Here is a 57,671-nt window from a genome sequence, read left to right on the forward strand (position 1 = left end):
TGTTCCTTAATATGATGACCCGATAAGTGTAGTGCCCGGGCTTCGCTTCGTCTGGCACCGTTAATCTGAAAGTCGGGGCTGATTTTCTTATTGCGCCGTGGTAATAGTGAAACACTGTTGTAAAAAATCCAGGTAGAACCCCATGCCCGAACCTGCCGCTGAACCGGCACTGAGCGGACTGCGCCTCAATCTGCGCATCGTTTCCGTTGTGATTTTCAACTTTGCCAGCTATTTGACCATCGGCCTGCCGCTGGCGGTCCTGCCGGGCTATGTCCATGACGTGATGGGCTTCAGCGCCTTCTGGGCGGGGCTGGTGATTAGCCTGCAATATTTCGCCACGCTCCTCAGCCGCCCGCATGCCGGGCGCTACGCGGACGCGTTCGGTCCAAAAAGCATCGTAGTGGTGGGGCTGTGCGGCTGTTTTCTCAGTGGCCTGAGCTACCTGCTGGCTGCCAACACCAGCCACTGGCCGCTGGTCAGCCTGGCGCTGCTCTGCCTGGGCCGCGTCATTCTTGGCATCGGGCAAAGTCTGGCGGGAACCGGCTCGACGCTGTGGGGCGTGGGGGTGGTAGGCGCGCCGCACATTGGCCGGGTGATCTCCTGGAACGGGATTGTCACCTACGGTGCGATGGCGCTCGGGGCGCCGCTCGGCGTGGCCTGCTATGCGCTTGGCGGGCTGTATGGGCTTTCCATCACCATTATGGCGGTCGCGCTGCTGGCAATCCTCTTTGCGCTGCCGCGCCCGAAAGTGAAGGCCAGCAAAGGCAAGCCGCTGCCGTTTCGGGCGGTGCTGGGGCGCGTCTGGCCGTACGGCATGGCGCTGGCGCTGGCGACCACCGGCTTCGGCGTGATTGCGACCTTCATTACCCTGTTCTACGACGCCAAAGGCTGGGACGGCGCAGCCTTTGCGTTAACCCTGTTTAGCTGTGCGTTTGTTGGCGCCCGCCTGCTTTTCCCTAACGGCATCAACCGTCTTGGCGGGCTGAATGTGGCGATGATCTGCTTTGCGATAGAGATTATCGGGCTGCTGCTGACCGGAATTGCGATGGTGCCCTGGGTCGCGAAAGTGGGTGTGTTCCTCGCGGGGGCAGGCTTTTCCCTGGTCTTCCCGGCGCTGGGCGTGGTGGCGGTAAAAGCCGTGCCGCAGCAGAATCAGGGGGCGGCGCTGGCGACCTATACGGTGTTTATGGATATGTCTTTAGGCATTACCGGCCCGCTGGCGGGGCTGGTGATGGCCTGGGCAGGGGGTCCGGTAATCTATCTTGCCGCGGCGGGTCTGGTGGTGATTGCGCTGCTGCTGACGTGGCGGCTAAAAAAATGGCCCCCGGTGCAGGCACCGGAGGCCACGTCATCGTCGTGAAGCGTTACTGGATCACGATGGTGTTAATGATGTTTTCAGCAGCCGTCTGCGCTTTCTGCTGATCTTCCGCTGGCAGAGTGATCTGCAGGGTCAGCAGTTTGTTATCAACCTTGCCCAGCACCACAGAAGAGTAGGCGGTCTGGCCTTTTGCAGAGATGATGCTGTCGAGCTGTTGCAGCGTGTGGCCTTTCAGCTCGATGGATTTATTGGTCACGACCTGCAGCTGCGGATCGCGGCCGCGCTGCTGATCTTCCAGACGTTTGGACAGGACGGCCAGGTCTTCGCTGGTGTCGTCGCCCACAATCACAATGACCGCTTTTTGCCCGGTTGCGTCGGAGTAAACGTGCATGTTGTTCGCCTGGGTGCCCAGCTTGCCGCTCTGATCGGTCATATCGGCTGGCAGAGAGAAGCTGAGTTTGCCATCCATCAGATTCACCGGCTGGCCGGTCGCGTTGCTCTCTGCGGATGCGCCCTGAGCAGGCGTTTTCGTGTCGCTGTTATCACAGGCTGCAAGACCCACAACCAGCAGGCCAATCCCGACATATTTAACCAGATTGCGCATTGACTTCTTCCTTTCGATAAACGGCCATAACGGCTCATTCGCTCATCTTATCACAACTGATAAAGCGAACCCTTAACCAGCCTGCAATGCCGTGATTTCAGATTTATCTGCCAGCCTTTTCAGCAGCATATTGAGCAGCACGCCGTACATCGGCAGGAAGAACACAATGCTGATAAGGACCTTGAAGCAGTAGTCCACCAGCGCGATTTCCATCCAGTGTTCGGCCATGAACGCATCCGGGCTGCGCCAGAAGGCGATGAAGAAGAAGGCCAGCGTATCGCTCACGTTACCGAACAGCGTGGAGGCGGTTGGCGCCATCCACCAGCGATGATTCTGACGCAGGCGGTTAAACACATGCACGTCGAGGATCTGCCCCAGCGCGTAGGCCATAAAGCTTGCCGCGGCGATACGGGCAACAAACAGGTTGAAGTGGGTTAACGCCTCAAAGCCCTGCCAGCTTCCCATATAAAACAGTGACGAAACCACGTACGAGATGAACAGCGCCGGGAGCATGACCGAAAAAATAATACGGCGAGCCAGCGGTGCGCCAAAAATACGCACGGTCAAATCCGTCGCGAGGAAAATAAACGGGAAGCTGAATGCGCCCCAGGTGGTATGAAAACCAAAGATGGAGATTGGGAGCTGCACCAGATAGTTGCTGGAGGTGATCACCAGCAAATGGAAAAGCGAAAGCCAGAACAACGCTTTTACGCGCTGTGATTCAGAAAACGACGTCATATTGTGACCTTTTTATACGTTGGGGTGAGGGAACCCAATAAAAACCGCAGCATGATACTGCTTTGGCAGGACATTGCAATGGTTAGTTTTTACGCAATCGTTAACCTGGTTTGCATTGATCGCAACCGGGCGTAAACTACAGCCGTTTTTACCAGACCGAGAAGACCATGACCGACCTGTTTTCCAGCCCAGACCACACTCTTGATGCCCAGGGCCTTCGCTGCCCGGAACCGGTAATGATGGTACGCAAAACCGTGCGCAACATGCAGACCGGTGAAACGCTGCTGATTATTGCCGACGACCCGGCCACGACCCGCGATATTCCCGGTTTTTGTACCTTTATGGAGCATGAGCTGGTGGCACAGCAGACCGAGGCGCTGCCGTACCGGTATTTGATTCGTAAGGGGTAGATGGGCTGGCGTTGCTGTAGGTCGGGTAAGGCGAGGCCGCCACCCGACGAATATGTGTCCTCTGCGGCCTGATGCCCTCACCCCGCCCCTCTCCCACGGGGAGAGGGTGCAAACACTAAAAACGGCAATCTTTGATTGCCGTTTTGCGTTTACCTAGCCTTTCATCCACGCGCGGATCCCGTCCAGGAACATCTGCGTTGCCATCATCACCAGAATCAGCCCCATCAGGCGCTCCAGCGCGTTCACCCCTTTCTCACCCAGCAGGCGCAGGAACAGCGACGACTGCAGCAGGATAATAAACGTCCCGCCCCAGGCGATCAGCAGGGCAATCACCAGATGGCTCATCTGGTTCGGATACTGATGCGACAGCAGCATCAGCGTGGCCAGAATGGTCGGCCCGGCGACGAGTGGAATCGCCAGCGGCACGATAAACGGCTCTTCACCCGCGGGCAGGCCGCTGCTGCTGCCTTCCGCGCTTGGGAAAATCATCTTAATAGCAATCAGGAACAGAATAATCCCGCCGGAAATCGACACGGTTTCGGCGCGCAGGTTCAGGAACGCGAGAATTTTTTCACCGGCAAACAGGAAGATAAACATCACCAGCAGGGCGATGAGCAGCTCGCGGATCATGATCGCCCGGCGGCGCTTCGGCTCGGTGTGCTTCAGCACCGACATGAAGATAGGCAGGTTTCCCAGTGGATCCATAATCAGGATCAATAAAACCGCCGCGGAAATGATTTCACTCATCTTTAAATTATCCCTGATACTTAGTAGTGTTATTCCGATGATTAGCGCTTTTTCTGATTGCCGGGCAATCATCGATTAATTTCGCTTGCGACTTTGGCAGCATTTTGTAATGTGAAGCATATCCCAGTTCAATACTGGCTTGCACAATCAGCACACACCCTCAGCAGGAAAAAAATGCTATGAAAAACGTTGGTTTTATCGGCTGGCGCGGTATGGTCGGCTCTGTACTCATGCAACGCATGGTTGAAGAGCGCGATTTCGACGCTATCCGCCCGGTCTTCTTCTCCACTTCCCAGCTCGGCCAGGCTGCTCCGTCCTTTGGTGGTACCACAGGCACGTTGCAGGATGCTTACGATCTGGAAGCGCTGAAGGCACTCGACATTATTGTGACGTGCCAGGGCGGCGATTATACCAACGAAATCTATCCAAAGCTGCGTGAAAGCGGCTGGCAGGGCTACTGGATTGACGCGGCTTCTTCGCTGCGCATGAAAGACGATGCCATCATCATTCTCGACCCGGTGAACCAGGGCGTCATCACCGACGGCCTGAACAACGGCGTGAAAACCTTTGTCGGCGGTAACTGCACCGTCAGCCTGATGCTGATGTCCCTCGGCGGCCTGTTCGCGCAGGATCTGGTGGAGTGGGTCTCCGTGGCGACCTACCAGGCGGCGTCCGGCGGCGGCGCGCGTCATATGCGCGAGCTGCTGACCCAGATGGGCCAGCTGCACCACAGCGTCGCAACCGAGCTGGCAAACCCGGCGTCCGCGATCCTCGATATCGAACGTAAGGTCACTCAGCTGACCCGCAGCGGCGAGCTGCCGGTGGATAACTTCGGCGTACCGCTGGCCGGTGGTCTGATCCCATGGATCGACAAACAGCTGGATAACGGCCAGACCCGCGAAGAGTGGAAGGGCCAGGCTGAGACCAATAAAATCCTTGCGACCGCGAACACCATTCCGGTTGACGGTCTGTGCGTGCGTATCGGCGCGCTGCGCTGCCACAGCCAGGCCTTCACCATTAAACTGAAAAAAGATGTGTCTATTCCGACCGTGGAAGAGCTGCTGGCCGCGCACAATCCGTGGGCGAAAGTGGTGCCAAACGATCGCGATATCACCATGCGCGAGCTGACCCCGGCTGCCGTTACCGGCACGCTGACCACGCCGGTTGGCCGTCTGCGCAAGCTGAACATGGGGCCGGAGTACCTCTCCGCGTTCACCGTCGGCGACCAGCTCCTGTGGGGCGCCGCCGAGCCGCTGCGCCGCATGCTGCGCCAGCTGGCGTAATAATTTGTTAACTACCGGGGGTGATTTTCACCCCTTTTTTTTGCGTACTACATGGAGTAACACGCGTATGTCTTATTTTTTATCAGGAGTCATCTAGAGCGTTGGCTATGCTTTAAGGAAGAGTCATTTCTTACCTGAGGTTCGAACGGAGCAGAATGGATGCACATTTTTGTGCTGTCCCGTTCAGGTCACATTAAAAGTCGTCCCGGAGCGCTTAAAAAGGACGACATAAAAAACAGGATGAATACCATGTCCGATCGTGTGGATAGAGACGTGATTAATGCGCTTATTGCGGGTCATTTTGCTTACCCCTTTTCTGTGCTTGGGATGCATCAAACTGAGGATGGCCTTGAAGTTCGGGCACTGTTACCGGATGCCACAGAAGTCTGGGTGATTGAGCCCAAAACCGGCCGCAAGGTCGGTAATCTTGAATGCCTCGATTCCCGTGGCTTCTTCTCGGGCGTAATGCCCCGCCGTAAAAATCCTTTTCGCTATCAGCTCGCCGTTCTCTGGCACGGTCAGCAAAACCTGATTGACGATCCTTACAGCTTTGGCCCTCTGCTTAAAGAGATGGACGCCTGGCTGCTCTCCGAAGGAACGCATCTTCGCCCTTATGAAACGCTGGGTGCCCATGCCGATACCATGGACGGCATTACCGGCACGCGATTCTCTGTGTGGGCGCCTAACGCCCAGCGCGTCTCCGTTGTCGGCCAGTTCAACTACTGGGACGGTCGCCGCCACCCGATGCGCCTGCGCCGGGAAACCGGCATCTGGGAGCTGTTTATCCCCGGAGCGCACCCCGGGCAGCTTTATAAATTCGAGATGATCGACGCCAACGGCAAGCTGCGCATCAAAGCCGACCCGTATGCCTTCGAAGCGCAGATGCGCCCGGATACCGCGTCGCTGATTTGCGGCCTGCCGGAGAAGGTCGTCCAGACGGAGGAGCGCAAACAGGCCAACCGCTTTGATGCGCCGATCTCTGTCTATGAGGTACACCTTGGCTCCTGGCGTCGCCATACCGATAACAACTTCTGGCTCAGCTACCGGGAGCTTGCCGACCAGCTGGTGCCCTACGCCAAATGGATGGGCTTTACCCACCTTGAACTGCTGCCGGTCAACGAGCATCCGTTCGACGGCAGCTGGGGCTATCAGCCCACCGGGCTGTATGCGCCAACGCGCCGCTTCGGAACGCGCGATGACTTCCGCTATTTCATTGATGCCGCGCACGCCGCCGGGCTGAACGTCATCCTCGACTGGGTGCCGGGCCATTTCCCGTCGGATGATTTTGCGCTGGCAGAGTTTGACGGCACGAAGCTGTACGAGCACAGCGACCCGCGCGAAGGCTATCACCAGGACTGGAACACGCTGATCTATAACTACGGTCGCCGTGAGGTCGCAAACTATCTGGTCGGGAATGCCCTGTACTGGATCGAGCGGTTTGGCATTGACGCCCTGCGCGTCGATGCGGTGGCGTCGATGATCTACCGCGACTACAGCCGCAAAGAGGGCGAGTGGATCCCGAACGAGTTTGGCGGCCGTGAAAACCTGGAAGCGATTGAATTCCTGCGCAATACCAACCGCATTATCGGCGAACAGGTGGACGGTGCCGTGACCATGGCGGAAGAGTCGACCGACTTTGCGGGCGTCTCCCGTCCGCCGTCATCAGGCGGCCTGGGGTTCTGGTATAAGTGGAACCTGGGCTGGATGCACGACACGCTCGACTACATGAAGCTGGATCCGGTTCACCGTAAGTATCATCACGATAAGCTGACGTTCGGGATGCTCTACAACTACACCGAAAACTTCATGCTGCCGCTGTCGCACGATGAAGTGGTGCACGGCAAAAAATCCATTCTCGACCGCATGCCGGGCGACGCGTGGCAGAAGTTTGCCAACCTGCGCGCCTACTACGGCTGGATGTTTGCCTTCCCGGGCAAGAAACTGCTGTTTATGGGCAATGAGTTCGCCCAGGGACGCGAGTGGAACCACGACGCCAGTCTCGACTGGCACCTGCTGGAAGGCGGCGACAACTGGCACCACGGGGTGCAGCGTCTGGTGCGCGACCTGAACCTGACCTACCGCCACCACAAAGCGCTGCACGAGCTCGACTTCGATCCGTACGGCTTTGAGTGGCTGGTGGTGGACGACCACGAGCGCTCGGTGTTTGTCTTTGTGCGTCGTGACAAAGCGGGTAACGAAATCATCGTCGCCAGCAACTTCACGCCGGTGCCGCGCGAACATTACCGCTTCGGCATTAACCAGCCGGGCAAATGGCGCGAGATCCTGAATACCGACTCGATGCACTATCACGGCAGCAACGCCGGTAACGGCGGGCTGGTCCAGAGCGATGCCATCGAAAGCCACGGGCGACCCAACTCCCTGAGCCTGACGCTGCCGCCGCTTGGCACCATCTGGCTGATGCGGGAGGGCGAATGACGCAGCTTACGGCAGGTAAACCCGAACCGCTCGGCGCGCGTTTTGACGGAAAGGGTGTCAATTTCACCCTCTTTTCCGCTCACGCTGAGCGGGTAGAACTGTGCGTGTTTGATGGGGAAGGTAACGAACACCGTTACGATTTACCCGAGCGCACGGGGGATACCTGGCACGGCTACCTGGCCGGAGGACGGCCAGGCATGCACTATGGCTTTCGCGTACATGGTCCGTGGGATCCGGCGCAGGGGCACTGGTTTAACCCGGCGAAGCTGTTGATTGACCCGTGCGCGCACCGCGTGGACGGCGAATTTAAAGACGACCCGCTGTTCCACGTGGGCTACGGCGAGCCCGACCACCGCGACAGCGCGCCCGTCGCGCCAAAAAGCGTGGTGGTAAACGATCTTTATGACTGGGAAGACGATGCCCCGCCGCAGACGCCGTGGGGCAATACCGTTATTTATGAAGCCCACGTCAAAGGGCTGACGTACCTGCACCCGTCGATCCCCAAAGAGATGCGCGGCACCTATAAGGCGCTCGGGCATCCCACCATGATTGCCTACCTGAAACACCTCGGCATCACCGCGCTGGAACTGTTGCCCGTGGCCCATTTCGCCAGCGAGCCGCGCCTGCAGCGGCTGGGGCTAAGCAACTACTGGGGCTACAACCCGCTGGCGATGTTCGCGCTTGAGCCACGCTATGCCGCCCATCCGGAAAAGGCGCGTGACGAGTTTCGCGATGCGGTGAAGGCGCTCCATACGGCGGGCATTGAGGTCATTCTGGACGTCGTGCTCAACCACAGTGCTGAAAGCGATCTCGACGGTCCGACGCTCTCCATGCGCGGAATTGATAACCGTAGCTATTATTGGATCAGGCAGGATGGCGATTATGAGAACTGGACCGGCTGCGGTAACACGCTCAACCTCAGCCATCCGGCGGTCACGCATTTTGCTTATGAATGCCTGAAATACTGGGTGGAGACGTTCCACGTCGACGGTTTTCGTTTCGATCTGGCACCCGTGATGGGGCGCACGCCAGCGTTCAGCCAGCAGGCGCCGCTGTTTGAGGCGATAAAAAACTGTCCGGTGCTCTCGCAGGTGAAGCTCATTGCCGAGCCGTGGGACATCGGGGAAGGCGGTTATCAGGTCGGGAATTTCCCGCCGCTGTTTGCCGAGTGGAACGATCACTACCGCGATGCCGCGCGCCGCTTCTGGCTGGAACGGAATCTGTCGCTGGGGGAGTTCGCCGGACGCTTTGCCGCTTCAAGCGATCTCTTTAAGCGCGACGGCAAACGCCCGTCGGCCACCGTCAATCTGTTGACGGCACACGACGGTTTTACGCTCAGGGACTGCGTTTGTTTCAATCAGAAACACAATGAGGCAAACGGCGAAGAGAATCGCGATGGTACTAACAATAACCATAGCTTTAATCATGGTATAGAAGGGTTAGGCGGAAGCCTTGACGTCATCGAGCGGCGACGCGCCAGCGTTCACGCTTTGCTGACAACGCTTTTATTGTCGCAGGGCACGCCGATGCTGCTGGCAGGCGATGAACACGGCCACAGCCAGCACGGTAACAACAATGCGTATTGCCAGGACAACACGTTAACCTGGCTCGACTGGGGTGAAGCCAACAGCGGGCTGATTCATTTTACCGCTGCGCTGATCCATCTTCGCCAGCAGATCCCCGCGCTGACCGCCGACCGCTGGTGGGAAGAGGGTGACGGCAACGTTCGCTGGTTGAATCAAGACGCGCAACCGTTAAGCGCGCAAGAGTGGCAACACGGCGTACCACGCCTGCAAATCCTGCTGTCGGATAAATGGCTGGTCACGCTGAACGCGACGGATGACGTCGCAGAGATTGTTTTACCTGAAGGGGAATGGCGAGCTGTTCCCCCCTTTGCCGGAGCGGATAATCCGGTAGTAATGGCTGTCTGGCACGGGCCTGCGCACGGAGTGTGCGTATTCCAAAGATGATAAAAAAGGAGTTAGTCATGGTTAGATTAGAGAAGAACGATCCCTTAATGTTGGCACGCCAGCTACCATTAAAAACGGTTGCCCTGATACTTGCGGGTGGACGTGGTACCCGTCTGAAAGATTTGACCATCAAGCGCGCGAAACCGGCCGTTCACTTTGGTGGTAAGTTCCGTATCATCGACTTTGCGCTCTCCAACTGCCTGAACTCGGGCATTCGCCGTATTGGCGTCATTACGCAGTATCAGTCGCACACGCTGGTTCAGCATATCCAGCGCGGCTGGTCATTCTTCAGCGAAGAGATGAACGAGTTTGTCGATCTCCTTCCCGCTCAGCAACGCGTCCACGGTGAGAACTGGTACCGCGGAACGGCGGATGCAGTGACGCAGAACCTCGACATCATTCGCCGCTATAACGCGGAATACATCGTGATCCTCGCCGGGGACCATATCTACAAGCAAGATTACTCCCACATGCTCATCGACCACGTCGAAAAAGGGGCGCGCTGCACCGTAGCGTGTCTGCCTGTGCCCGTTGCTGAAGCGACGGCGTTTGGCGTGATGCACGTGGATGCCGACGACAAAATTATCGACTTTGTTGAAAAGCCGGCGAACCCGCCAACCATGCCCGGCGATGACACCAAATCGCTCGCCAGCATGGGGATTTATGTCTTTGATGCAGATTATCTTTATGAGCTGCTGGAAGACGATGACAAAGACGAAAACTCCAGCCACGACTTCGGTAAAGACATCATTCCGAAAATCACTAAAGCTGGCATGGCGTATGCACATCCTTTCCCGCTGTCCTGCGTGCAGTCCGACCCCAATGCGGAACCTTACTGGCGCGATGTGGGAACCCTGGAAGCGTACTGGAAAGCGAACCTCGACCTGGCGTCGGTCACGCCTGAGCTGGATATGTACGACCAGAACTGGCCGATTCGTACCCATATGGAATCGCTGCCGCCGGCCAAATTCGTGCAGGACCGCTCCGGCAGCCACGGTATGACGCTGAACTCGCTGGTGTCCGGCGGGTGCATTATTTCAGGCTCGGTGGTGGTGCAGTCGGTGCTGTTCCCCCGCGTGCGAATAAATTCATTCTGTAATATCGATTCGGCAGTCTTGCTGCCTGATGTCTGGGTAGGGCGCTCGTGCCGTCTGCGTCGCTGCGTTATCGATCGTGCCTGCGTCATTCCAGAAGGGATGGTGATTGGTGAGAACGCGGAAGAAGACGCGCGTCGTTTCTATCGTTCGGAAGAGGGGATCGTGTTAGTCACACGGGAAATGTTGCGGAAGCTGCAGATCAAACAGGAGCGATGATGCAGGTTTTACATGTATGTTCTGAGATGTTCCCGTTGTTAAAAACGGGCGGTCTGGCAGATGTTCTGGGTGCATTACCGGCGGCGCAAATCGCCGGAGGCGTGGATACCCGAGTCCTGCTGCCCGCCTTTCCGGATATCCGGCGCGGTATTCCCGATGCAAAAGTGGTGACCCGCCGTGAGACCTTCGCCGGACGCATCACCCTGCTGTTTGGACATTACAATGGCGTAGGGATTTACCTGATCGACGCGCCGCACTTATACGATCGACCGGGCAGCCCGTATCACGATACGAACCTGTTCGCCTACACCGATAACGTGCTGCGCTTTGCGCTGCTCGGCTGGGTCGGGGCAGAAATGGCGACGGGGCTGGATCCGTTCTGGCGCCCGGATGTGGTGCACGCGCACGACTGGCACGCCGGGCTTGCCCCGGCGTATCTCGCGGCGCGCGGCCACCCGGCGAAATCGGTCTTTACCGTGCATAACCTGGCGTATCAGGGGATGTACTATGCCCATCACATGAGTGAAATCGATCTGCCATTATCGTTCTATAACATGCACGGGCTGGAATTTAACGGGCAGATCTCGTTCCTGAAAGCCGGGCTGTATTACGCCGATCATATTACCGCCGTGAGCCCAACCTACGCGCGTGAGATCACCCAGCCGGAGTTTGGCTACGGCATGGAAGGGTTGCTGCAACAGCGCCACCGCGAAGGCCGCCTGTCAGGCATTCTGAACGGCGTGGATGAACAGATCTGGAGCCCGGAAACCGATCTCCTGCTGGCGGCGCGCTATGGCCGTGATTCCGTGGAGGACAAAGCGGAAAACAAACGCCAGCTGCAGATTGCGATGGGCCTGAAGGTTAACGACAAAGTGCCGCTGTTCGCGGTGGTCAGCCGCCTGACCAGCCAGAAAGGGCTGGATCTGGTGCTGGAGGCGCTGCCCGGTTTACTGGAGCAGGGCGGACAGCTGGCGCTGCTCGGCGCGGGCGACCCGGTGCTGCAGGAAGGTTTCCTTGCCGCCGCGGCGGAACATCCGGGGCAGGTGGGCGTGCAGATTGGCTACCACGAAGCGTTCTCGCACCGAATCATGGGCGGCGCGGACGTCATCCTGGTGCCGAGCCGTTTCGAACCCTGCGGCCTGACGCAGCTTTATGGCCTGAAATACGGCACGCTGCCGCTGGTACGCCGCACGGGCGGACTGGCGGATACCGTATCCGATAGCTCTCTGGAAAACCTGGCGGACGGTATCGCCAGCGGGTTTGTCTTTGAGGACAGTAATGCCTGGTCGCTGCTTCGGGCGATTCGGCGTGCTTTCGTCTTGTGGTCCCGTCCATCGCTCTGGCGTTACGTTCAGCGTCAGGCGATGTCCATGGACTTTAGCTGGCATGTCGCGGCGCAGTCATACCGCGATCTCTATCAACGCTTGATGTAACGAGGCGAAGTTACTGATATGAACGCTCCATTTAGCTACTCTTCACCCACGCTCAGCGTTGAGGCGTTAAAGCACTCCATCGCCTACAAGCTGATGTTCACCATCGGGAAAGATCCGGTTATCGCCAACAAGCACGAGTGGCTGAACGCCACCCTGTTTGCGGTGCGTGACCGTTTAGTGGAACGCTGGCTGCGCTCAAACCGCGCCCAGCTCTCGCAGGAAACGCGTCAGGTTTACTACCTGTCGATGGAATTTTTGATTGGCCGCACGCTGTCCAACGCGCTGTTATCGCTCGGTATTTATGACGACGTCAAAACCGCACTCGAAGAGATGGGGTTAGATTTAGAAGAGCTGATCGACGAAGAGAACGACCCGGGCCTCGGCAACGGCGGTCTGGGGCGTCTCGCCGCCTGCTTCCTCGACTCGCTGGCGACGCTGGCGCTGCCGGGCCGCGGCTACGGTATTCGCTACGACTACGGTATGTTCAAACAGAACATCGTCGACGGACGCCAGAAAGAGTCGCCGGACTACTGGCTGGAGTACGGCAACCCGTGGGAGTTTAAGCGCCACAATACGCGCTACAAGGTGCGCTTTGGCGGACGTATCCAGCAGGAAGGCAAAAAATCCCGCTGGGTAGAAACGGAAGAGATCCTGGCCGTGGCCTACGATCAGATTATCCCCGGCTATGACACCGATGCCACCAACACGCTGCGCCTGTGGAGCGCCCAGGCCAGTAGCGAAATCAACCTCGGTAAATTCAACCAGGGTGACTACTTTGCGGCGGTGGAAGACAAAAACCACTCCGAGAACGTGTCCCGCGTGCTGTACCCGGATGACTCGACCTACTCCGGCCGCGAGCTGCGCCTGCGTCAGGAGTATTTCCTCGTCTCCTCGACGATTCAGGATATCCTCAGCCGCCACCATCAGCTGCACAAAACCTACGCCAACCTGGCGGAGAAAACCGCGATCCACCTTAACGACACCCACCCGGTGCTTTCCATACCGGAGCTGATGCGCCTGCTGATCGACGAACACAAGTTCAGCTGGGATGACGCGTTTGAAGTGACCTGTCAGGTATTCTCCTACACCAACCACACGCTGATGAGCGAAGCGCTGGAAACGTGGCCGGTAGACATGCTCGGCAAAATCCTGCCGCGCCATCTGCAGATTATCTTTGAGATTAACGACTACTTCCTCAAGACCCTGCAGGAGCAATACCCGAACGATACCGGGCTGCTGAGCCGCGCTTCCATCATTGATGAATCGAACGGGCGCCGCGTGCGCATGGCCTGGCTGGCGGTCGTCATCAGCCACAAGGTCAACGGCGTGTCCGAGCTCCACTCGAACCTGATGGTGCAGTCGCTTTTTGCGGACTTCGCGAAAATCTTCCCGACGCGGTTCTGCAACGTGACCAACGGCGTCACGCCGCGCCGCTGGCTGGCGCTGGCCAACCAGCCGCTCTCTGAGGTGCTGGACGAGAATATCGGCCGTACCTGGCGTACCGACTTGAGCCAGCTGAGCGAGCTGGAACAGCATATTGATTTCCCGACGGTGAACAAAGCCGTGCGCGAAGCCAAGCTGCTGAACAAAAAGCGTCTGGCGGTCTGGCTGGCGATGCACCTCAACGTGGTGGCAAACCCGAAAGCGCTGTTTGACGTTCAGATCAAACGCATCCACGAATACAAGCGTCAGCTGATGAACGTGCTGCACGTGATCACCCATTACAACCGCATTAAGGCCGATCCAACGGCCGAATGGGTGCCGCGCGTGAAGATCTTCGCCGGTAAGGCGGCCTCCGCCTACTACATGGCGAAGCACATCATTCATCTCATCAACGACGTGGCGAAGGTGGTCAACCAGGATCCGGACATTGGCGACAAGCTGAAGGTGGTTTTCATTCCAAACTACAGCGTAAGCCTGGCGCAGATGATCATCCCGGCGGCGGATCTCTCTGAGCAGATTTCCACGGCGGGTACGGAAGCATCCGGCACCAGTAACATGAAGTTTGCCCTTAACGGCGCGCTGACCATTGGTACGCTGGACGGGGCGAACGTCGAGATGCTGGAGCACGTGGGCGAAGAAAATATCTTTATCTTCGGTAATACGACGGAAGAGGTGGAGGCGCTGCGCAGGAAAGGCTACTCGCCGCGTCAATATTACGAAGAGGATGAAGAGTTACGTCAGGTGCTGACGCAGATCGCGACCGGCGTGTTTAGCCCGGATGAACCGAGCCGCTATCGCGATCTGGTCGATTCGCTGATTAACTTTGGCGATCACTACCAGGTGCTGGCGGACTATCGCAGCTACGTAGACTGTCAGGATAAGGTTGACGAGCTGTACCGTCAGCAGGAGAAGTGGACCAGCGCCGCGATGTATAACATCGCCAATATGGGCTATTTCTCGTCCGACAGGACCATCAAGGAGTATGCCGAGACGATCTGGCATATTGATCCGGTGAGGTTGTAAAAGCAAAACGGCAACCTCGGTTGCCGTTTTTAGTGTTTGTTCCCTCTCCCTGTGGGAGAGGGTCAGGGTGAGGGCATCAGCCCGCACCGATCGTATTACGACGCCAGCGACAGCTCACGCTTCCCCGCATTTTGCTGTAACCACTGCGCCACGCGAGACTGTTGCTCGGCGTTGAGCCACATCCCTTCTTTGGTACGACGCCAGATAGCATCATCCAGACGACGAACCCACTCGTGCTCAACCAGGTAGCGCAGCTCGGCTTCGTACAGCTCGTGGCCGAAATGTTCGCCCAGATCCGCAATGTCCTTCGCGTCGGCCAGGAAAAGCTCGGTATTGCTGCCGTAGGTGCGGGCATAGTGGCGCGCCATCCCTTCGGTGATGAACGGGAAGCGACGGCGCAGCTTCGCGGCGTAATCATCGCGATTGTCGCCGATATCACCGCCGGGCAGTACCGCGCCTTTGGTCCACGCCGGGCCAATACCTTTATAGTACGGTGCCAGTTTTTCCAGCGCGTGCTCGGCCAGCTTGCGATAGGTGGTCAGCTTGCCGCCAAACACGGAAAGCAGCGGCGCCTGACCGTCAACGTCGTGAATATCGAGCGTGTAGTCGCGAGTAATCGCCTGCGGTGAGTCAGACTCGTCATCGCACAGCGGACGCACGCCGGAGTAGGTCCAGACCACGTCATCGCGTGACAGCTGTTTCTTAAAGTGCGCGTTATACACTTTGAGCAGGTAGTTCACTTCGCTCTCGTCGATCTCGACGTTCTTCGGATCGCCTTTGTACTCCACGTCGGTGGTACCGATGATCGAGAATTCGTCCATCCACGGGATCACAAACACGATGCGCTTGTCTTCGTTCTGCAGAATGTAGGCCTGCTTCTGGGTATGCACGCGCGGTACCACAATGTGGCTGCCCTTGATCAGGCGAATGCCGTACGGCGAAGGCAGATGCATGCCGTCGTCGAAGAACTGCTTCACCCACGGGCCGGTAGCGTTCACCAAGCCGCGCGCTTTCCAGCTGAATTTCTCGCCGGTATCGATGTCTTCCGCTTCTACAATCCACAGGCCGTTTTCACGACGGGCAGAGGTCGCACGGGTACGGGTTTTCACCTCGCCACCTTTCTTCTCGACCATCTGGGCATTCGCCAGCACCAGACGCGCATCGTCCACCCAGCAGTCGGAATATTCGAAACCGCGCACGATTTCAGGCTTAAGGACCGATTCTGAGCCAAAACGCAAACCTTTCGAACCCGGGAGGCTGGTGCGTTTACCCAGATGGTCGTACATAAACAGACCAATACGGATCATCCACGCCGGACGCAGATGCGGGCGATGGGGCAGGCGGAAGCGCATCGGAATAGCCAGATGCGGGGCCATTTTCAACAGCACTTCACGTTCGGCCAGCGCTTCGCTGACCAGGCGGAATTCGTAGTGTTCCAGGTAGCGCAGGCCACCGTGAATCAGTTTGGAGCTGGCGGACGACGTCGCGCAGGCGAGGTCGTTAGCTTCCAGCATCAGTACGGATAAACCGCGTCCTGCGGCATCGACCGCAATACCGGCACCGTTGATGCCACCGCCTATCACAATCAGATCTTTGGTTTCCATAACACCCTCATGCACTTTCGTTAAAGCTCAGAAATGTTCGATATCGCTCATAATAGCAAAGGAACGCGCTTTTGGTAACATCAAAAAAACAATTTAGAGTGATATGGATAACATAATGGCGTTTACCCGCCGCCAGGACGTACACTACGGGGTAAAATAGTGCGGTCTGATGCTCTCTCCCCTCACCCTAACCCTCTCCCCAGAGGGGCGAGGGGATGGTTTGCTCCCTCTCCCTTTTAGGGAGAGGGCAGGGGTGAGGGTCAGCAGGCGGCATAAAACCTGAATAAGCGAAAGAGAACACCATGGATCAGTTTGAATGTATTAACGTAGAAGAAGCCCACCAGAAGATGCACCAGGGAAAAGCGGTGCTGGTGGACATCCGCGATCCGCAGAGTTTTGCGATGGGCCACACGCCGGGCGCGTTTCATCTCACTAACGACACGCTGGGCGCGTTTATGCGCGATAACGACTTCGAGACGCCGGTGATGGTCATGTGCTACCACGGCAACAGCAGCAAAGGCGCGGCGCAGTATCTGCTTCAGCAGGGCTACGACGCGGTGTACAGCGTCGACGGCGGCTTCGATGCCTGGCATCGTCATTTCCCGGCAGAAGTGGAATACGCTTTTGAGCGCTGATCCCGCTATACTGTCCCCTTTTGTGTGGAAATAAGCGACCGCTGCCCATGTTGATGATCACCTCTTTTACCAACCCGCGCGTCGCCCAGGCGTTTGTCGACTATATGGCGACGCAGGGCGTTATTCTGACCATTCAGCAACATACGCAGACCGACGTCTGGCTGGCCGACGAGAGCCAGGCCGCGCGCGTAAACGAAGAGCTGGCGCGTTTTCTTGAGAACCCCGGCGACCCGCGCTATCTGGCGGCCAGCTGGCAGTCCGGGCAGACCGACAGCGGACTGCACTACAGCCGTTTTCCCTTCCTCGCCACCATCCGCGAGCGCGCCGGCCCGTTTACGCTGCTGCTGATGGCGGCCTGCATTATCGTTTTCATCATTATGAACGTGGTGGGCGACCAGAGCGTGATGATTGCCCTGGCCTGGCCCTATGACCCGTCTCTTGAGTTTGACGTCTGGCGCTACTTTAGCCACGCGCTGATGCACTTCTCGGTGATGCATATTCTCTTTAACCTGCTCTGGTGGTGGTATCTCGGCGGCGCTGTTGAAAAGCGTCTGGGCAGCGGCAAGCTGATCGTTATCACCCTTATTAGCGCCCTGCTGAGCGGCTATGTGCAGCACAAGTTCAGCGGGCCGTGGTTCGGCGGGCTGTCGGGCGTCGTGTATGCCCTGATGGGCTATGTCTGGCTTCGCGGGGAGCGCGATCCGGAAAGCGGCATCTATCTGCAGCGCGGATTAATAACCTTTGCGTTAATATGGCTAATTGCCGGATGGTTTGATCTGTTTGGTATGTCTATCGCCAACGGTGCACACGTCGCCGGGCTGGCCGTGGGGTTAGCGATGGCCTTTGCCGACACGCTCCATGCGCGAAAACGAACATAATTCTCAGGGATAATTGATGAAACAAACACAACGTCATGACGCTATTATCGAACTGGTAAAAAAACAGGGATACGTCAGCACCGAAGAGCTGGTGGAGCAGTTTGCCGTCAGCCCACAGACCATCCGTCGTGACCTGAACGACCTGGCCGATCAGAACCGCATTCTTCGCCACCACGGCGGCGCGGCGCTGCCGTCCAGTTCGGTCAACACCTCCTGGCATGACCGTAAAGCCACGCAGACGGCAGAGAAAGAGCGCATTGCCCGCAAGGTCGCCAGCCAGATCCCGAACGGGGCGACGCTGTTTATTGATATCGGCACCACGCCGGAAGCGGTCGCCCATGCGCTGCTGGATCACGAGAACCTGCGCGTGGTCACGAACAACCTGAACGTGGCCAATACCCTGATGCAGAAAGACGACTTCCGCATCATCCTCGCGGGCGGCGAACTGCGCAGCCGCGACGGCGGGATTATTGGCGAAGCGACCCTCGATTTTATCTCTCAGTTCCGCCTCGACTTCGGCATTCTCGGGATCAGCGGCATCGACAGCGACGGCTCGCTGCTGGAGTTTGATTATCACGAGGTGCGTACCAAGCGCGCGATTATTGAGAACTCACGTCACGTGATGCTGGTGGTAGACCATTCGAAGTTTGGCCGAAATGCGATGGTAAACATGGGCAGCATCAGCATGGTGGATGCTGTTTATACCGACGTGATGCCGCCGGCGGGCGTGATGCAGGTGATTAAAGATAATAATTTGCAGTTAGAGTTGTGTTGAAAAGCCGTTCTCCCTCTCCCTGTGGGAGAGGGCCGGGGTGAGGGCATCAGACCGCAGAGGTCCTACACGCCATACCCCATCATCTTCAACAGCTGCTGCGCATGCTGCACCGCATCCTGACGATGCGCCACGCCCAACTTCTGATACAGATTGCGGATATGCGTTTTGATGGTGGTCGCCGCCACCGCAAGCTCACCGGCAATCTGCTCGTTGCTGTAGCCTGAATAGATCAGACCCAGAACCTGCCATTCGCGCTGGGTGAGCGGACTGGTGCGGATAAGCTCCGGCACTTCCGGGTGGTTCAGCAGACGTTCAACGAAGTTCTCATCAAAATGCGCGAACTTGTGTCGATGATGCTGGTTAATCTCGCGCAGAATGCGCTGGGCGCGATGCTGATCCAGCTCCGGCAGCGTGTTGAGCTGAATAAGCTGACGCAGCTGCTGCGCCATCACTTCACCTTCAATCACAAAGTGGCTGATAAAGCCGGTGCGGTTAGCCAGCTGCAGCGCTTCCAGCAGCACGCGCTGGGCATCGTTTTTACGACCCGCCTGCCAGTAAAGCTGGTTCAGCAGTAGCAGGTTGCGGTTCAGGTCGCTCATCAGACGCAGGCTGCGCGCGTTCTCGTTCAGCTCTTCCAGCACAATCTCTGCGGGCTCTAATTCACCGAGCAGGATCTGCGCGCGGGCAATGTTCCGCCACTGGCTCTGCAGGAAGTGGTTGTTCGCAAATTCGGGTTTTGGCGTCTGACGCAGCCAGTTGGCGGCGGATTTTTTATCGCCGGTCATCTGCCAGTAAATCACCCGGACCTTATCGGCGTTTGAGACCCAGTCGCTGTGATACTGACCGTTGCCGAGCAGGTTCTCCAGGCGGTTCAGATGGTTGCGGGCGTTATCGAGATCGCCGCGTGCCAGCGAGCACTGTACCAGCAGCGCCAGACACTGCAGCTGCTGCTGAGGCTGGAAGCTGGAAAGGACATCCACACCCTGGCGGGCGCAGCTTTCGGCTTCATCCAGACGCGACCATGCCCACAGCAGCTGAGCGCGAATACGCAACAGGAACTCGTGCATCGGCAGCTGTTCCAGGTGCTGTTCACGAATCAGCTGGAACGCTTTTTCCTGGTTTTCCCAGGCGGCCTGCAGGAACCCCTGCGCGAATAAAATCTCGCTCTGTTGGATCAGGCTCCACAGCGCGTAATGCCAGACATCATGACGACGCGCCATCTGTTCGGTTTGCTGCATCAGTGAAAGCGAACGCGTGAGGTCGCCTTTGCAGTGCAGCACTTCACCGTGCACCGAGGTCGCCACGATGCGGCTGTAGAAGTTAGCCAGCGGCAGTTCATCCAGCGCGACCATCGCCAGCCGTTCAGCTTCGTCCGGGTCGCCGTCGTTAATGGCCACCTGAGCGCGCAGCGCGTTAAATTCGCCGTGCAGGGTGGTATCCATTTCGCTTTCCATCTCCTGCTCGGCGCGCGCCAGCAGGGTGTTCACTTCACTGTAGCGGTGCTGGCTCTGCATCAGCCATGCCTGCAGCAGGACCAGACGCGGGTTCTCCAGCAGGCTTTCCCACGGCAGGGCTTTGAGGGACTCTTCCAGCAGGGTAAGTTCGCTGTGGTTAAACAGGCCCCACGCATGGTTGAGGAGGATATCGCGCAGCATGCTGGCATCACCGGCGGCCAGCGCGTGGTGGATGGCCTCGCTCGGGAAGCCTTGCGCCATCCAGCTTTCGGCAGCGGCGCGGTGGATCTCCGGCAGTTCAACCGCCAGTTCCCACTGACAGCGCTGGCGCAGGAAGCTGCCAAACAGCGGGTGATAGCTAAACCACTCGCCGGGATCGTCCATGCGCGTCAGGAAAAGGCCCTGACGTTCAATCTCTTCGAGCTGCAGCTGACCGTTTTCACAGCCCGTTACGCGCACGATAAGCGCATCGTTCATGGAACGCAGCAGCGAGCTTTTCAGCAGGAAATTACGCGTCGAGGGATCGACGCTGTCCAGTACCTCATCCACCAGATAGTCGGAAAGGTGACTGGCGTTGATGCCCGCCAGACGCCGCGCAGACTGATGCGCCGGACTGTTGTTTTGTCGGGCAGAGAGCGCGATAAGCTGCAGCGCCGTGGCCCAGCCGGCAACGTCATCACACAGACGGCTGCTCTCGGCGGCCTCAATCGGTGATGTCAGGCGGCAGTCAAAGAACTGTTTCGCTTCCTGGTGGGTAAAGGCCAGCTGCTGGCTGCCCACTTCCAGAAGCTGATCGCGCACGCGCAGGTTGGCAATACCCAGCTGCGGCAGGTTGCGTGACAGCACCACTAAAGTCAGGTTTTCCGGCTGATGGCGCAGGAAGAAACGCATCGATTCATGAATCACCGGATTCGTGATGAGATGGTAATCGTCGATCACCACGTAAAGCGGACGATGCCATTCGGCCAGTTCGATAAACAGCTGAGAGAAAAGGGAGGACAGGCTGGCGTACTGGCGCTTTTGCACCATCACCTCACTGGCGACGCAGTGTCCATGGGTGGCTTGCTGTATGGCGGCAATCAGATAGCTGGCAAAACGCTCCTGCTGGTTATCGCCCTCGTCGAGGGAGTACCAGCCAAGATCGCTTTTACCCGCGGCCCATTGCGAAATGAGCGTTGTTTTTCCATAGCCTGCAGGGCTCGTAACCAGCGCCAGTCGGAAATTATGCGCGCCGGAAAGTTTAGCCAACAGACGCTCGCGGACCACTGTATGGTCAAGACGAACCGGGCGACTTAATTTAGACGGAATCAACATAGGTTTCACTTCACTGTGGGGAACGAGAGATTTTATTTTTTTTGCGCTTCGTAATTAATACGATATAAGGTCGAACAGAAAGAGAACTATTGCAAGTTATGTCTGGGTTTTGTGGTTCTGAATTTGCACTCTGTCACAAAACATTCAGGCAAATGTTGGAACTTTCTCGAAAGGGCCGTAACGCCGCGTCACTGCTGGTTTGTCTGTATACATTGCCGCTGCGCTGAAACTGGTTTCAGAAAGGTATAGTGACGTCAAATTTAATAAAGTGCGGGTAAAGTTGAGTGAGAGTAATAGTCTTTTGAGATGTGTCCCGATGGCTAAATTATTATTCTACGTAAGTAATCATTTCAGAACGGATTAATTTCACCCGAAACTGCATTTCATTTCTTTGACATTCTCCCCGGTTACTTTTTTATCTTCCGGGCACACTCGAACTATGCTCTGAGAGTGGCCTCGATCACACTTTTATGCTCATCCCCGCTACTCCTCCCTGTCTAATCCCCCACAGGAGGAGGAAGAGGGGAAATGAGCCAGGCACACTAGCGCCAACTTGTGTTTTCTTTCTAAAGGATGCCGATCCCCTATGTCACAGCCTACCTTCAACAAAGCTCAATTCCAGGCTGCCCTGACGCGTCAGTGGCAGCGTTTTGGCCTTCATGCTGCAAACGAGATGACGCCTCACCAGTGGTGGCAGGCAGTGAGCGGTGCGCTCGCAGAACAGCTGGATGCTCAGCCTTTGGCAAAGCCGGTGAAGAACCAGCGCCATGTAAACTACATTTCAATGGAATTCCTGATTGGCCGTCTGACGGGCAACAACCTGTTGAACCTCGGCTGGTATCAGGACGTTGGTGACGTCCTTAAAGAACACGACATTAACCTGACCGACCTGCTGGAAGAAGAGATTGACCCGGCGCTGGGCAACGGCGGTCTGGGACGTCTGGCAGCCTGTTTCCTCGACTCCATGGCGACCGTCGGCCAGTCGGCGATTGGCTATGGCCTGAACTATCAGTATGGCTTGTTCCGTCAGTCGTTTGCCGATGGCCATCAGATGGAAGCGCCGGACGACTGGCATCGCAATACCTATCCGTGGTTCCGCCACAACGCGCAGCTGGATGTGCAGGTCGGTATTGGCGGGAAAGTGACAAAGCAGGGGCTCTGGGAACCGGCGTTCACCATTACCGGTGAAGCCTGGGATCTGCCGGTGCTCGGCTACCGTAACGGCGTGGCGCAGCCGCTGCGTCTGTGGCAGGCGAAGCACGCGCATCCGTTTAACCTGACCAAATTCAACGACGGCGATTTCCTGCGCGCCGAGCAGCAGGGCATCGACGCCGAGAAGCTGACCAAAGTCCTCTACCCGAACGACAACCACCTGGCCGGTAAAAAGCTGCGCCTGATGCAGCAGTACTTCCAGTGCGCCTGCTCCGTGGCGGACATTCTGCGTCGCCATCATCTGGCGGGCCGCAAGCTGGCGCAGCTGCCGGACTTCGAAGTGATTCAGCTCAACGACACGCACCCGACGATTGCGATCCCGGAACTGCTGCGCGTGCTGATCGACGAGCACCAGCTGAGCTGGGATGACGCCTGGGCCATCACCAGCCGTACCTTTGCCTACACCAACCACACCCTGATGCCAGAAGCGCTCGAGTGCTGGGATGAGAAGCTGGTGAAAACGCTGCTGCCGCGCCACATGCAGATCATCAACAAGATTAACGACCAGTTTAAAACCCTGGTGGATAAAACCTGGCCAGGCAACAAAGCGGTCTGGGCGAAGCTGGCGGTTGTGCATGACAAGCAGGTGCGCATGGCGAACATGTGCGTGGTCAGCGGCTTTGCGGTGAACGGCGTGGCGGCGCTGCACTCGGATCTGGTGGTCAAAGATCTCTTCCCGGAATACCACCAGCTTTGGCCGACCAAATTCCACAACGTGACCAACGGCATCACGCCGCGTCGCTGGATCAAGCAGTGCAACCCGCTGCTGGCCGGTCTGCTGGATAAGACCCTGAAGAAAGAGTGGGCCAACGATCTGGACCAGCTCATCAACCTGGAAAAATACGCTGACGACGCGAAATTCCGCGAGCAGTACCGCGCGATCAAGCTGGAGAACAAGGTTCGCCTGGCGGAGTTTGTGAAAGTGCGTACCGGCATTGAGATCAACCCGAATGCCATTTTCGATATCCAGATCAAACGTCTGCACGAGTACAAACGCCAGCACCTGAACCTGCTGCATATTCTGGCGCTGTACAAAGAGATCCGCGAGAACCCGCAGGCCGACCGCGTGCCGCGCGTGTTCCTGTTCGGTGCGAAAGCGGCACCGGGCTATTACCTGGCGAAAAACATTATCCTCGCCATCAATAAAGTGGCGGCGGCGATCAACAGCGATCCGAAAGTGGGCGACAAGCTGAAGGTGGTGTTCCTGCCGGATTACTGCGTCTCGGCGGCTGAAATGCTGATCCCGGCGGCGGATATTTCCGAGCAGATCTCGACGGCAGGTAAAGAAGCGTCCGGTACCGGCAACATGAAGCTGGCGCTGAACGGCGCGCTGACCGTCGGTACGCTCGACGGGGCAAACGTCGAAATCGCCGAGAAGGTCGGGGAAGAGAATATCTTTATCTTCGGCCACACCGTGGAAGAGGTGAAGGCCATCAAGGCCAAAGGCTATGACCCGGTGAAATGGCGTAAGAAAGACAAAGTGCTCGACGCGGTGCTGAAGGAGCTGGAAAGCGGTAAATACAGCGACGGCGACAAGCACGCGTTTGACCAGATGCTGCACAGCATGGACAAACACGGCGGTGACCCGTATCTGGTGATGGCGGACTTCACGGCCTACGTTGAAGCGCAAAAGCAGGTCGACGTGCTGTATCGCGACCAGGAAGCCTGGACCCGCGCGTGCATTCTGAACACCGCCCGCTGCGGTATGTTCAGCTCTGACCGTTCAATCCGTGATTATCAGGCCCGTATCTGGCAGGCAAAACGCTGAGGAAGCGCGATGGAGAGTAAACGTCTGGACAGCGCCGCGCAGGCGGCGGGGATCAGCCTCAGTTACATTAATGCGCACGGCAAACCGCAGTCTATTGGCGCCGACACCAAAAGACGTTTGCTGGATGCCATGCACAAAGCCGACGCGAAAGCGTCGGTTGCGCCGGTGCCGAACGTGAAGGTGTTCACCGCAGGCAAAAAGATGCCGCTGGCGGTGGAGGGGCGCGGCGAGTTTAGCTGGCTGCTTACCACCGAAGAGGGGCATCAGCACAAAGGCAACGCCACCGGCGGCAAAACTTTAAACCTTCCGGCGAAGCTGCCGGAGGGGTATCACACCTTAACGCTCACCCAGGACGATCGTCGTTTCCACTGCCGGGTGATCGTCGCGCCAAAACGCTGCTACGAGCCGCAGGCGCTGCTCGAAGGCAAAAAGCTGTGGGGCGCCTGCGTGCAGCTCTACACCCTGCGCTCCGACAGCAACTGGGGCATCGGTGATTTTGGCGATCTGAAAAAGATGCTGGTGGATGTAGGCGAGCGCGGCGGCGCGTTTATCGGGCTCAACCCGATCCACGCGCTCTATCCGGCCAACCCGGAGAGCGCCAGCCCGTACAGCCCGTCGTCCCGTCGCTGGCTGAACGTGATTTATATCGACGTTAACGCGTTAGATGATTTCAAAAACAGCAAAGAGGCGCAGGCGTGGTGGAAACTCAGCACCACGCAGCAGGCCCTGAAGCAGGCGCGCGACGCGGACTGGGTGGACTATTCCACCGTCACGGCGCTGAAAATGGCCGCGCTGCGTCTGGCGTGGAAAGCCTTTTCGCAGCGCGATGACGAGCAGATGGCCGCGTTCCGCCAGTTTGTGACGCAGGAGGGCGAGAGCCTGTACTGGCAGGCGGCGTTTGATGCGCTGCACGCGTATCAGGTGAAGGAGGACGAAATGCGCTGGGGCTGGCCGGTCTGGCCGGAAGCGTATCAGTCCGTCGACACGCCTGAAGTAAAAGCGTTCTGTAAAAAATATGCCGATGAAGTGGACTTCTACCTGTGGCTGCAGTGGCTGGCGTACAGCCAGTTTGCTGCCTGCTGGCAGGTGAGCCAGGGCTATAAGATGCCGATCGGCCTGTATCGCGATCTGGCCGTCGGCGTGGCAGAGGGCGGCGCGGAAACCTGGTGCGACCGTGAGCTTTACTGTCTGAAAGCCTCCGTCGGCGCGCCACCGGATATCCTTGGCCCGCTCGGTCAGAACTGGGGGTTGCCGCCGATGGATCCGCACGTCATGGCGGCGCGCGCCTATGAGCCGTTCATCGACCTGCTGCGCGCGAACATGCAGAACTGCGGCGCGCTGCGTATCGACCACGTGATGTCCGTGCTGCGTCTGTGGTGGATCCCGTACGGTGAAACGGCCGATCACGGGGCGTACGTGCAGTATCCGGTTGACGATCTGCTGTCGATCCTGGCCCTGGAAAGTAAACGCCACCAGTGCATGGTGATCGGTGAAGATCTCGGTACCGTGCCGGTGGAAATTGTCAGCAAGCTCCGCGACAGCGGCGTCTACTCCTATAAAGTGCTCTATTTTGAAAACGACCATGAGAAAACCTTCCGCGCGCCGAAAGCGTACCCTGAACAGTCAATGGCAGTCGCGACGACGCATGACCTTCCTACGCTTCGTGGCTATTGGGAAAGCGGCGATCTGACGCTCGGCAAAACGCTCGGGCTGTACCCTGATGAAGAGGTTTTGCGCGGCCTGTATCAGGATCGCGAGCTCTCCAAACAGGGGCTGCTGGATGCGCTGCACAAGCAGGGCTGTCTGCCGAAACGTGCCGGACATAAGGCGTCATTGATGTCGATGACCGCTACCCTCAATCGCGGCTTGCAGCGCTATATTGCCGACAGCAACAGCGCCCTGCTGGGTCTGCAGCCGGAAGACTGGATTGATATGGCGGAGCCGGTGAACATTCCGGGCACCAGCTATCAGTACAAGAACTGGCGTCGCAAGCTGTCCACATCGCTTGAGAAGATGTTTGCCGATGACGGGGTGAACAAGCTGATTAAGGATTTGGACAAACGCAGAAGGGCGGTGGGCAAGAAGCGGTAGTTTCACCCTAACCCTCTCCCGGAGGGAGAGGGAATAGAATGTAGGCCGGGTAAGCGTCAGCGCCACCCGGCTTTTTTACATCAAACCACCATATTCAACAGCAGTACCCCGACCAGACCGCACACCGAAATAATGGTTTCCAGCGCGGACCAGGACTTGATGGTTTCACCGATCGTCAGGTTGAAGTACTCCTTGAACAGCCAGAAGCCAGGATCGTTAACGTGAGAGAAAATCACGCTACCGGAACCGACGGCGATAACCATCAGCTCAGGGCTAACACCCGTGGTCGCAATCAGCGGGGCAACGATACCGCCCGCGGTGATCGCCGCAACGGTCGCAGAACCCAGCGCAATACGCAGAACCGCGGCAATAGACCAGGCCATCAGGAGCGGCGACACGTTGGTTTCATGCATCATGGCAGCGATGTATTTGTCCACGCCGCTGTCGACCAGAACCTGCTTGAATGCGCCGCCGCCGCCGATGATCAGGAGCATCATGGCAATGATTTTGATGGACGAGGTCAGCGTGTCGTTGATCTGATCCATTGAACGACCGCGGTTCAGGCCGAAGGTGAACATCGCGATCAGCACCGCAATCAGCGTTGCCATGACCGGGTCACCGAGGAATTCCGCAACGGACAGGAACGGATGACCTTTCGGCAGAATCATCTCCGCCACGGCACGCATCGCCATCAGGATCACCGGTACCAGAGAGGTCCAGACGCTGACGCCAAAGCCCGGCATCTCTTCTTCGGTGAAGGTTTTGGCGCTGTACAGACCTTCCGGGATCGGCTTATCAATGCCTTTCAGGAAGCGGGCATAAACCGGGCCCGCCAGAATCACGGTTGGGATCGCCAGAATCGTACCGAACAGCAGGGTTTTACCCATATCCGCGTGGAAGATGGTTGCGATAGCGGTTGGGCCCGGGTGCGGCGGCAGGAAGCCGTGAGTCACGGACAGCGCCGCAGCCATTGGCACACCGACATACAGCAGCGGGATGTTTGCCGCAGCCGCGATGGTGAACACCAGCGGCAGCATCAGCACGAAGCCCACTTCATAGAACAGCGCGAAGCCGACGGTAAAACCGGTTAATACCACCGCCCACTGGATGTTCTTCTTGCCAAATTTGGCAATCAGCGTGGTGGCGATACGCTGCGCGCCCCCGCAGTCTGCCAGCATTTTGCCGAGCATGGCGCCGAAGCCCATGATCAGCGCCAGGCTGCCGAGCGTGCCGCCGACGCCGGCTTTGATGGAACTGATAACTTTAACCAGCGGCATACCCTGCATCAGACCGACTGCAAGTGCCACCAGAACCAGAGCGATAAATCCGTTCATTTTGAAACGGATCATCAAGAGCAGTAATAACACAACACCGATAGCAACGATGACTAATGGCATGATTTACCTGGCCTTTGAATTGTTATGGGTAACGTCATTGTTTCAACGACAAATTCCGATTGTCCCAACTGGGAACAGAGTGTTAACGGCACTCATACTGATGCCTTCGAAACCATTAAGTTTAGTCGGCTGTTATAAGGATGCTGAGTGCCCACGAGAATGATACGGGTAACATGGCTCGATTGAGAATCACCCTGGGAGGCTAAATTTGAATTATGAGACGCAGGTCAACATATGGGAGGTAAACGCAAAACGGTAACCATGAGGTTACCGTTTTTAATGTTTTCACCCTCTCCCGTGGGAGAGGACCGGGGGTGAGGGCATCAGACCTCACTATTTCTGTAGGCCCGGTAAGCGCAGCGCCACCGGGCGATACAGACGGATACTGAATTAGTAGTAAGAGTGCTCGCCGCGCTGGTGCTCGGTCAGGTCACGCACGCCTTTCAGTTCCGGGAACTCGTTCAGCAGCTGCTTCTCGATCCCTTCTTTCAGCGTTACATCGACCATTGAGCAGCCGTTACAGCCGCCGCCAAACTGCAGAATGGCAAAACCTTCGTCGGTGATTTCCATCAGGGAAACACGACCGCCGTGGCCCGCCAGCTGTGGGTTGATCTGGGATTGCAGCAGATACTCAACGCGCTCCATCAGCGGGGCATCGTCAGACACTTTACGCATTTTCGCGTTCGGCGCTTTCAGGGTCAGCTGAGAACCCAGCTGATCGGTGACGAAGTCGATCTCCGCATCTTCAAGATACGGTGCGCTCAGCTCATCAACGTAGGCTGTGAGCTGTTCAAATTTAAGGGCAGTGTCAGTCGCTTCCACAGCGTCCGGAGGACAATAAGAAACACCACATTCTGCATTCGGAGTGCCTGGATTAATCACAAACACGCGGATCTGCGTCCCTTCTTCCTGATTTGCCAGCAGTTTGGCAAAGTGCGCTTGTGCAGAATCGGAAATACGGATCATAGCTTTGGCCTAATAGTTGACTAAATTACCTGGGTATAATCATACGCCCATTGAAGAAGGGCTACAAGGTACGGCACAGACACCATACCTGAACCGACGCGGCGCCGCTTCGCAAAAGCAGTCGGGAAAGTTCAGCAACGGTACTGCCCGTGGTGACGACATCATCCACAATCGCGATATGGAGACCGTCGACCGGCAATTCAAGGCGAAAGGCATTTTTGAGGTTTCTTTTGCGAAGCCGTGCGCTGAGCTGATGCTGGATGGCGGTGGCATGAACGCGTGTCAGCGCGCGGGCCTCATACCGGCAGCCGAGCCACCGTGCGAGGGGACGGCAGAGCAGATCACTCTGGTTATAGCCGCGCCGCCAGTGCCGATGTCGGTATAAAGGGACATTCACCACCATGTCAATTTTCGGCAGTGCCCGGTGACGTCTCGCCTGCAAAACCGCCAGCAACAGCAGGCGGGCAAGGGGCTGTGCCAGCGAGCTCTGCCCGGAAAACTTCAGCGCGTGGATCAGCCTGTTCAGCGGCGGAACATAATCATCCACTGCCACCAGCGCGCTCCACGGCGGGGATTTTTTCAGGCAGCGGCCACAGGGCAACGAGGGGTTCGTGGCCGGTAAACCACATTGTGGACAGATCCCGATACGCCATTGCAGCGATCGCGTGCAGACGGAGCAGACGCCCCACCCGCTGAGCGCCAGCGGCATTTGGCATAGCCAGCACAAGCCGGGTACTGTTAGCATGTGCAACCTCCATGTGAAAAAAGAGAACAGTAACTGATGAAGACGCTGTGGTGGCAGACCGTAGGGACAGGAAATTGCCATCTTGTGCTGCTGCACGGATGGGGCCTGAATGCGGAGATATGGCATTGCATACGTGAGGAACTTGCCTCGCATTTCACGCTGCATCTGGTGGATTTACCCGGCTTTGGCCGCAGCCGCGGGTATGGCGCGTTGTCGCTTGATGAAATGGCGCAGCAGGTTCTGGACGCTGCGCCGCAAAACGCGGTCTGGCTGGGCTGGAGCCTGGGCGGGCTAGTGGCGAGCCAGATTGCGCTGTCGCAGCCTGAACGCGTAAAAGCGCTGGTGACGGTGGCGTCATCGCCCTGTTTTAGCGCGCAGGAAGAGTGGCCGGGGATCAAGCCTGACGTGCTGGCGGGCTTCCAGCAGCAGCTGAGCGAAGATTTCCAGCGGACCGTAGAGCGGTTCCTGGCATTGCAGACAATGGGCACTGACACCGCGCGTAAGGATGCCCGAACGCTGAAGCAGACCGTGCTTTCGCTGCCGATGCCGGAGGTTGAGGTGCTTAACGGCGGACTTGAGCTCCTGAAAACGGTTGACCTGCGCGAGCCGCTGGCCGCGCTGACGGTGCCGCACCTGCGTATCTACGGTTATCTCGACGGGATTGTGCCGCGCAAAGTGGTTCCGCTGCTGGATTCACTCTGGCCGGAGAGTGAATCGCAGATTATTGCCAAAGCCGCACATGCCCCGTTTATCTCTCATCCGACGGAATTTTGTTCAGCGCTGATTGCGTTAAGTCAACGTTTCGACTGATTATTTTCTATCCTGCCTGGAAAAAGTAACACACCGCAACCATACTCCAGATGTCGTTGCGGTTGTTCTGCCTACGATAATCAAAACAACAATCCTATGGAGAGTCAGGCTATGAAACTTGTTACAGGTATTGTCACTTCTCTGGTTATTGGGTCACTGTCATTTGGCGTCTTTGCGGCAAAAGAGCTGGAAAAAGATAAAGTTGCCGGCATGAATCTGACGAAAATTGGTGAGATTTCTACGTCTGACACCACCGCGCCGATGGATGCTCGCAGAGAGCTGTCGAAGAAAGCGGATGAGCTGGGCGGAACGTACTATGTCGTCACCAGTGCAGAAAAACAGACCAAAAACGTACGCGCAACGGCGGACGTCTACAAGTAATACGATAAAGCCGGGCAGCGATGCCCGGCTTTGTTAACGCAGCGTCCACCACTCCCTGAGGCAGGCCTTTCCTTCCGGACAGCTTTTACAACTGCCGGAGAGACAACCGTCCGCTTCTTCCTGAATCCGCACGGCTTTCCCCATGGCTTCCAGTCTTTCCAGCATGGCATCGATCATCGGCTGCGGCGTATGCAGGCTGAGGCTCAGCTGTTTCGCCTCCATTCGCCCTTGCAGTGCCAGCAGGTCACGAACCTGAATCAACGATGCCATGGTTTGCTCCTTAGTGACAGTCGCCCGCCGGGCTGCTGCAGCAGGTCGCGGCGGTTTTACGGTTTGCCAGCAGGTCGATGTCGACGCGGCTGCGCGCACGCCGCAGCAAACCGAGCACTATCACGTTAAACAGCACAACCGCGAGAATGCAGACCAGGCTGTAGCGCGGATGTTGGCTGAAATTAACGGTTTGATAAAAGAGCGTCGACAGCGAGTACGCAATGTTTAACCCCCACAGGATTGAGAAGCCCATCCAGCCGCGGCTGGACTCGCGGGCAATCGCCCCCATCACGGAGATGCACGGAATGTAGAGCAGAACAAAGATGAGGTAGCTGTAGGCCGCGGACGCGCTGCCAAATTTCTCGCCCATCACGCCCATGGCACCTGTTGCCATTTCGCCGTCGCCTTTGCTGGCCTCAATAGGGTTCGCCAGCACGCTCAGGCTGAAGGTATCTTTCAGGCTCTGCCAGGTCTCCTCTACGGCACCCAGTAGTTCATGACCGAGATGAAACTCTGCCGGATTAAATTCCTGTTCCTGAATGTTCTCTGCGGTGTAAAGCGTGTTCAGGGTGCCGACAACCACCTCTTTTGCCATCGCGCCGGTGAATAGCCCGACGGTTGCCTGCCAGTTATCCTCATGCACGCCAATCGGTTTGAAGACCGGCGTGATGACGCGGCTGACGGAGGCGAGGGCAGAGTCGTTGATGTTATCTGCCGCCTGCCCGCTGAGGGTGAAGCTGTTCAGCGCGCTCAGGAAAATGCTGACGATGACAATCACCTTACCGGCGCGCAGCACAAAGCCCTTCAGGCGCTGCCAGGTCTGGATCGCCAGGCTTTTCAGATGCGGCACGTGATACACCGGCAGCTCCATCACAAACGGCGACGCTTCACCGCGCATGATGGTGTGCTTCAGCATTAAACCGGTAAGAATAGCCATCACGATGCCCAGCACATACAGCGAGAAGACCGCCAGCGCGCCCTGCTGACCAAAGAAGGCTGCGGCAAAGACCGCAAAGATGGCCAGACGGGCACCGCAGGACATAAACGGCGTCATCATGATGGTCATCAGACGTTCACGTGGCGCATCCAGGGTGCGTGCGCCCATCACCGACGGTACGTTACAGCCGAAGCCGACAATCAGCGGGACGAAGGATTTACCCGGCAGACCCAGCGCCTGCATCAGACGATCCATCACGAACGCGGCGCGCGCCATGTAGCCGGAATCTTCCAGGAACGAGAGGAACAGATACATCATGCCGATCTGCGGCACCAGCGGCAGAACGGTGTTGATACCGCCGCCGATCCCCTGTGCAAGGAAGATGGTTAACCATTCCGGGAAGTGCAGGGTGTAACCCACCCACTGAATTCCGTGGACGAAGACCGCGACGGAACCGGCGTCGAAAATAGGCTGGAGTGCGCCGCCGATGTTAATGGCGAGCAGGAACATCACGTACATCACCAGCAGGAAGATGGGCAAACCGAGGAAGCGGTTAAGCACAACTTTATCCACCGCTGCCGTAAAGCGGCTGGGCTCTGCCGTCAGCGCGTTACTGACAACGTCGCAAATCGAGGCGATGGCCTGGTAACGCGCATCGGCGATGTGCAGCGCCGGGTCGTCCAGCTCGTCGCTAAGACGGGCCACCGTCGCGTCCAGCTTATCAGCCGCATGCCCGGCGTAAGCGCGGCTGTAGATATCCCCTTCCAGCATCTGCAGGCCGAGCCACAGGCGCTGTTTCGCAGGCATGCTTTTGTCCATCTCCTGCGCCAGCACATTGGCTTCGCGCAGGAGAGGCTTCGCGTAATGCACCAGCTCAATGTCATGATTTCCCTGGTGACGGTCAATGGCCAGCTTCAGCGCATCAATACCGCGAGCGCGCGTCGAGACCAGCGGAACGACCGGGCAACCCAGGCGCGCGGAGAGGGCATCGACGTCGATACGAAGCTTTTGTTTCTCCGCAATGTCGAGCATGTTGAGCGCCACGATGCAGGGGATGCCCAGCTCCAGCAGCTGCAGCGTCAGATAAAGGTTACGTTCGAGATTGGAAGCGTCGACCACGTTGATCAGCAGGTCCGCGTCGCCGCCAAGAATATAGTGGCAGGCAATCTGCTCATCGAGCGAGGTTTGCGACGAAATGGTGGTTAAGGAGTAGGTGCCGGGAAGGTCAACCAGCGTCACCTGGTTGTCCGTTGTCGTGAACTGGCCCTCTTTACGCTCAACCGTCACGCCCGCCCAGTTGCCCACGCGCTGGCGGGCTCCGGTTAGCTGGTTAAAAAGCGTAGTCTTGCCGGAATTAGGATTGCCAATTAAGCCAATAGTTAACTTTTTCATTTTTTTAGACTCACTGAAACCGCTGGCTTGTTATCGGGATAAGGCTTCGACTTCTATTAACGCGAGGTCTTTCTTACGCAGCACCAGATTCACGCGGCGGGTTTCGATATGAACCGGATCGCCCAGCGGCGCCACGCGCACGACCTGGAATGACGAGCCGGGCAGCATGCCCAGCGACAGCAGCTTTTGCCGATAGGCCGGGCTAATTTCGCGGGTAAAACCGGTAATCTTCCATGCACTGTCTGGAGTGAATTGCATAACGCCTGATTCCACGAAAGGTTAAATTATCTACTATGGGATGATAATGAGAATAGTTTTTATCAGCAATATTAAAACTGTGACGGAATGTTGTTTACGGTATTAATTTACGGCCTGTTTGACCTGGCTCAATATTTGCTGAATTGCCTGGAAAACAAAAAGGGGAGTATTTGTTAACGGGGTGATAATTCGTGGTTTAAATATGGCTATGCAATCGGTTTCATATATTTCGATATGATTTTATTCCCCCTACCCATGAGGACGAGGGGGAAAGACCGCACCGTGCGATCCCCTCTCCCTTTTGGGGAGAGGGTTAGGGTGAGGGGCATTGCAACCTTAGCGTTTCTTACCCATCGCTGCCGCCAGCGCATCCATCATCGCGCTGTTGCCAGCAGGCTGAGCGTCACGTCCGCGCGGTTTTGCCGCTTTCGTGGCCGGGCGCTGCTGCTCGCGGCCACCGCCATTGCCGCCGCGGCGCGCGCTGGTGTCGCCCGGCTGCTCGTCCAGACGCATGGTCAGCGCGATACGCTTGCGCTGCAAATCCACTTCCAGCACTTTCACCTTCACGATGTCACCCGCTTTAACCACGGTGTGCGGGTCTTCAACGAACTTGTCGGCAAGGGAAGAGATATGCACCAGACCGTCCTGATGCACGCCGATATCCACAAACGCGCCAAAGTTGGTGACGTTGGTCACCGCGCCTTCCAGCACCATGCCGGGCAGCAGGTCGTTCATGGTTTCCACGCCGTCAGCAAAGGTCGCCGTCTTGAACTCAGGACGCGGATCGCGGCCCGGCTTTTCCAGCTCTTTGATGATGTCGGTGACGGTGGGGACACCAAATTTGTCATCGGTGAAATCAACGGCTTTCAGGTTGCGCAGGGCGCTGCTGTCACCCATAAGATCTTTCAGTGCCTGCTGGGTGGCGGCCAGAATGCGCTCCACAATCGGGTACGCTTCCGGGTGAACGGTGGAGGCATCCAGCGGGTTATCGCCGTGGTTGATGCGCAGGAAGCCCGCACACTGCTCAAAAGCTTTTGGCCCCAGACGGCTCACCTTCAGCAGCTGCTGACGGTTCTGGAACTGGCCGTTCTCATCACGCCAGGCGACGATGTTCTGCGCCATCATGCGGGTTAAGCCCGCCACACGGGTCAGCAGGGGAACGGAAGCGGTGTTCAGGTCAACGCCGACGGCGTTTACGCAGTCTTCCACCACCGCATCCAGCTTGCGCGCCAGCTGAGTCTGGCTCACGTCGTGCTGATACTGGCCCACGCCGATGGATTTCGGGTCGATCTTCACCAGCTCCGCCAGCGGATCCTGCAGGCGGCGTGCGATAGAGACCGCACCGCGCAGGGAAACGTCCAGGTCCGGGAACTCCTGGGCCGCCAGCTCGGACGCGGAATAGACGGATGCCCCCGCTTCGCTGACGATCACTTTCTGTGCCGTCACTTTCGGGAACTGCTTCTGCACGTCGAGGTAGAAACGCTCGGTTTCGCGTGAGGCCGTACCGTTGCCGATGGCAACCAGCTCGACGTTGTATTTTTCGCACAGCGCCGCCACGACGACGGCCGCTTTCGCTGCCTGGCCGGTGTGCGGATAGATGGTATCGGTCGCCACCAGCTTGCCGGTGCCGTCAACCACAGCGACCTTCACGCCGGTACGCAGACCCGGATCGAGACCCATAGTCGCGCGCAGGCCGGCAGGGGCGGCCATCAGCAGGTCGTGCAGGTTACGGGCGAAGACGTTAATCGCTTCGTCTTCGGCGCGCTCGCGCACGGTGCCCATCAGCTCGGTTTCGAGGTGCATCAGCACCTTGATGCGCCAGGTCCAGCTCACCACGCCTTTGCGCCAGCTGTCCGCCGGGGCGTTGTTCAGGCGCAGGCCGAGATGGTCGATAATGATCTGCTCGCAGTGGCTCTCTTTCGGCGGCTCGTCGAACTGCGGGTCGGCGTTCAGGGAGAGCTGGAGCACGCCTTCGTTGCGGCCGCGGAACATTGCCAGCGCGCGGTGTGAAGGGGCGGTAGAGATCGGTTCGTGGTGATCGAAGTAGTCGCGGAATTTCGCGCCTTCTTCCTCTTTACCCGCGACGACGGTAGAGACGATGTGGGCATTCTTCCACAGGTAATCACGCACTTTAGCGAGCAGGGCGGCGTCTTCGGCGAAGCGCTCCATCAGAATGTAGCGCGCGCCGTCAAGGGCGGCCTTGGTGTCCGCTACGCCTTTGTCGGCGTCGATGAATTTGGCGGCTTCGGTTTCCGGATCGTGGGACGGCTCGTTCCACAGCAGGTCGGCCAGCGGCTCAAGACCCGCTTCAATCGCAATCTGCCCGCGCGTGCGGCGCTTCGGTTTGTACGGCAGATAGAGATCTTCGAGTTCGGTTTTGCTCAGGGTGCCGTTGATGGCGCTTTCAAGCTCGCTGCTCAGCTTGCCCTGTTCGCCGATGGATTTGAGGATCGCCTGACGACGTTCTTCCAGCTCGCGCAGATAGCCCAGACGGGTCTCCAGGTTACGCAGCTGCGTGTCATCCAGACCGCCGGTGACTTCCTTACGATAGCGTGCAATAAACGGCACGGTGTTCCCTTCATCAAGCAGGCGAACGGCAGCTTCTACCTGTTCGGCTCTGGCCTGAATATCACCCGCAATAATGCGGCAGAGCGAATCTTTCATCATGGCTTTATCATCTGTTGAGTCGAAAAATCAGGGGATAGTTATACGGGCTGACACGGCAAAATGCCAGCCGGGGAGGGCGCTCTCGGACTATTTTACGTAGACGATCTCATTGACGTACCAGCTGGCTTCACCGGCTGGAGTCTGAACGACGGCCAGATCGCCCACTTCCTTTTTGAGCAGCGCGCGAGCCATCGGGGAGTCGATGGAGATGTAGTCCTTACGACCAAAAATTTCATCGTAGCCGACAATGCGAAAACGCAGAATGTCGCCATCGTCGTTTTCAATCTCCACCCACGCGCCGAAGAACACTTTGCCCTCCTGCTGCGGGGAGTAATCGACAATTTTGAGATTCTCGAGACACTTCGTCAGGTAGCGAACCCGGCGGTCAATTTCGCGCAGCCGCTTTTTGTTGTACTGGTAGTCAGCGTTTTCGCTGCGATCGCCCAGGCTTGCCGCCCAGGTCACCTTTTTGGTTACTTCAGGACGCTCTTCGCGCCAGAGGTAATCCATCTCTTTTTTGAGCTTTTCGTACCCTTCGCGGGTGATCAGGGGCGTTTTCATGGTAAAGCCTTTGCTGCCTGCCGGTTAACTGTCTTGCGCACAATACGTACCGCACAGTGTAACAGACAGGATTAAAAATGATTTATGTGATGAAATGAGCAGATAAGCTGCTGTTAAATATGCTTTGTAACAATTTCGACTAGAATTTATACCAGAATTAACTGGTCGAATACGTGCACTTTTTTAGAATACGCTGTTACAAAGACTATCCGAACCTTTGGGAGTACACACAATGCAAGAGAACTACAAAATTCTGGTCGTGGATGACGACATGCGCCTGCGCGCGCTGCTGGAACGTTATCTGACCGAGCAGGGCTTCCAGGTTCGTAGCGTCGCGAACGCTGAGCAGATGGACCGTCTGCTGACCCGTGAATCTTTCCACCTGATGGTTCTCGACCTGATGCTGCCTGGCGAAGACGGGCTTTCTATTTGCCGCCGTCTGCGCAGCCAGAGCAACCCGATGCCGATCATCATGGTGACGGCGAAGGGTGAGGAAGTTGACCGTATCGTCGGCCTCGAAATCGGCGCGGACGACTACATTCCAAAACCGTTTAACCCGCGTGAACTGCTGGCGCGTATTCGCGCTGTGCTGCGCCGTCAGGCGAACGAACTGCCTGGGGCACCGTCTCAGGAAGAAGCCGTCATTGCCTTCGGCAAGTTCAAGCTGAACCTCGGTACGCGCGAGATGTTCCGTGAAGACGAGCCAATGCCGCTCACCAGCGGCGAGTTTGCGGTCCTGAAAGCGCTGGTCAGCCACCCGCGTGAACCGCTTTCCCGCGACAAGCTGATGAACCTGGCGCGCGGTCGCGAATACTCCGCAATGGAACGCTCCATTGACGTGCAGATCTCCCGCCTGCGCCGCATGGTGGAAGAAGATCCTGCGCATCCTCGTTATATTCAGACCGTATGGGGTCTGGGCTACGTGTTCGTCCCGGACGGCTCTAAAGCATGAGGCGAATGCGCTTCTCGCCGCGTAGCTCGTTTGCCCGCACCCTGTTGCTGATCGTCACCCTGCTGTTCGTCAGCCTGGTGACGACCTATCTGGTGGTGCTGAACTTTGCGATCCTGCCGAGCCTCCAGCAGTTTAATAAGGTCCTGGCCTACGAAGTCCGTATGCTGATGACCGACAAACTGCAGCTGGAGGACGGCACGCAGCTCGTCGTTCCCCCGGCGTTTCGCCGTGAAATCTACCGTGAGCTGGGCATTTCGCTCTACTCCAACGAAGCGGCGGAAGACGCTGGCCTGCGCTGGGCGCAGCACTACGAATTCCTCAGCCAGCAGATGGCGCAGCAGCTGGGCGGCCCAACGGAAGTGCGCGTTGAGGTCAACAAAAGCTCGCCCGTCGTCTGGCTGAAAACCTGGCTGTCACCCAATATCTGGGTGCGCGTTCCGCTCACCGAAATCCATCAGGGCGACTTCTCGCCGCTGTTCCGCTACACCCTGGCGATTATGCTGCTGGCGATAGGCGGCGCGTGGCTATTTATCCGTATACAGAACCGACCGCTGGTCGACCTGGAGCACGCTGCGCTGCAGGTCGGTAAAGGAATTATTCCACCTCCGCTGCGCGAGTATGGTGCCTCGGAAGTCCGTTCGGTGACGCGCGCGTTTAACCATATGGCGGCAGGCGTGAAGCAGCTGGCGGATGACCGTACGCTGCTGATGGCGGGCGTAAGCCATGACCTGCGCACGCCGCTAACGCGTATTCGTCTGGCGACGGAGATGATGGGGGAAGAGGACGGTTATCTCGCCGAGTCCATTAACAAGGACATCGAAGAGTGTAACGCCATCATCGAGCAGTTCATCGACTACCTGCGCACCGGGCAAGAGATGCCGATGGAGATGGCGGATCTGAACGCGGTGCTGGGCGAAGTGGTGGCGGCGGAAAGCGGCTACGAGCGCGAGATTGATACCGACCTGCAGGCGGGTGAAATTGAGGTACGCATGCACCCGCTTTCTATCAAGCGTGCGGTGGCGAACATGGTGGTCAACGCGGCGCGCTACGGTAACGGCTGGATCAAAGTCAGCAGCGGGTCTGAACTCAACCGCGCCTGGTTCCAGGTGGAAGACGACGGTCCGGGCATCAAGCCCGAGCAGCGTAAGCATCTGTTCCAGCCGTTTGTGCGCGGCGACAGCGCGCGCAGCACCAGCGGCACGGGCTTAGGCCTGGCGATTGTTCAGCGTATTATCGATAACCACAACGGACTGCTGGAGATTGGCACCAGCGAGCGGGGTGGGCTGAGCATTCGCGCCTGGCTGCCGGTACCGGTGACGCGGGGGCAGGTGAAAGAGGGTTAAAAAAAGGGTGGCAATTGCCACCCTTTTTTGTAGGTCGGGTAAGGTGAAGCCGCCACCCGACAAAATGCGGTCTCTGCGGTCTGATGCCCTCACCCCGGCCCTCTCCCACGGGGAGAGGGAGAAGGACTACAGCTTCGGACCCGCGCTCACCAGCGCTTCGCCCGCCGGGGTATCGGTATACTTCTCGAAGTTCTCGATAAACAGCTTCGCCAGCGATTCCGCTTTCTCGCGCCACTGCTCCGGAGAACCGTACGTGTTGCGCGGGTCGAGGATATGCGTATCCACACCCGGCAGCGACGTTGGGATCGCCAGGTCAAACATCGGCAGCGTAAAGGTTTCGGCGTCGTCCAGAGAACCATCCAGAATGGCGTCGATAATCGCGCGGGTATCTTTGATGGAGATACGTTTGCCGGTACCGTTCCAGCCGGTGTTCACCAGGTATGCCTGCGCGCCGGATGCCTGCATGCGTTTCACCAGCACTTCAGCGTACTGCGTCGGGTGCAGCGACAGGAAGGCCGCGCCGAAGCAGGCGGAGAAGGTTGGGGTTGGCTCCGTCACGCCACGCTCGGTACCCGCCAGCTTGGCGGTAAAACCGGAGAGGAAGTGGTACTGCGTCTGGCTGGCCGTCAGGCGAGACACCGGAGGCAGCACGCCGAACGCATCCGCGGTCAGGAAAATGACCTTCGTGGCATGACCCGCTTTTGACACCGGCTTCACGATATTGTCGATGTGGTAGATCGGGTAAGAAACGCGGGTGTTTTCCGTTTTCGACGCATCGTCGAAGTCGATGGAGCCGTCGGCACGCACGGTGACGTTTTCCAGCAGCGCATCGCGACGGATCGCGTGGAAGATATCAGGCTCGGCCTCTTCAGACAGGCGAATGGTCTTCGCGTAGCAGCCGCCTTCAAAGTTGAATACGCCGTCGTCATCCCAGCCGTGTTCGTCATCGCCAATCAGGCGACGTTTTGGATCGGTGGACAGGGTGGTTTTCCCGGTGCCGGACAGGCCGAAGAATACCGCCACGTCGCCTTTTTCACCGACGTTAGCCGAGCAGTGCATGGAGGCGATGCCCCGCAGCGGCAGCAAGTAGTTCATGACCGAGAACATCCCTTTCTTCATTTCGCCGCCGTACCAGGTACCGCCGATCAACTGGATACGCTCGGTCAGGTTGAAGGCCACAAAGTTTTCGGAGTTCAGACCCTGCTCTTTCCACTGTGGGTTCGTGCATTTCGCACCGTTCATAACGATGAAATCCGGGGTGAAATCCTGCAGCTCTTCGTCGGTTGGACGAATAAACATGTTTTTCACGAAATGCGCCTGCCAGGCCACTTCAGTGATAAAACGCACGGAGAGACGGGTATCGGCGTTAGCGCCGCAGAAAGCGTCGACAATGAACAGACGCTTGCCGGAAAGTTGATGGGTGACGAGCCCTTTCAGGTGCTGCCAGGTTTCCGGGGAGAGCGGTTTGTTGTCGTTCTTCCCTTTGCCCTTGTCAGCCCACCACAGCGTATCGCGGGTGGTTTCGTCTCGGACGATATACTTATCTTTCGGCGAACGACCGGTAAAAATACCGGTATCGACGGCGATAGCACCAAGATTCGTCAACACACCACGCTCGTATCCTTCCAGTGCTGGATTGAGCTCTTCCTGATACAGCGTATCGTAGTCGGGGTTGTAGACGATTTCCTGGACGTCGTGAATACCATAAGCCTTGAGATCTTGCGGGGTTAAACCAGTAACACGCATATCACTGCTCCTTAGCCAATATGTACTGCCTGAAATTGTAGGGTTTTTCTGAGGTTGTTAACCGCGACGGGGCTCATAGATTTACGCATCTGGACAAAACCCTTACTAACGGAAAACGCTGCGACTCCAGTCACAGCGCAGGCGGATTATCGCAGGAATCGCTTTTTGGTTGGGGAAAATGTTCCGAAAAGGTTAAAGAGTGGTGATTTTATCGGAAAGAATGTGAATGTAATCGCATACACGTAAGAAAATTACGTAAGAGTTACATAAGGAAAACGATTCAGCTTGGGGGGAGTTTTTTACCCCTCACCCCAGCCCTCTCCCCAAAGGGGAGAGGGGGTTCAAGTTCCCTCTCCCCTTTGGGGAGAGGGTTAGGGTGAGGGGAAAGAGGTTTAGTGAACCTGCGGATCCGCCGGGGAGGCGTTATTGCGGATCTCAGCGATATCCATCGAATTGAACACGTAGTGCGTACCGCAGTAGTCACAGTGCATATCGATTTCGCCGTCTTCCGCCATGATGCTGTCGATCTCTTCATCCGGCAGGGTTTTCAGCGCGCCAGCACAGCGCTCGCGTGAGCAGGTGCACTTAAATTCCACGGACTGCGGATCGTAAACCGTCACTTCTTCTTCGTGGTACAGACGCCACAGCACGTCGGTCGCCGACAGATTGAACAGCTCTTCCGCTTTGATGGTTTCGGTCAGCGTCGCCAGGTGCTCAAAGTCATTGGTCTGTGCGTCCTGCGCAGGCAGAACCTGCAGCAGCATACCGCCGGCAGCAGGCTGACCGTCCACTTCACCGGTGCGGATGAAGAGACGCGTCGGCAGCTGTTCAGAACGCATGAAGTAATCTTCCAGGCAGGCTGCCAGGGTATCGCCTTCCAGACCCACCACACCCTGATAGCGCTCACCTTCCTCAGGGGAGATGGTGATCACCAGGTAGCCATTACCCACCAGCGTTTTGAGGTCTGCATTTTCAGGCACGTCGCCCTGAACGCGCGCCACGCCGCGCATCTGCTGCTGGTTATTGCCGTTGATCACCGCCAGCGTCATCGGGCCGTCACCCTGCAGCTGCACGGTGATATCACCGGCAAACTTCAGCGTCGCCGTCAGCAGGCTGGTGGCAACCAGCAGTTCGCCCAACAGGGTCTTCACCGGCAGCGGGTAGTTGTGGTTTTCCAGAATCTGTTTCCAGGTTTCGGATACGGTGACCAGCTCGCCGCGCACGGCGAATTGTTCAAACAGATAGCGGTGTAATTGGTCGTGTTGGGCCATTTTCATCTCTCGTGCGGGTGAGGTTAATCAGTCTCACCGTGTTTAAATTTCATCAGATCGCGACGCTCTTTTTTATCCGGTCGCCGGTCCGGGTGGGGCATCGTCAGCGCGTTCATTTTGCGCGCCAGCGCGGTCTTCTCGCGCTTTTCAATGCTCTCCGCCGTCTCTTCATAAAGCAGTACGGCTTCCGCTGCAGGTCGACGCTGTTCGGTAATGGCTTTAATCACCACCGTACGTTCATCGTTGCCCTGCCGCAGCGTTAAGGTGGCATTCAGCTCAACCAGCTTGCTTGGTTTGCTGCGCTGGCCGTTGTAATGCACTTTTCCGCCGTCAACCATCTCGCGGGCGAGGGCGCGAGTTTTATAAAAACGCGCTGCCCACAGCCATTTATCCAGTCTTACCCCGTCAGAGGGTTTTTCTTTCATGGCGTCTCCTTCACGATCAGTGAGGGGATCATCTGGCGATAGTCGTTCAGTCCAGGGTGGCGCAGATAGCTTTTTTCAGCCAGGCCAGAGTCAGGATTGGTCACGCCCAGACAGTAGCGAATGCCAAACCTTGCCGCGGAATCCAGAATGGGCTCGCTGTCATCAATGAACAACGTACGTTCTGGCTGCAAACCCGTCTCTTCCCTTACCGCATGCCACAACCGCTGATCCTCTTTCGGATAACCAAATGTGTGGGTGGAAAGTAATAAATCAAGGTGCGACGCCAGACCTGTATGCTCCAGCTTCACCGCCAGATTATGTGGATGCGCGTTGGTCAACAAAATACGGCGCTTGCCGCTCGCTTTCAGCGCATCCAGAAAGGGCACGGTATCCTCGCGCAGAACGGCGCGCGGGCCCTGGGCGGTGGTCATGGCACAAATATCCAGACCGAGGCGCTCGCTCCAGTAGTCAAGACAGTACCAGTTTAGCGTATGTTGCACCGCACTATATTGCGAACGAATGAATGCCTGCGCTTCTGCCGGGGAGATCCCCTGCTGCTCGCCATAGGTTTCAGGAACCAGCGTTTGCCAGAAATAGTTATCAAAGGCGAGATCGAGCAGCGTGCCGTCCATATCCAGCAGAACGGTATCTACCTCCTGCCAGGCGATATCAAGATGCATAAGGGGGAACTCCAGCCAGAAGAAACGTGCGCGACAGGGTAGCACATCTTGCCGCGCAACGACGTTATCAGATCAGGCTCTCAGACGAGGGGATCAGCTTTGGATTGAGGCAGTTTTCATAATACTGCTGAATGTCTGCAAGCCGGGTGCGCGAGCGCTGGTAGCGGCGCAGGGCCATAAAGCCGTTCCAGAAAATGGCGATCAGCATCGCGGTCATCAGCAAAGAGGTGCCGATGTAACGCCACAAGCCTGCGCTATCCGGCATCCGGTGCAGGCCGATATGGCGAGTGCCGTTGGCGTCGGTATAAATACTCGTGACAATCCCTTCGGCGCTGAACGGCGTTTGCATCAGCATCTGCGCCAGGCGCTGGAACTGGCTCCACTGCTCCTGCGCAGGGTAGTCATAAAGCGCAACCTGCGGGTAGGGCTGATCGACCAGATCGCTGCCTTCATCGCTTGCTATCACAAAGCCACCCGGCGCCGGGCTGTTCAGCGCCTGAGCCGCACGGGTGGTCTCGCGCATCATGAACGGCGACGTCGAGGTGGCGACCAGGTTATCCAGCGATTCCGCGCTCACCGGACGCAGCAGCACGTTAACGCCATCCAGTCGTCCCGCTTCGGCGCGTTTTACCAGCGAGTCCCAGTCTTTGCTGTTCCCCAGGTTTACCAGGGCGTTTTTAAGGCGTATGCACTCATCCTGAGAGGAGCATAAATCCTGCGTTTTCAGGACGATGTCACCAAAATCATCCAGCAGAACCATGCCTGATTTCTGAATGGCCGAGCGCAGCGCGGGGCTGACGCGCGAATCATCGTCCGGTTTCGGATGCAGCTGGCGGTTAACCGTCTGGGTAAGAGCCGTGGCCTTATTCACCACTTCGGATTCCGGCAGCGGCAGCGGCGGCGCGTCGTTCCAGATAATTTGCGAACAGTCGAACGGCATGAACGGCGAGCTCTGACGCGTGTTCCAGGCCCCCGGGGTGTGAATATTACACATCCCGGTCCCCTTCAGGCGCAGCGTGTCCCCCACGCGTACACCGGCTTCATCCAGTTTGTTGACGCTGGTCGCTTCAATGGTTTGCGCCCCTTTGATCCACGACAGGGTGAATTTAATGGGCATATCCAGCGGCACGAAAAGCAGCAGCATGGCTAAGACCAGCGCGGCGCCGCCGGCAATGACCGTACTGCGCAGCCAGTGCTGAAGCGGGAAATTTTTCACTTCATCATGCAGGGATAAGAAGCGCCCCTGACGCACAACGTGGCGGTCAAGGTAGATATCAATATCGGTTTTCTGCCCTAGGTCCTGCGCGATCCACGGCTGCCAGTGGCGCGGGTAGATCAGGTCGATAATACCGAGCGAAATATTGTTGAGATGCTCCTGATCGTTTTCACCGAACAGGCCCCAGCGCTTTGGCGTCCCGCGCAGGCAGTGGATCTCGCGCAACGAGGTTTTAGCCGGTGGAGCAAAGAGACCCCAAAGCCCGCCGGCCAGCAGCAGCACCGCGCCGCCTGCCAGCCAGGGGACAAACACATCCGGCGTCAGCAGGCAGATAAAAAAGAGCAGGAAGGCAGCAACGATCAGAATGGCTTCACGGATGCCGTCCGGGCGGCTCAGGGCGTACTCTTCATGCGTTTCCTGGCGAATGTTCAGCAGTTCGATCTGCTCTGTCTCTTCGCCACGAATGGACGCCTGCGTTGAACTCGCGCGCTCCAGCGCAAAACGCGGGGCTTCCTGAAGGTATTCATTCAGCGTATGGCCGTTAAGCGTGATTACCAGAGGCAACGAATCGGTGTGAATCAGCTCAACGCTGTTTTCGTCATTAATGTATTGCTCCCAGGACGGGGGCAGATGCACTTCGACGGAATCAAGGTAATAGCGCCATTTGTTGGGGTCATCAGTGGTGATGCCATAGCGCGTGATGGAGCGCGTCACGCAGAGCACGGTATCACTTTGCGCATTCAGCTTTAGCGCGACGGGCGCAGCGGTGGCTCCCGTTGGCCCAGGCGTTAACTGAGTACGGTTCAGGATTTCGAGATAGTTTTCAACCGCATCGCGCTCGTCCTGCGTGAGTTTACGCGTGCTCGCACCCGCAAATGCGTTTAAAAAAGGCAGACGATAACGGCGCTGTACGCGGCGCCTGTACAACCACCCTGCAACCAACGCGCCGGCCAGCATAGCAGCGAGAACAATCAAAATGGTGCTCATGCTTTCCCCATCTTACTTATCTTCTTACAGGTGTAGTCAGTAGCACCTTTACATTGAATGAGAGTCTGTGGCTGGCTATCGGCAAGTATGGAGTCGAACTTGAGCATTCTGAAGCGCATCCCAGTGACCGGTGATGATAGCAAAGCCTGTTATGGCGCGATATCAGCAAATTCCTGGAAACATTTCAACCTCTTGACATTTGTTTTGAATTGAGGATTGATCCCTGATACGTTGCATAAATGTAAATAAAGAACGATTGACATTGCCGAAACCGTGCGGCATATCGCACAATAACGCCAGTTCTCACTGCTAAGACCCATCAAGATGAGCAAACCATTACAAAAACCCACCATTCTGAATGTTGAAACTGTCGCCAAATCGCGCCTGTTTAATGTCGAAAGTGTGGACCTGGAGTTCAGCAACGGTGTGCGTCGCGTTTATGAACGTATGCGCCCTTCTTCGCGCGAAGCGGTGATGATTGTTCCCATCGTCGACGATCATCTGATTTTGATCCGCGAATACGCTGTGGGAACGGAATCTTACGAGCTTGGGTTCTCGAAAGGGCTTATCGACCCGGGGGAAACCGTCTTTGAAGCGGCAAACCGCGAGCTAAAAGAAGAGGTCGGCTTCGGTGCGAATGAGCTTTCATTTCTGAAAAAGCTAAGCATGGCGCCGTCCTATTTTTCCAGCAAAATGAATATCGTGGTGGCTGAAGATCTCTATCCTGAATCGCTGGAAGGGGATGAGCCGGAGCCGCTGCCGCAGGTTCGCTGGCCGCTAGCGCACCTGATGGATCTGCTTGAAGACCCTGACTTTAATGAGGCTCGCAACGTGAGCGCGCTGTTCCTGGTACGGGAGTGGTTGAAGGGGCAGGGGCGACTGTAGTGGCCTGATGCCCTCACCCCAACCCTCTCCCACGGGAGAGAGAGCAAACACAAAAACGGCAACCAGAGGTTGCCGTTTTGCTTTGTTGTCAGAACAGCTCGTGCGTCTCGCCGTTATCAATAATCTCTGTCCCCACCTCGTGCACCGCCTGCGTGGTTGGCTGCGTGCCCTCGATGAAATACTCTTCGCGACTATTACCGCCGTTGGCGAGTTGACCGGTGCTGCGGTCGATATTAACCGTCACCACGCCTGGCGGTGGCGTTAACGGCTGCTCCGGCACGCCTTCAAGAACGGACTTCATGTAGGCGTCCCAGGCCGGCTGCGCGCTCTTCGCTCCGCCTTCGTAGCCGGAAATCTGATCCTTAATCGCGCCGGATGCCGTTGTACGGCCTAAGTCACGGCGGTGATCGTCGAAACCGATCCAGACCGACGTCACCACGCCCGGACCGTAGCCGGAGAACCACGCGTCTTTCGAGCTGTTGGTTGTCCCCGTTTTACCGCCGATGTCATGACGCTGCAAATCGCGCCCTGCGCGCCAGCCTGTGCCCTGCCAGCCCGGTTCACCGAAGATGTTGGTATTCAGCGCGCTTTTGATCAGGAACGACAGCGGCGTATTGATCACGTGCGGGGCATACTCCGGCGCGCCGGTCTGTGCCACCAGAGACTGGTTAGCCTGCTCAAGCTGCGGCTGCGGCTGCGGCACGACGCCGTTCTGCTGCTCCTGAGACACGGCAGGGTCTTCCATGTCCTTATTCTCAAGCACCTCGGATTTCGGCGTATTGCCATAAATCACCGGAATATCGCAGTCAGGGCAGGCAATTTTCGGCTTCGCTTCGAACAGCACGCCGCCCTGATCGTTCTCGATCTTGCTGATGAAGTACGGGTCAATCAGGAAGCCGCCGTTGGCCATCACCGAGTACCCGCGTGCGACCTGAAGCGGCGTAAACGAGGCGGAGCCTAACGCCAGCGACTCGGTGCGAACGATGTTCTGCGCCGGGAAACCGAAGCGCTGCAGATACTCTGCGGCATAGTCGACGCCCATTGCGCGCATGGCGCGCACCATCACCACGTTTTTCGACTGTCCCAGGCCCTGACGGAGACGAATTGGGCCGGCATACTCCGCAGGAGAGTTCTTCGGCTGCCAGTCGGAACCGGCACCGGCATCCCAGCGGGAGATTGGCACGTCGTTAAGGATGCTGGCGAGGGTCAACCCCTTATCCATCGCTGCCGTGTAGAGGAACGGTTTGATATTGGAACCGACCTGACGCAGCGCCTGAGTGGCGCGGTTAAATTTGCTCTGGTTGAAATCAAACCCGCCGACCAGGGCCAGGATGGCACCGTTCTGTGGATTGATAGAGACCAGGGCCGAGTTGACGTCCGGCACCTGTGCCAGCCACCAGGATTCGCCTACTTTCCGCACCCAGATTTGCTGCCCGGTCTGCACGGCATCGGTCACTTTACGCGGCGTTGCGCCCTGCAGCGTATCCGAGCGGTAAGGACGCGCCCAGCGGATACCGTCCATACGCAGGGAGACGGAGGTACCGTCCGCGAGCGTCGCAACGGCTTCCTGAGGATCGGCCTGCGTTACCACGGCAGGAAGGAGCGGACCATAGGTTGGCAGCGCCTTCAGCGTACTGGTGATTTTTTTGCTGTCCCACGCGCTTTCGCCCACTTTCCAGAGCACGTTTGACGGGCCGCGATAGCCGTGACGCATATCGTAGTCCATCACGTTGTTCCGCACCGCTTCCTGAGCCGCCTGCTGGACCTTACGGGTGACGGTGGTGTACACGCGATAGCCATCTTCGTAGGCCTTGTCACCATAGCGATTCACCATCTCCTGGCGAACCATTTCGGTCAGGTAAGGGGACGCGAAGGCGATCTCAGGGGCGTGGTAGTTAGCGTCAATGACATCGTTACGCGCCTGGTCGTACTCGCTCTGGCTGATGTAGCCTTCGCTCAGCATACGTGACAAAACGACGTTACGGCGCGCGGTGGCGCGATCGAGCGAGTAGAGCGGGTTAAAGGTGGACGGCGCTTTCGGCAGACCGGCGATGGTTGCCATTTCGCTTAAGGTGAGCTGCTCAACAGGCTTACCGAAGTACACCTGTGCGGCAGCCCCCACGCCATAGGCGCGGTAACCCAGGTAGATTTTGTTGAGGTACAGCTCAAGGATTTCGTCTTTGCTCAGCAGCTGCTCAATACGGATCGCGAGGAACACCTCTTTGATCTTACGTATCAGCGTCTTTTCAGGGCTGAGGAAGAAGTTACGCGCCAGCTGCTGCGTAATGGTACTCGCCCCCTGAGAGGCGTGACCAGAGAACAACGCAATGCTCGCGGCACGGAAAATCCCCACCGGATCGACACCGTGGTGCTCGTAAAAACGGCTGTCCTCCGTGGCGATAAAGGCTTTCACCATCACGGGGGGGATTTGGTTTAAGGTCAGCGGAATACGACGCTTCTCGCCATACTGCGCCATCAGCTCGCCATCGGCGCTATAGACTTGCATCGGGATCTGGAGGCGCACATCGCGAAGCGTGGCGACATCAGGTAGCTGTGGCTCAATATATTTGTATAAACCGTAAATCGAGCCTGCTCCCAGCAGAATGCAACAGACTGCAAGGATGAATAAATACTTTACGAACTTCACCGGAGATTTCCCATTTGGTTTCACTTGGGCAGTTTCTAAACAATCGCGCGGTAGTATAAAGGCAAGCCTGATTCATTGATATAGCCGTCAAGACGACGGGCGATAAGGAGATCGTGAAGCATGGCTTTCAAAACATGGCAAACGGGCGTTCATATTCAACAGGATAGGGTGCAGATCGTCGCCTTGGCCCGGGAGAAGTCGGGCTGGTGCTTGCGCCGCTGGTGGGCGATTCCTCTGGCCGAGGGCATCATTCGTGACGGCAAAATTTGTCAGCCAGAACAGCTGGTTGATGCGTTACGCGACTGGCGCAAAACGCTGCCGCACTACCACCGGGTGTTCCTCTCTTTCCCGGCAGCACGCACCCTGCAACGGTCGCTCCCCCGTCCGACCGTTGCGCTGCGCGACAGCGAGCAGCTCTCATGGCTTGGCGCGGCGCTCGCGCGCGAACTGGAGATGTCTGCCGATACGCTCTGTTTCGATTACGCGCAGGATACCTTCAGCAATACCTTTCACGTGACCGCCGCGCAAAACAACGAGGTTGATACCCTACTGGCGCTGGCGAAAACGCTGCGTTTGCGGCTGGTGGCCATTACGCCGGATGCCAGCGCGCTGGCGAATCTTCTTCCTGCGGTGGCGCCAGCGACGTGCGTCGCCTGGCGCGCCGACCGGCAGTGGCTGTGGGCGATGCGCCACCAGTGGGGACGCCGCTTTACGACAGAAGCCGAAAGCGTGGCCGAGCTGGCGGCGCTGCTGGCGCTTGGTCCGGATGACATCGCGCTGTTTGATAACCGACGTGATCCGTGGGAAATCCTGGAGCGCTGCCAGGCCCCGCTACCGGACTGCGGCGCTGATTATACCGTTGCGCTGGCGCTGGCCATGAGCGAGGTGCCCGGATGAGCCTCATGAACTTTCTGCCCTGGCGACAGCAGCGGCGCGCACGATGCCTGCGTTTCTGGGGGGCAATGTGTGTCGGCACCGTGCTGTTGATGTTCGCGGTCATTTTCTGCCTGCGGATAAACCCTGTTATGAGGCTGCACGCGCTGCAAACGGAGCTGACGGGAATGCAGACCGTGCAGCACGCGCTTGCTTCCCGGCAGAAACTCGCCTCACAGGCGCAGAAGCCAGCACAGACACGTCAACAACGCGCATGGCAACCGGTGCTGGAATCCCTTTCCCGCGCCACTCCTTCACAGGTCTGGCTGACAGAGCTTCGCTATCAGCCTCCTGCTCTGATGTTGACCGGGTATGCCATAACCCTGCCAGCCCTGTCTGCTCTGCGCGATGCGCTGGGCCAAATAGTGGGTTTTACGCCCGGAACGGCGGGTGAGCTTCGGCAGGACAGCCAGGGGCGCTGGATGTTCACCCTCCATCTTAAAAGCGAGGGGTAACGCATGGATACCCTGTTAGAACGCTGGTGCGAAAGCCGTCCCTGGTATCGGGTGCTTTTTTGGTGTCTGGGGAGTCTCCTGGCAGGACTGGCCGCATGGGGCACCTTGCTCAGACCGCTGGACAGGCAGTGTGCTGAACGACAGCGACAGCTGATTCAGGACGCGAGGACGAACGCGGCGTTATGGCCTGCCGTCAGAAAGGTGCCGTTTCGTACGGAAACAACGGAAGCACTGGCGCTGACGCCGTTTTCCCCGCTCGATTTTCAGGGTGATAACGCGACGCTGGTTCACTGGAAGCCGCTGCAGAACGGAGGGGAACTGATGCTGGAGGTGGAGTGGCAGGCTCTCCCGGCGCTTTTTTCCCGGCTGGCGCAGCGGGATGTGCAGATCGCCGCTTTCGCGATTGCACCACAAGGTACAGCGTTGCGCCTGCGGCTGGAGCTGGAACATGCGAAATAGCGCGAGATATTTGCTGGTTTGCTCAGCGCTGCTATTGACCGGCATGCGCGATCCGTTTCGCCCGCCGGACGATCCCTGCGCCATTGGCGAGCTGGCGCAGTGGCGCTATCGCGGCATCGTGGTAGGACAGCAGGCTATCGGCATTATGCAGGATGGGCAAAAGCGCTGGTACCGGCTGAAAACGCATGAGCGCTTCCCGGCGGGCTGGACGATAACAGCTATCAATGAAACGGAACTGGTTGTTGATGTGGGTGACACATGTGAACCAGGAACATGGACGTGGCAACGAGAAGGAACGGATAAGAATGAATTTACGGATAATGCTGTGGCTGCTGGCGTTCAGCCATCCGCTGTGGGCCGCCGCGCCAAAACCGGTCACGCTGGTGGTGGATGACGTGCCTGTTGTGCAGGTGCTGCAGAGCCTGGTCGCACAGGAGAACCGAAATCTGGTGATATCGCCTGACGTCGGCGGCACGCTTTCGCTCAACCTGACGCGGGTCCCCTGGCGTCAAGCGTTACAAACGGTTGTCACCAGCGCTGGCCTCGTTTTGCGAGAGGAGGGCGGCATTTTTTATGTTCATACCGCGGCCTGGCAGCGTGAACAGCAGGAGCGCTCAGAACAGGAGCGAACGCGTCGACAGCTTGAGGCGCCGCTGGTTTCTCACAGCCTCGCTTTCTCCTATGCCGATGCCGGAGAGCTGCAAAAAGACGCGGAAAAACTCCTGAGCCCAAAGGGAAGTTTGTCTCTCGACAAACGCACCAACCGGCTGCTGATTCGCGATAACCAGACGGTGGTGGAGACGCTGCAGCGCTGGGCCGCTCAGATGGATATTCCCGTCGAACAGGTCGAGCTGGCGGCGCATATTGTGACCATTAATGAAAAAAGCCTGCGTGAGCTGGGGGTGAAGTGGAATCTCGCTGACGCCGCCGACGCGGGCAAGGTTGGCCAGCTCACCACGCTTGGCAGCGATCTTTCCGTCGCCAGCGCCACCAGCCACGTGGGTTTTAACATCGGACGGATCAATGGTCGGCTGCTGGATCTGGAACTTTCTGCGCTAGAGCAAAAGCAGCAGGTTGATATCATCGCCAGCCCGCGGCTGCTGGCCTCGCATATGCAACCGGCCAGCATCAAGCAGGGGAGTGAAATTCCGTATCAGGTCTCAAGCGGTGAAAGCGGGGCAACCTCCGTTGAGTTTAAGGAGGCGGTATTAGGGATGGAGGTCACGCCGGTGGTCTTACCGGGAGGGCGCGTGCGCCTGAAATTGCACATCAGTGAAAATATGCCGGGACAAGTCCTGCAGCAGGCTGACGGCGAAACGCTGGCGATCGACAAACAGGAGATAGAAACCCAGGTGGAGGTAAAAAGTGGAGAAACGCTGGCGTTGGGCGGAATTTTTTCGCAGAAGAACAAAACTGGCAGCGACAGCGTGCCGGGGCTGGGGAAAATCCCCTGGCTTGGGCAGCTTTTTCGCCACGATGGGAAGGATAATGAACGGCGCGAGCTAGTGGTGTTTATTACACCACGTCTGGTCGGTATTCGCTGACGGGTAACGATCCCCGCAATGATTTTGCATTCAGTTTGTTGCAGATGTTTGACGTGGGGCATGAATTAGCATACAAGGAGTACCGATTTGAGTTGGACTTACGTCTTATTACCTTATGCGCCCGGCGCGGTGATTTAATCAGTTGCCAAACAAGCCGGAGTATTGAGATAATTTTTAGTCTGACTCTCGCTCTATTGCATATGAGGTTTCAGTTCATGTCCTGCTACGCTGGGTGTCTGCGAAGCGGGAATTACCATTAACGAATAGTCTTAGTAGTACCGATAAAATGGCAGAGAAACGCAATATCTTTCTGGTTGGGCCTATGGGTGCCGGCAAAAGCACTATTGGGCGTCAGTTAGCTCAACAACTCAATATGGAATTTTACGATTCTGATCAAGAGATTGAGAAACGAACCGGAGCTGATGTGGGCTGGGTTTTCGATGTAGAAGGCGAAGAAGGTTTCCGTGACCGAGAAGAAAAAGTGATCAACGAACTCACGGAAAAACAGGGCATCGTTCTGGCAACAGGCGGCGGTTCTGTGAAATCTCGCGAAACCCGTAACCGTCTCTCCGCCCGTGGCGTAGTGGTCTATCTTGAGACGACCATTGAGAAACAGCTGGCACGTACGCAGCGCGATAAAAAGCGCCCGCTGCTGCAGGTTGAAACGCCACCACGCGAAGTTCTGGAAGCGTTGGCCGATGAACGCAATCCGCTGTATGAAGAGATTGCCGACGTGACCATTCGTACTGACGACCAGAGCGCTAAAGTGGTTGCAAACCAGATTATTCATATGCTGGAAAGCAACTGATTCTGGCTTTATATACACTCGCCTGCGGGTAAAAGCATTAAAGGTGGATGTCGCGTCATGGAGAGGATTACAGTTACTCTCGGGGAACGTAGTTACCCTATCACCATCGCGGCTGGTTTGTTTAACGACCCAGCTTCCTTTTTACCACTGAAAGCGGGTGATCAGGCGATGCTGGTCACCAATGAGACGCTGGCTCCGCTTTATCTCGACCGCGTACGCCACCTGCTTGAGCAGGCGGGCGTAAAAGTCGACAGTGTGATTCTCCCCGATGGCGAGCAGTATAAAAGCCTGACGGTACTGGATACCGTCTTTACCGCATTGCTGCAAAAACCGCACGGTCGCGATACAACACTGCTTGCCCTGGGCGGCGGTGTTGTGGGCGATCTGACCGGCTTTGCGGCCGCAAGCTATCAACGTGGCGTCCGTTTTATTCAAATCCCGACCACGTTGCTGTCCCAGGTCGACTCCTCTGTGGGTGGCAAAACGGCAGTTAACCATCCGCTCGGCAAAAACATGATTGGCGCGTTCTACCAGCCCGCATCGGTGGTGGTGGATCTCGACTGTCTGAAAACCCTGCCGAAGCGCGAACTGGCTTCGGGTCTGGCAGAAGTGATCAAATACGGCATTATTCTCGATGGCGAGTTCTTTAGCTGGCTTGAAGAGAATATGGATGCGCTGCTGTGCCTGGATGAGGCTACACTGGCATACTGCATTCGTCGTTGTTGTGAACTGAAAGCAGAAGTTGTCGCTGCAGACGAGCGTGAAACGGGCTTACGTGCTTTACTGAATCTTGGGCATACGTTTGGCCACGCCATTGAAGCCGAGATGGGTTACGGCAACTGGCTGCACGGTGAAGCCGTCGCGGCCGGTATGGTCATGGCAGCGCGCACCTCTGAACGTCTGGGGCAGTTTAAACCTGAAGAGACGGCACGCATCATTGCGCTGCTTGAGCGTGCAGGTTTGCCGGTAACCGGGCCGCAGGAGATGTCGGCGCAAGCGTATTTACCCCACATGATGCGCGATAAAAAAGTATTGGCAGGTGAGATGCGTCTTGTACTCCCGCTTGCAATAGGGAAGAGTGAAGTGCGCGGCGGAGTGCCGCACGATGTCGTTCTTGGCGCTATCGCTGATTGTCAGCAGGCGTAACAACTAGAAAGGTCAGGCCACTGTCGCAGGTGGTCGTTTAGCTTCAGGTGAAATGCAAAGTCGTTAGCATAAGCCTTTGAGTGGGGTGTTAAATGGATGAATTCAAACCAGAAGACGAGCTGAAACCCGATCCCAGCGATCGTCGTACTGGTCGTTCTCGTCAATCTTCAGAACGTGATAACGAGCCGCAGATCAACTTTGACGATGTTGATCTGGATGCAGACGATCGTCGCCCTTCGCGCAGCCGCAACGCGCACGAAGAGCGAGCAGAAGAGGATTATGAGTCCGAAGAAGATTCAATGGACGAACAGCCTGTAGAGCGTCGCCCACGTAAACGTAAAAAAGCCGCTGCGCCGAAACCGGCTTCCCGCCAGTACATCATGATGGGCCTGGGCGTTCTGGTGCTTGTGCTGCTGATTGTCGGCATTGGCTCCGCGCTTAAAGCACCGTCAACGAACTCAACCGAGCAAACTGCTTCCGCTGAGAAGAGCATCAACCTGTCCGGTAACGATGCGACCAATCAGGCGAATGGCGCACAGCCTGCACCGGGTGCGACTTCCGCAGAGCAGACCGCAGGTAACACCACAGCGCCGCAGGATGTTTCTCTGCCGCCCGTTTCTTCAACCCCTGCTCAGGGTCAGGCACCTGCTACGCCTGAAGGCCAGCAGCGCGTAGAAGTTCAGGGTGATCTGAACAATGCGCTGACGCAGCCGCAGAACCAGCAGCAGGTTGATAACGTCGTGGTTAACTCCACGCTGCCAACTGAGCCGGCAACCGTTGCCCCAATTCGCGGCGGTAACGCTCAGCCACAAACGGCTGCGACGGAAACCAAACCGCGCCAGACGCAAACTGCGACGCGTCCTGAACGTAAGCAGGCGGTGATTGAGCCTAAGCGTGAAACCAAACCTCAGGCAGTCGTAAAAGCGCCTGAAGTGAAAGCCGTACCGGCACAGCCGAAACGCACCGAAACGGCTGCGGTGAGCGAGCCTGCTAAAGCGCCAGTCACGCAGACTGCGCCGAAAGCAACGGCAACCACAGCGGCACCTGCAGCAACGGCTCCGGCAGCCACGGCAACAGCCTCCAGCAGCGCCGCAGGCAAAACTGCAGGTAACGTTGGCTCGATGAAGTCTGCGCCATCCAGCAACTACACGCTGCAGCTGAGCAGTTCGTCTAACTATGACAACCTCAACAGCTGGGCGAAGAAATCAAATCTGAAAGACTATGTTGTTTATCAGACGACCCGTAACGGTCAACCGTGGTATGTGCTGGTCAGCGGCGTTTATTCGTCCAAAGATGAAGCGAAACGTGCCGTAGCGGCACTGCCAGCGGATGTTCAGGCAAAAAATCCCTGGGCGAAGCCGATTCATCAGGTTCAGGCCGATCTGAAGTAATGTTTAAAGCGCAGGATGCTGTCGGAGCTTTCTCCACAGCCGGAGAAGGTGTAATCAGTTAGTCAGCATGAAAAAAAATCGCGCTTTTCTGAAATGGGCAGGGGGGAAATACCCCCTGCTCGATGATATTAAAAAGCACCTGCCAAAAGGCGAGTGTCTAATCGAGCCTTTCGTGGGCGCAGGATCGGTGTTCCTGAACACCGATTTTTCTCGTTATATCCTGGCGGATATCAACAACGACCTCATCAGCCTCTATAACATTGTTAAGCTGCGTACCGAAGAGTATGTCGCAGAGGCGCGCAAACTGTTTACGCCGGAGAACAATCAGCCGGACGTTTACTACCAGTTCCGCACTGAGTTTAATCAGAGTCAGGATCCGTTCCGTCGGGCGCTGCTGTTCCTCTATCTCAACCGTCATGGTTACAACGGCCTGTGCCGCTATAACCTGCGCGGGGAGTTTAACGTGCCGTTTGGTCGCTATAAGCGCCCGTATTTCCCGCAGGACGAGCTGTACCACTTTGCCGAAAAAGCGCAGAACGCAGAGTTTCATTGCCTCTCCTATGAAGAGTGTATGGAGCTGGCAGGCGTAAACTCGGTGGTTTACTGTGACCCGCCTTACGCACCACTGTCTGCAACGGCGAATTTCACCGCTTATCACACCAACAGCTTCAGCCCGGCCGAACAGGCCCGTCTGGCGGAGATGGCAGAAAAGCTGGTCAGCAAAAGAATTCCGGTGTTAATTTCGAATCACGACACGCCTGATACGCGCGAATGGTATAAAGCCGCGAAGCATTTTCAGGTCAAAGTGCGGCGTAGCATTAGCAGCAACGGCGGCACACGTAAAAAGGTGGACGAACTTCTGGCTCTTTATCGCCCCTGAGCCGTTTTGCCCGCCGGTAAACACATTTCAAGGAGAAGCGGATGAAACAGTTTTTGATTGCTCCCTCAATTCTGTCGGCCGATTTTGCCCGCCTGGGTGAAGACACCGCCAAAGCTCTCGCGGCTGGCGCAGATGTCGTCCATTTCGACGTTATGGACAACCACTACGTCCCTAACCTGACCATTGGCCCAATGGTGCTCAAGGCATTACGCAACTATGGCATTACCGCGCCGATCGACGTTCACCTGATGGTTAAGCCTGTTGATCGCATCGTGCCTGACTTCGCCGCAGCGGGTGCCAGCATCATCACTTTCCATCCGGAAGCCTCTGAACACGTGGACCGCACGCTGCAGCTGATCAAAGAGAACGGCTGTAAGGCGGGCCTGGTGTTTAACCCGGCCACGCCGCTGAGCTATCTCGACTATGTCATGGACAAGCTGGACGTGATTCTGCTGATGTCCGTTAACCCGGGCTTTGGCGGTCAGTCGTTCATTCCCCACACGCTGGATAAGCTGCGTGAAGTGCGCCGTCGTATTGATGAGTCAGGTTACGATATTCGCCTGGAAGTGGACGGCGGTGTGAAAGTGAATAACATTGGTGAAATTGCGGCAGCCGGCGCGGATATGTTCGTTGCAGGTTCGGCAATTTTCGACCAACCGGATTACAAAAAAGTCATTGATGAAATGCGCCGTGAGCTGGCGAAGGTAAGTCATGGATAAATTGCAGGCAATTCGGGGTATCGCATTTGACCTCGACGGCACGCTGGTCGACAGCGCGCCGGGCTTAACGAGCGCCGTAGACCAGGCGCTGTACGCCCTTGAACTCCCCGTTGCGGGAGAAGAGCGCGTGGTAACGTGGATTGGCAACGGCGCCGATGTCCTGATGGAGCGCGCGTTGACGTGGGCGCGTCAGGAGCGCGCGTCGCAGCGTTCCGCGCAGGGTAAACCGAGCGTTGACCACGCTGACATCCCTAAGGATGAACAGCTGCGGATTCTGCGCAAACTGTTCGATCGTTTCTATGAAGAGACCGTCGAGGAGGGCAGTTTCCTGTTCCCGGACGTTCAGGAAAC

At 57.3% G+C, this 57,671-nt stretch carries 48 protein-coding genes (1 of these 48 only partly in view); 29 read left to right on the forward strand and 19 right to left on the reverse strand.

The genetic code is table 11. The annotated features are described in order from the left end of the window. Positions 1 to 142 precede the first annotated feature (142 nt). Complete coding sequence (locus UR289_RS15815) at positions 143 to 1,360, forward strand: MFS transporter (RefSeq protein WP_320710866.1); 1,218 nt, start codon at positions 143 to 145, stop codon at positions 1,358 to 1,360. A 4-nt stretch (positions 1,361 to 1,364) separates the two neighbouring features. Here the strand turns inward: UR289_RS15815 and UR289_RS15820 are convergent, their stop codons facing one another. Beyond that, positions 1,365 to 1,922, reverse strand: a complete 558-nt coding sequence (locus tag UR289_RS15820; protein ID WP_023309515.1) for a DcrB family lipoprotein — start codon at positions 1,920 to 1,922, stop codon at positions 1,365 to 1,367. Positions 1,923 to 1,994: 72 nt separating this feature from the next. After that, positions 1,995 to 2,660 carry a 7-cyano-7-deazaguanine/7-aminomethyl-7-deazaguanine transporter gene (locus UR289_RS15825; protein WP_023309514.1) on the reverse strand — a complete coding sequence of 222 codons (666 nt, stop codon included), beginning with the start codon at positions 2,658 to 2,660 and terminating at the stop codon, positions 1,995 to 1,997. A 167-nt stretch (positions 2,661 to 2,827) separates the two neighbouring features. On the opposite strand from UR289_RS15825, the gene tusA reads away from it, so the two are divergent. Continuing rightward, on the forward strand, positions 2,828 to 3,070 hold the full coding sequence (tusA, locus tag UR289_RS15830; protein ID WP_008503071.1) for a sulfurtransferase TusA: 243 nt from the start codon (positions 2,828 to 2,830) through the stop codon (positions 3,068 to 3,070). 153 nt (positions 3,071 to 3,223) lie between these two features. On the opposite strand, the gene yhgN is transcribed toward tusA, so the two are convergent. Further along, positions 3,224 to 3,817, reverse strand: a complete 594-nt coding sequence (gene yhgN / locus UR289_RS15835) for an NAAT family transporter YhgN (RefSeq protein WP_003861574.1) — start codon at positions 3,815 to 3,817, stop codon at positions 3,224 to 3,226. 179 nt (positions 3,818 to 3,996) lie between these two features. Between yhgN and asd the strand changes: the two genes are divergently transcribed. The 6 genes from asd to glgP all read left to right on the forward strand — a co-directional run bounded on the left by asd (position 3,997) and on the right by glgP (position 14,718). Beyond that, positions 3,997 to 5,100: an aspartate-semialdehyde dehydrogenase gene (gene asd / locus UR289_RS15840; protein ID WP_032662235.1), complete on the forward strand. Its 1,104-nt coding sequence runs from the start codon at positions 3,997 to 3,999 to the stop codon at positions 5,098 to 5,100. A 249-nt stretch (positions 5,101 to 5,349) separates the two neighbouring features. Continuing rightward, positions 5,350 to 7,536 (forward strand): 1,4-alpha-glucan branching enzyme, encoded by a 2,187-nt coding sequence (gene glgB / locus UR289_RS15845; protein WP_320710870.1) that lies wholly within the window; start codon positions 5,350 to 5,352, stop codon positions 7,534 to 7,536. Further along, positions 7,533 to 9,506 (forward strand): glycogen debranching protein GlgX, encoded by a 1,974-nt coding sequence (glgX, locus tag UR289_RS15850; RefSeq protein ID WP_032662237.1) that lies wholly within the window; start codon positions 7,533 to 7,535, stop codon positions 9,504 to 9,506. The genes glgB and glgX overlap by 4 nt, the downstream gene beginning before the upstream one ends. A 17-nt stretch (positions 9,507 to 9,523) precedes the next feature. After that, the gene (glgC, locus tag UR289_RS15855; protein ID WP_023337914.1) at positions 9,524 to 10,819 is read left to right on the forward strand and encodes a glucose-1-phosphate adenylyltransferase; all 1,296 of its coding nucleotides are present in this window, start codon (positions 9,524 to 9,526) and stop codon (positions 10,817 to 10,819) included. Then, a complete protein-coding gene (gene glgA / locus UR289_RS15860; protein WP_023309509.1) occupies positions 10,819 to 12,252 on the forward strand; it encodes a glycogen synthase GlgA in 1,434 nt (477 codons plus the stop codon). Before glgC ends, glgA begins: the two co-directional genes overlap by 1 nt. An 18-nt stretch (positions 12,253 to 12,270) precedes the next feature. Continuing rightward, the gene (glgP, locus tag UR289_RS15865) at positions 12,271 to 14,718 is read left to right on the forward strand and encodes a glycogen phosphorylase (protein ID WP_029740650.1); all 2,448 of its coding nucleotides are present in this window, start codon (positions 12,271 to 12,273) and stop codon (positions 14,716 to 14,718) included. Positions 14,719 to 14,813: 95 nt separating this feature from the next. Here glgP and glpD read toward each other — a convergent pair whose 3' ends face one another. Continuing rightward, a complete protein-coding gene (gene glpD, locus UR289_RS15870; RefSeq protein ID WP_320710872.1) occupies positions 14,814 to 16,322 on the reverse strand; it encodes a glycerol-3-phosphate dehydrogenase in 1,509 nt (502 codons plus the stop codon). Positions 16,323 to 16,624: 302 nt separating this feature from the next. Between glpD and glpE the strand changes: the two genes are divergently transcribed. The 3 genes from glpE to UR289_RS15885 are packed head-to-tail and all read left to right on the forward strand — an operon-like array spanning position 16,625 to position 18,610. After that, positions 16,625 to 16,957 carry a thiosulfate sulfurtransferase GlpE gene (gene glpE / locus UR289_RS15875; protein WP_006177908.1) on the forward strand — a complete coding sequence of 111 codons (333 nt, stop codon included), beginning with the start codon at positions 16,625 to 16,627 and terminating at the stop codon, positions 16,955 to 16,957. A gap of 47 nt (positions 16,958 to 17,004) precedes the next feature. After that, positions 17,005 to 17,835: a rhomboid family intramembrane serine protease GlpG gene (glpG, locus tag UR289_RS15880; RefSeq protein ID WP_045888427.1), complete on the forward strand. Its 831-nt coding sequence runs from the start codon at positions 17,005 to 17,007 to the stop codon at positions 17,833 to 17,835. A gap of 16 nt (positions 17,836 to 17,851) precedes the next feature. Beyond that, entirely contained in the window at positions 17,852 to 18,610 is a 759-nt protein-coding gene (locus UR289_RS15885; RefSeq protein WP_008503060.1) for a DeoR/GlpR family transcriptional regulator, read from the forward strand. A gap of 62 nt (positions 18,611 to 18,672) precedes the next feature. Here the strand turns inward: UR289_RS15885 and malT are convergent, their stop codons facing one another. Next, complete coding sequence (gene malT, locus UR289_RS15890; RefSeq protein ID WP_029742188.1) at positions 18,673 to 21,378, reverse strand: HTH-type transcriptional regulator MalT; 2,706 nt, start codon at positions 21,376 to 21,378, stop codon at positions 18,673 to 18,675. A gap of 586 nt (positions 21,379 to 21,964) precedes the next feature. Between malT and malP the strand changes: the two genes are divergently transcribed. Both malP and malQ read left to right on the forward strand, forming a co-directional pair. Then, positions 21,965 to 24,358 carry a maltodextrin phosphorylase gene (gene malP, locus UR289_RS15895; RefSeq protein WP_087823632.1) on the forward strand — a complete coding sequence of 798 codons (2,394 nt, stop codon included), beginning with the start codon at positions 21,965 to 21,967 and terminating at the stop codon, positions 24,356 to 24,358. A 9-nt stretch (positions 24,359 to 24,367) separates the two neighbouring features. After that, positions 24,368 to 26,449 carry a 4-alpha-glucanotransferase gene (gene malQ, locus UR289_RS15900; protein WP_320710875.1) on the forward strand — a complete coding sequence of 694 codons (2,082 nt, stop codon included), beginning with the start codon at positions 24,368 to 24,370 and terminating at the stop codon, positions 26,447 to 26,449. Positions 26,450 to 26,529: 80 nt separating this feature from the next. On the opposite strand, the gene gntT is transcribed toward malQ, so the two are convergent. The 3 genes from gntT to gntX form a co-directional block, all read right to left on the reverse strand. Next, positions 26,530 to 27,846, reverse strand: a complete 1,317-nt coding sequence (gene gntT, locus UR289_RS15905) for a gluconate transporter (protein ID WP_039263070.1) — start codon at positions 27,844 to 27,846, stop codon at positions 26,530 to 26,532. A gap of 390 nt (positions 27,847 to 28,236) precedes the next feature. Continuing rightward, positions 28,237 to 28,812 carry a Fe-S biogenesis protein NfuA gene (gene nfuA / locus UR289_RS15910; protein ID WP_008503055.1) on the reverse strand — a complete coding sequence of 192 codons (576 nt, stop codon included), beginning with the start codon at positions 28,810 to 28,812 and terminating at the stop codon, positions 28,237 to 28,239. A 61-nt stretch (positions 28,813 to 28,873) separates the two neighbouring features. Then, positions 28,874 to 29,557: a DNA utilization protein GntX gene (gene gntX / locus UR289_RS15915; RefSeq protein WP_064673699.1), complete on the reverse strand. Its 684-nt coding sequence runs from the start codon at positions 29,555 to 29,557 to the stop codon at positions 28,874 to 28,876. 36 nt (positions 29,558 to 29,593) lie between these two features. Here gntX and bioH point away from each other — a divergent pair, with 36 nt between their 5' ends. Both bioH and UR289_RS15925 read left to right on the forward strand, forming a co-directional pair. Next, entirely contained in the window at positions 29,594 to 30,367 is a 774-nt protein-coding gene (bioH, locus tag UR289_RS15920) for a pimeloyl-ACP methyl ester esterase BioH (RefSeq protein WP_033146825.1), read from the forward strand. Between the two features lie 111 nt (positions 30,368 to 30,478). Then, the gene (locus tag UR289_RS15925) at positions 30,479 to 30,748 is read left to right on the forward strand and encodes a YdgH/BhsA/McbA-like domain containing protein (RefSeq protein WP_033146824.1); all 270 of its coding nucleotides are present in this window, start codon (positions 30,479 to 30,481) and stop codon (positions 30,746 to 30,748) included. A 33-nt stretch (positions 30,749 to 30,781) separates the two neighbouring features. Here UR289_RS15925 and feoC read toward each other — a convergent pair whose 3' ends face one another. From feoC to greB, 5 genes are all read right to left on the reverse strand, one after another. Further along, complete coding sequence (gene feoC, locus UR289_RS15930; RefSeq protein ID WP_048976275.1) at positions 30,782 to 31,018, reverse strand: [Fe-S]-dependent transcriptional repressor FeoC; 237 nt, start codon at positions 31,016 to 31,018, stop codon at positions 30,782 to 30,784. Positions 31,019 to 31,028: 10 nt separating this feature from the next. Beyond that, the gene (gene feoB, locus UR289_RS15935; RefSeq protein WP_320710880.1) at positions 31,029 to 33,347 is read right to left on the reverse strand and encodes a Fe(2+) transporter permease subunit FeoB; all 2,319 of its coding nucleotides are present in this window, start codon (positions 33,345 to 33,347) and stop codon (positions 31,029 to 31,031) included. Positions 33,348 to 33,377: 30 nt separating this feature from the next. Then, positions 33,378 to 33,605 (reverse strand): ferrous iron transporter A, encoded by a 228-nt coding sequence (gene feoA / locus UR289_RS15940; protein WP_008503050.1) that lies wholly within the window; start codon positions 33,603 to 33,605, stop codon positions 33,378 to 33,380. 336 nt (positions 33,606 to 33,941) lie between these two features. Beyond that, positions 33,942 to 36,272: a Tex family protein gene (locus UR289_RS15945; protein WP_214538936.1), complete on the reverse strand. Its 2,331-nt coding sequence runs from the start codon at positions 36,270 to 36,272 to the stop codon at positions 33,942 to 33,944. Between the two features lie 87 nt (positions 36,273 to 36,359). Continuing rightward, the gene (greB, locus tag UR289_RS15950; RefSeq protein ID WP_033146820.1) at positions 36,360 to 36,833 is read right to left on the reverse strand and encodes a transcription elongation factor GreB; all 474 of its coding nucleotides are present in this window, start codon (positions 36,831 to 36,833) and stop codon (positions 36,360 to 36,362) included. Positions 36,834 to 37,065: 232 nt separating this feature from the next. On the opposite strand from greB, the gene ompR reads away from it, so the two are divergent. Both ompR and envZ read left to right on the forward strand, forming a co-directional pair. Then, positions 37,066 to 37,785, forward strand: coding sequence for a two-component system response regulator OmpR (gene ompR / locus UR289_RS15955; RefSeq protein ID WP_001157751.1), 720 nt, complete (start codon positions 37,066 to 37,068; stop codon positions 37,783 to 37,785). Further along, positions 37,782 to 39,128, forward strand: a complete 1,347-nt coding sequence (envZ, locus tag UR289_RS15960) for a two-component system sensor histidine kinase EnvZ (RefSeq protein WP_219940293.1) — start codon at positions 37,782 to 37,784, stop codon at positions 39,126 to 39,128. The genes ompR and envZ overlap by 4 nt, the downstream gene beginning before the upstream one ends. Before the next feature lie 126 nt (positions 39,129 to 39,254). Here envZ and pckA read toward each other — a convergent pair whose 3' ends face one another. The 5 genes from pckA to UR289_RS15985 all read right to left on the reverse strand — a co-directional run bounded on the left by pckA (position 39,255) and on the right by UR289_RS15985 (position 45,453). After that, positions 39,255 to 40,874 carry a phosphoenolpyruvate carboxykinase (ATP) gene (gene pckA, locus UR289_RS15965; protein ID WP_047345740.1) on the reverse strand — a complete coding sequence of 540 codons (1,620 nt, stop codon included), beginning with the start codon at positions 40,872 to 40,874 and terminating at the stop codon, positions 39,255 to 39,257. A gap of 392 nt (positions 40,875 to 41,266) precedes the next feature. Beyond that, on the reverse strand, positions 41,267 to 42,151 hold the full coding sequence (hslO, locus tag UR289_RS15970; RefSeq protein WP_161495995.1) for an Hsp33 family molecular chaperone HslO: 885 nt from the start codon (positions 42,149 to 42,151) through the stop codon (positions 41,267 to 41,269). A gap of 17 nt (positions 42,152 to 42,168) precedes the next feature. Further along, the gene (hslR, locus tag UR289_RS15975) at positions 42,169 to 42,570 is read right to left on the reverse strand and encodes a ribosome-associated heat shock protein Hsp15 (protein ID WP_029740483.1); all 402 of its coding nucleotides are present in this window, start codon (positions 42,568 to 42,570) and stop codon (positions 42,169 to 42,171) included. After that, positions 42,567 to 43,250, reverse strand: coding sequence for a GMP/IMP nucleotidase (gene yrfG, locus UR289_RS15980; RefSeq protein WP_048976270.1), 684 nt, complete (start codon positions 43,248 to 43,250; stop codon positions 42,567 to 42,569). The genes hslR and yrfG overlap by 4 nt, the downstream gene beginning before the upstream one ends. 67 nt (positions 43,251 to 43,317) lie before the next feature. Then, positions 43,318 to 45,453, reverse strand: a complete 2,136-nt coding sequence (locus UR289_RS15985; RefSeq protein ID WP_033146817.1) for an intracellular growth attenuator family protein — start codon at positions 45,451 to 45,453, stop codon at positions 43,318 to 43,320. Between the two features lie 324 nt (positions 45,454 to 45,777). Between UR289_RS15985 and nudE the strand changes: the two genes are divergently transcribed. Continuing rightward, positions 45,778 to 46,338: an ADP compounds hydrolase NudE gene (gene nudE / locus UR289_RS15990; protein WP_008503041.1), complete on the forward strand. Its 561-nt coding sequence runs from the start codon at positions 45,778 to 45,780 to the stop codon at positions 46,336 to 46,338. Positions 46,339 to 46,426: 88 nt separating this feature from the next. Here nudE and mrcA read toward each other — a convergent pair whose 3' ends face one another. Further along, complete coding sequence (gene mrcA, locus UR289_RS15995) at positions 46,427 to 48,985, reverse strand: peptidoglycan glycosyltransferase/peptidoglycan DD-transpeptidase MrcA (RefSeq protein ID WP_320710884.1); 2,559 nt, start codon at positions 48,983 to 48,985, stop codon at positions 46,427 to 46,429. A gap of 120 nt (positions 48,986 to 49,105) precedes the next feature. On the opposite strand from mrcA, the gene pilM reads away from it, so the two are divergent. The 11 genes from pilM to gph all read left to right on the forward strand — a co-directional run. Next, complete coding sequence (gene pilM / locus UR289_RS16000; RefSeq protein ID WP_320710886.1) at positions 49,106 to 49,882, forward strand: pilus assembly protein PilM; 777 nt, start codon at positions 49,106 to 49,108, stop codon at positions 49,880 to 49,882. Then, positions 49,879 to 50,373: a PilN domain-containing protein gene (locus UR289_RS16005; RefSeq protein WP_048981434.1), complete on the forward strand. Its 495-nt coding sequence runs from the start codon at positions 49,879 to 49,881 to the stop codon at positions 50,371 to 50,373. The genes pilM and UR289_RS16005 overlap by 4 nt, the downstream gene beginning before the upstream one ends. A 3-nt stretch (positions 50,374 to 50,376) precedes the next feature. Continuing rightward, positions 50,377 to 50,832 (forward strand): HofO, encoded by a 456-nt coding sequence (locus tag UR289_RS16010; protein WP_320710888.1) that lies wholly within the window; start codon positions 50,377 to 50,379, stop codon positions 50,830 to 50,832. Beyond that, entirely contained in the window at positions 50,822 to 51,226 is a 405-nt protein-coding gene (locus UR289_RS16015) for a HofP DNA utilization family protein (protein ID WP_320710890.1), read from the forward strand. The genes UR289_RS16010 and UR289_RS16015 overlap by 11 nt, the downstream gene beginning before the upstream one ends. Further along, positions 51,153 to 52,376, forward strand: coding sequence for a DNA uptake porin HofQ (hofQ, locus tag UR289_RS16020; protein ID WP_224435150.1), 1,224 nt, complete (start codon positions 51,153 to 51,155; stop codon positions 52,374 to 52,376). Before UR289_RS16015 ends, hofQ begins: the two co-directional genes overlap by 74 nt. A gap of 286 nt (positions 52,377 to 52,662) precedes the next feature. After that, positions 52,663 to 53,184: a shikimate kinase AroK gene (gene aroK / locus UR289_RS16025; RefSeq protein ID WP_003861630.1), complete on the forward strand. Its 522-nt coding sequence runs from the start codon at positions 52,663 to 52,665 to the stop codon at positions 53,182 to 53,184. A gap of 57 nt (positions 53,185 to 53,241) precedes the next feature. After that, entirely contained in the window at positions 53,242 to 54,330 is a 1,089-nt protein-coding gene (gene aroB / locus UR289_RS16030) for a 3-dehydroquinate synthase (protein WP_033146810.1), read from the forward strand. Between the two features lie 92 nt (positions 54,331 to 54,422). Beyond that, positions 54,423 to 55,721, forward strand: coding sequence for a cell division protein DamX (damX, locus tag UR289_RS16035; RefSeq protein ID WP_033146809.1), 1,299 nt, complete (start codon positions 54,423 to 54,425; stop codon positions 55,719 to 55,721). Between the two features lie 67 nt (positions 55,722 to 55,788). Continuing rightward, a complete protein-coding gene (gene dam, locus UR289_RS16040) occupies positions 55,789 to 56,601 on the forward strand; it encodes an adenine-specific DNA-methyltransferase (protein ID WP_033146808.1) in 813 nt (270 codons plus the stop codon). 41 nt (positions 56,602 to 56,642) lie between these two features. Next, positions 56,643 to 57,320: a ribulose-phosphate 3-epimerase gene (rpe, locus tag UR289_RS16045; protein ID WP_024907923.1), complete on the forward strand. Its 678-nt coding sequence runs from the start codon at positions 56,643 to 56,645 to the stop codon at positions 57,318 to 57,320. Further along, positions 57,313 to 57,671: the beginning of a phosphoglycolate phosphatase gene (gene gph, locus UR289_RS16050; RefSeq protein ID WP_033146807.1), read on the forward strand. 403 nt of this gene lie beyond the right edge of the window; 359 of the gene's 762 nt are visible here — the first part of the coding sequence; it begins with the start codon at positions 57,313 to 57,315; its stop codon lies off the right edge, out of view. Before rpe ends, gph begins: the two co-directional genes overlap by 8 nt.

The sequence above is a fragment of the Enterobacter sp. 302C9 genome (assembly GCF_034106085.1).
Lineage (GTDB): Bacteria > Pseudomonadota > Gammaproteobacteria > Enterobacterales > Enterobacteriaceae > Enterobacter > Enterobacter asburiae_B.

Coding starts and splice junctions, on each gene's coding strand:
- UR289_RS15925 (WP_033146824.1), top strand. CDS start 30,479: ATGAAACTTGTTACAGGTATTGTCACTTCTCTGGTTATTGGGTCACTG.
- UR289_RS15885 (WP_008503060.1), top strand. CDS start 17,852: ATGAAACAAACACAACGTCATGACGCTATTATCGAACTGGTAAAAAAA.
- hofQ (WP_224435150.1), top strand. CDS start 51,153: ATGCTGTGGCTGCTGGCGTTCAGCCATCCGCTGTGGGCCGCCGCGCCA.
- bioH (WP_033146825.1), top strand. CDS start 29,594: ATGAAGACGCTGTGGTGGCAGACCGTAGGGACAGGAAATTGCCATCTT.
- hslO (WP_161495995.1), bottom strand. CDS start 42,151: ATGAAAATGGCCCAACACGACCAATTACACCGCTATCTGTTTGAACAA.
- tusA (WP_008503071.1), top strand. CDS start 2,828: ATGACCGACCTGTTTTCCAGCCCAGACCACACTCTTGATGCCCAGGGC.
- malP (WP_087823632.1), top strand. CDS start 21,965: ATGTCACAGCCTACCTTCAACAAAGCTCAATTCCAGGCTGCCCTGACG.
- dam (WP_033146808.1), top strand. CDS start 55,789: ATGAAAAAAAATCGCGCTTTTCTGAAATGGGCAGGGGGGAAATACCCC.
- rpe (WP_024907923.1), top strand. CDS start 56,643: ATGAAACAGTTTTTGATTGCTCCCTCAATTCTGTCGGCCGATTTTGCC.
- UR289_RS15820 (WP_023309515.1), bottom strand. CDS start 1,922: ATGCGCAATCTGGTTAAATATGTCGGGATTGGCCTGCTGGTTGTGGGT.
- feoB (WP_320710880.1), bottom strand. CDS start 33,347: ATGAAAAAGTTAACTATTGGCTTAATTGGCAATCCTAATTCCGGCAAG.
- damX (WP_033146809.1), top strand. CDS start 54,423: ATGGATGAATTCAAACCAGAAGACGAGCTGAAACCCGATCCCAGCGAT.
- malT (WP_029742188.1), bottom strand. CDS start 21,378: ATGTTGATTCCGTCTAAATTAAGTCGCCCGGTTCGTCTTGACCATACA.
- UR289_RS16005 (WP_048981434.1), top strand. CDS start 49,879: ATGAGCCTCATGAACTTTCTGCCCTGGCGACAGCAGCGGCGCGCACGA.
- feoC (WP_048976275.1), bottom strand. CDS start 31,018: ATGGCATCGTTGATTCAGGTTCGTGACCTGCTGGCACTGCAAGGGCGA.
- aroK (WP_003861630.1), top strand. CDS start 52,663: ATGGCAGAGAAACGCAATATCTTTCTGGTTGGGCCTATGGGTGCCGGC.
- greB (WP_033146820.1), bottom strand. CDS start 36,833: ATGAAAACGCCCCTGATCACCCGCGAAGGGTACGAAAAGCTCAAAAAA.
- pckA (WP_047345740.1), bottom strand. CDS start 40,874: ATGCGTGTTACTGGTTTAACCCCGCAAGATCTCAAGGCTTATGGTATT.
- pilM (WP_320710886.1), top strand. CDS start 49,106: ATGGCTTTCAAAACATGGCAAACGGGCGTTCATATTCAACAGGATAGG.
- nfuA (WP_008503055.1), bottom strand. CDS start 28,812: ATGATCCGTATTTCCGATTCTGCACAAGCGCACTTTGCCAAACTGCTG.
- UR289_RS15945 (WP_214538936.1), bottom strand. CDS start 36,272: ATGATGAAAGATTCGCTCTGCCGCATTATTGCGGGTGATATTCAGGCC.
- gntT (WP_039263070.1), bottom strand. CDS start 27,846: ATGCCATTAGTCATCGTTGCTATCGGTGTTGTGTTATTACTGCTCTTG.
- yrfG (WP_048976270.1), bottom strand. CDS start 43,250: ATGCATCTTGATATCGCCTGGCAGGAGGTAGATACCGTTCTGCTGGAT.
- glpG (WP_045888427.1), top strand. CDS start 17,005: ATGTTGATGATCACCTCTTTTACCAACCCGCGCGTCGCCCAGGCGTTT.
- UR289_RS15985 (WP_033146817.1), bottom strand. CDS start 45,453: ATGAGCACCATTTTGATTGTTCTCGCTGCTATGCTGGCCGGCGCGTTG.
- glgX (WP_032662237.1), top strand. CDS start 7,533: ATGACGCAGCTTACGGCAGGTAAACCCGAACCGCTCGGCGCGCGTTTT.
- glgB (WP_320710870.1), top strand. CDS start 5,350: ATGTCCGATCGTGTGGATAGAGACGTGATTAATGCGCTTATTGCGGGT.
- glgC (WP_023337914.1), top strand. CDS start 9,524: ATGGTTAGATTAGAGAAGAACGATCCCTTAATGTTGGCACGCCAGCTA.
- nudE (WP_008503041.1), top strand. CDS start 45,778: ATGAGCAAACCATTACAAAAACCCACCATTCTGAATGTTGAAACTGTC.
- asd (WP_032662235.1), top strand. CDS start 3,997: ATGAAAAACGTTGGTTTTATCGGCTGGCGCGGTATGGTCGGCTCTGTA.
- hslR (WP_029740483.1), bottom strand. CDS start 42,570: ATGAAAGAAAAACCCTCTGACGGGGTAAGACTGGATAAATGGCTGTGG.
- glpE (WP_006177908.1), top strand. CDS start 16,625: ATGGATCAGTTTGAATGTATTAACGTAGAAGAAGCCCACCAGAAGATG.
- glgP (WP_029740650.1), top strand. CDS start 12,271: ATGAACGCTCCATTTAGCTACTCTTCACCCACGCTCAGCGTTGAGGCG.
- malQ (WP_320710875.1), top strand. CDS start 24,368: ATGGAGAGTAAACGTCTGGACAGCGCCGCGCAGGCGGCGGGGATCAGC.
- gntX (WP_064673699.1), bottom strand. CDS start 29,557: ATGCTAACAGTACCCGGCTTGTGCTGGCTATGCCAAATGCCGCTGGCG.
- UR289_RS15815 (WP_320710866.1), top strand. CDS start 143: ATGCCCGAACCTGCCGCTGAACCGGCACTGAGCGGACTGCGCCTCAAT.
- UR289_RS16010 (WP_320710888.1), top strand. CDS start 50,377: ATGGATACCCTGTTAGAACGCTGGTGCGAAAGCCGTCCCTGGTATCGG.
- UR289_RS15825 (WP_023309514.1), bottom strand. CDS start 2,660: ATGACGTCGTTTTCTGAATCACAGCGCGTAAAAGCGTTGTTCTGGCTT.
- envZ (WP_219940293.1), top strand. CDS start 37,782: ATGAGGCGAATGCGCTTCTCGCCGCGTAGCTCGTTTGCCCGCACCCTG.
- UR289_RS16015 (WP_320710890.1), top strand. CDS start 50,822: ATGCGAAATAGCGCGAGATATTTGCTGGTTTGCTCAGCGCTGCTATTG.
- yhgN (WP_003861574.1), bottom strand. CDS start 3,817: ATGAGTGAAATCATTTCCGCGGCGGTTTTATTGATCCTGATTATGGAT.
- ompR (WP_001157751.1), top strand. CDS start 37,066: ATGCAAGAGAACTACAAAATTCTGGTCGTGGATGACGACATGCGCCTG.
- aroB (WP_033146810.1), top strand. CDS start 53,242: ATGGAGAGGATTACAGTTACTCTCGGGGAACGTAGTTACCCTATCACC.
- feoA (WP_008503050.1), bottom strand. CDS start 33,605: ATGCAATTCACTCCAGACAGTGCATGGAAGATTACCGGTTTTACCCGC.
- glpD (WP_320710872.1), bottom strand. CDS start 16,322: ATGGAAACCAAAGATCTGATTGTGATAGGCGGTGGCATCAACGGTGCC.
- glgA (WP_023309509.1), top strand. CDS start 10,819: ATGCAGGTTTTACATGTATGTTCTGAGATGTTCCCGTTGTTAAAAACG.